The sequence below is a fragment of the Telluria sp. RT2P19 genome (genome assembly GCF_059685725.1).
Map to the genome: position 1 here is coordinate 1 of NZ_JCASIL010000022.1, position 57,671 is coordinate 57,671.

Consider the following 57,671-nt stretch of genomic DNA (forward strand, 5'->3'; position numbering starts at 1 on the left):
ACGTCTCGATCACCGTCAAGCTGATCGCTCCGATCGCGATGGAAGAAGGTCTGCGCTTCGCGATCCGCGAAGGTGGCCGTACCGTCGGCGCCGGCGTGGTTGCCAAGATCATCGCCTAAGTAAGTGGCGATCGAGGGAAACGGAAGTAGTTCTGTTTCCCTCAAACAGCATTGCCAGCGAGCGCGCGCTTGCTGTATAATGCTGGATTCAGCAGGAAAGTTTTCGTAGGGGTGTAGCTCAATTGGCAGAGCGTCGGTCTCCAAAACCGAAGGTCGCGGGTTCGATTCCCTCCGCCCCTGCCACCGAATTCTGGTGCCAGGCACCGAAAGTAAAGAAGAATGTCTAATCAATCCGTGCAAACTGTCAGCACCTCGAATGACAAGTTCAAGGTCGCGCTGGCGGTGGTTGCAACGATTGCAGGCGTCGTCGGGTTCTTCTACCTGACTGGCCAGAACAAACCAGCCTTGGTCGCCGCAGGCGCCCTCGTGGCTGGTTTAGTTTTTGCTGTCCTGCTTTTGTGGACTTCCACTACCGGCCGTGATTTCCTGAGCTTTGCCAAGGAGTCGGTGCGCGAGACCAAGAAGGTCGTCTGGCCTACCCGCCGCGAAGCCATGCAGATCACCGGCATCGTGTTCGCCTTCGTGGTCGTGATGGCGATTTTCCTGTGGGGCACGGATAAACTTCTCGAGCTCCTGTTGTACGACTTTGTCCTGGGTTGGAAATAACATGAGCGATAACGTGCAAGACAATGCAGCGCCGGAAGAAGTTCCGGCGGTTGGCGCTTCGGATTCGAACGCTGCTGCACCGCTGAGCGTCCCGGTCAGCAACAAGCGCTGGTACGTCGTCCATGTCTATTCGGGCATGGAAAAGAGCGTGATGCGCGCCCTGAACGAACGCGTCGAGCGCGCGGGCATGCAAGAACAGTTCGGCCAGATCCTGGTGCCGACCGAGGAAGTCGTCGAGATGCGCAACGGAACCAAAGCCGTTTCCGAGCGCCGCTTCTTCCCGGGCTACGTGCTGGTTGAGATGGAAATGACCGACGAAACCTGGCACCTGGTGAAAAACACCAGCAAGGTCACCGGCTTCATCGGCGGCAAATCGAACAAGCCGACCCCGATCCCAGCGCGCGAGATCGACAAGATCATGCAGCAGGTGCAAGAGGGTGTCGAGAAGCCTCGTCCGAAAGTGCTGTACGAAGTGGGCGAGCAGGTCCGGATCAAAGAGGGCCCGTTCACCGATTTCAACGGCAACGTCGAGGAAGTGAACTACGAAAAATCGAAGGTGCGTGTCTCAGTCACCATCTTCGGCCGCGCGACTCCGGTGGAACTGGAGTTCGGGCAGGTGGAAAAAGTCTAAACGCTACAATCGGAGCGTCGCAGCAGGTAGGCGGAATCCGGTAAGAGGAGCCCCGCCGAGACGAGTAGTCGTGGTGGGGCGCTACTACTCAAGTCAAAGATAGGAGCCTTTCATGGCAAAGAAAATCATTGGCTTTATCAAGCTGCAAGTTCCAGCTGGTAAGGCAAACCCATCCCCACCGATCGGTCCAGCACTGGGTCAGCGCGGTCTGAACATCATGGAATTCTGCAAGGCGTTCAACGCCCAGACCCAGGGTGTCGAGCCAGGCATGCCAATCCCGGTCGTGATCACCGCGTTCGCCGACAAGTCGTTCACCTTCGTGATGAAGACCCCGCCGGCAACCTACCTGATCAAGAAGGCCGCCGGCATCACCAAGGGTTCGGCCAAGCCGCACACCGACAAGGTTGCGTCGCTGACCCGCGCTCAAGCCGAAGAAATCGCAAAAACCAAGCAGCCGGACCTGACCGCCGCCGACATGGACGCAGCAGTGCGTATCATCGCTGGCTCGGCACGTTCGATGGGCATCACGGTGGAGGGTCTGTAATGGCTAAGCTGTCCAAGCGCGTCAAAGCAATCAAAGCAAAAGTTGACCGTAACAAGGTCTACGAGTTCGACAACGCTGTGTCGATCATCAAGGAATTCGCCACCGCCAAGTTCAACGAGTCGATCGACGTCGCCGTTCAACTGGGCGTGGACCCGAAGAAGTCGGACCAGGTGGTTCGCGGTTCGGTCGTGCTGCCAGCTGGCACCGGCAAGACCGTGCGCGTCGCCGTGTTCGCTTCGGGCGACAAGGCTGAAGCTGCCAAGGCAGCCGGCGCCGACGTGGTCGGCATGGAAGACCTGGCAGAGCGCGTGAAGGCCGGCGACATGCCGTTCGACATCGTCATCGCTTCGCCGGACACCATGCGTATCGTCGGTACCCTGGGTCAGATCCTGGGCCCACGCGGCCTGATGCCGAATCCGAAGGTCGGCACCGTGACCCCTGACGTCGCTACCGCCGTCAAGAACGCCAAAGCCGGTCAGGTCCAGTACCGTACCGACAAGGCAGGTATCGTCCACGCGACCATCGGCCGCAAGTCGTTCAGCGACGCAGATCTGAAGACCAACCTGGTCGCCCTGATCGACGCCCTGAACAAGGCCAAGCCGGCCACCTCGAAAGGCGTGTACCTGCGTAAGGTCGCCCTGTCGTCGACCATGGGCGCTGGCGTCCGTGTCGATCACGCTTCGATCTCGGCTGCTGCCTAACTGGATCCAAGCGACGTGGGCGCCTAGCGTTCACGTCGTCCCCGCCCTGGCCGGGCGCCTTGGCGGGGATCCAGGCTCTACCGTATTAAGTCCCTGTGTAATGCAGGGCGCATCTTTGGGCTGCCGGGGCTGAACACCGCTCCGGCAGGCAATCAAAGACCGTTGGGCCGAAGGCAGAGGTTGAGCTGACGGTTAATAGACCACCCAACGCAGATGGTGTACCCGAACAAGTTTTGTAGTCCAGCTGTGTGAATGTATCCGCCCAGTTTTAAGACTTCTTAACTTCGGACGCCGTGTGTTCGAACCGATAAGGACATCTCGTCCCTATCATTTAAGGAGATTGACCGTGGGTCTTAATCTGAATGACAAAAAGGTCGTCGTCGAAGAAGTTTCCGCAAAAGTAGCAACTGCGCAAACCATCGTCGTGGCTGAGTACCGTGGCATCCAGGTTAGTCACTTGACCAAGCTCCGTGCAACCGCACGTGCCCAGGGCGTGTACCTGCGTGTTCTGAAGAACACGCTGGCTCGTCGCTCTGTCGAAGGCACGCAGTTTGCCTCGCTGGCTGATTCCATGACCGGTCCGCTGATCTACTCGATCTCGGACGACGCCGTTGCTGCAGCAAAAGTCATCAATGACTTCGCTAAAACCAACGACAAGCTGGTCATCAAAGCCGGTAACTACGCAGGTAAGCAGCTCGACGTAGCTGGTGTTACCGCGTTGGCAAGCATCCCATCCCGTGAAGTCCTCATCTCGCAGCTGTTGGGCGTCATGCTGGCTCCGGTGTCGGGCTTTGCACGTGGTCTGGCTGCACTGGCAGCGAAAAAAGGCGAAGGTTCGGAAGCTGCTCCTGCAGCCGAAGAAACCGCTGCTGCTTGATTTAAGCACAGCCTTTTTTCTCAAGTACTAACTGAACTACATACACATCAAAACTGGAGTTTCAAATGGCAATTAGCAAAGACGATATCCTGAACGCAGTGAGCGAAATGTCCGTCATGGACCTGAACGAACTGGTCAAGGCATTCGAAGAGAAGTTCGGCGTGTCGGCCGCTGCAATGGCAGCACCGGCAGCTGGCGGCGCCGCTGGCGGCGCAGCTGCTGCTGAAGAGCAGACCGAATTCAACGTCGTTCTGACCGAAGTCGGCGCGAACAAGGTCGGCGTCATCAAGGCCGTCCGCGAAATCACCGGTCTGGGCCTGAAAGAAGCCAAAGACGTGGTCGATGGCGCACCGAAGACCGTGAAAGAAGCCCTGCCAAAAGCTGACGCTGAAGCCGCTAAGAAGAAGCTGGAAGACGCTGGCGCCAAGGCCGAGCTGAAGTAATACATATGCACCGGGCACTTGCTAAAAGTGCCCAGCGCGGGAGTCAAAGCTTGCAAAACCTGCCGGAAGGCGGGAATTGCGGCTTTGGCTCTTTTGTCGTCCCTGCGGCAAACGTCAGAATCTAGTGGCGACAGGGAACAGGTAATACCGTTTCAGCAGCATCGTATCACAGCAGTTTGCTTGTCCTTTTCATCTGGCGCGAAAGAGTAAGAGACTTCAGGCCTTGCGTGTGGTAGTGGCGTTCGCCACTGGCAATCCCTGAATTCTCCATCCTTTCTGTCACTCACGGAGTGTCCATGCACTACTCATTTACTGAGAAGAAGCGCATTCGCAAGTCGTTCGCGAAGCGCGCCAACGTTCACAACGTTCCCTACCTGCTGGCTACCCAGCTGGAATCCTACGAGAACTTCCTGCAGGCCGAATTCGCTCCGTCCTCGCGCAAGAACGAAGGCCTGCAATCGGCCTTCTCCTCGATTTTCCCTATCGTGTCGCACAATGGTTTTGCGCGCCTCGAATTCCTGTCGTATGTGCTGGGTGACCCTGCGTTTGACGTGAAAGAGTGCCAGCAACGTGGCCTGACCTTCGCGTCGCCGCTGCGCGCCAAGGTGCGTCTGGTGATCCTGGACAAGGAATCGCCGACCAAGCCGGTCGTCAAGGAAATGAAAGAGCAGGAAGTCTACATGGGCGAGCTGCCGCTGATGACCACGAACGGTTCGTTCGTGATCAACGGCACCGAGCGCGTCATCGTCTCCCAGCTGCACCGTTCGCCAGGCGTGTTCTTCGAACACGACCGCGGCAAGACCCACTCGTCGGGCAAGCTGCTGTTCTCGGCACGTATCATCCCTTACCGCGGCTCGTGGCTCGACTTCGAGTTCGATCCGAAGGACATCCTGTTCTTCCGCGTCGACCGTCGCCGCAAGATGCCGGTCACGATCCTGCTGAAGGCGATCGGCATGACGCCGGAGCAGATCCTGGCGAACTTCTTCGTCTTCGACAACTTCACCCTGCGCAACGATGGCGGCGAACTCGAGTTCGTCTCCGAACGCCTGCGCGGCGAAGTCGCGCGCTTCGACATCGTCGATCCGAAGTCGGGCAAGACCATCGTCACCAAGGACAAGCGCATCAACGCCAAGCACGTCCGTGACATCGAAGCGGCCGGCATCAAGTCGATCTCGGTCCCAGAAGACTACCTGCTGGGCCGCGTGCTGGCTCGCAACATCGTCGACCAGGACACGGGTGAAATCATCGCCGTGGCCAACGACGAGCTGACCGAAGAACTGCTGGGCAAGCTGCGCGACGCCAGCGTGACCGACATCCAGACGCTGTACACCAACGATCTGGACCAGGGCGCCTACATCTCGCAAACCCTGCGCACCGACGACACCGCCGACCAGACCGCCGCGCGCGTGGCGATCTATCGCATGATGCGTCCTGGCGAACCGCCAACCGAAGAGTCGGTCGAAGCCCTGTTCAACGGCCTGTTCTACATGCCTGAACGCTACGACCTGTCGGCTGTCGGCCGCATGAAGTTCAACCGCCGTATCGGCCGTGACGAACTGACCGGCGACATGACGCTGTCGAACGACGACATCCTGGCCGTGATCAAGATCCTGGTCGAGCTGCGCAATGGCCGCGGCGAAGTCGACGACATCGATCACCTGGGTAACCGGCGCGTGCGTTGCGTCGGCGAACTGGCTGAGAACCAGTTCCGTGCCGGCCTGGTGCGCGTCGAGCGCGCCGTCAAGGAACGCCTCGGCCAGGCCGAAGCGGACAACCTGATGCCGCACGACCTGATCAACAGCAAGCCGATCTCGGCCGCGATCCGCGAATTCTTCGGTTCGTCGCAGCTGTCGCAGTTCATGGACCAGACCAACCCGCTGTCGGAAGTGACCCACAAGCGTCGCGTCTCGGCACTGGGGCCGGGCGGCCTGACGCGCGAACGCGCCGGCTTCGAGGTGCGCGACGTGCACCCGACCCACTACGGCCGCGTGTGCCCGATCGAAACGCCTGAAGGCCCGAACATCGGCCTGATCAACTCGCTGGCCCTGTACGCCCGCCTGAACGAATACGGCTTCCTGGAAACCCCGTACCGCAAGGTCGACGATTCCAAGGTCACCGACAAGATCGAATACCTGTCGGCGATCGAAGAAGGCCGCTACATCATCGCCCAGGCGAACGCCGCGATCAACGACGAAGGCCGCCTGGTCGACGAACTGGTGTCGGCACGTGAAGCCGGCGAAACGATCCTCGTTTCGCCAGAGCGCATCCAGTACATGGACGTGGCGCCGGGCCAGATCGTGTCGGTCGCAGCATCGCTGATCCCGTTCCTGGAACACGATGACGCGAACCGTGCACTGATGGGCGCCAACATGCAGCGCCAGGCCGTGCCTTGCCTGCGTCCAGAGAAAGCCGTCGTCGGTACCGGCATCGAGCGCACCGTGGCGGTCGACTCGGGCACCACCGTGCAGGCGCTGCGTGGCGGTGTGGTCGACTACATCGATGCGGGCCGTGTCGTGATCCGCGTAAACGACGATGAAGCGCAGGCTGGCGAAGTCGGCGTCGACATCTACAACCTGATCAAGTACACCCGTTCGAACCAGAACACCAACATCAACCAGCGTCCGATCGTGCAGGTTGGCGACCGCGTTGCCCGTGGCGACGTGATTGCCGACGGCGCATCGACCGACCTGGGCGAACTGGCACTGGGCCAGAACATGCTGGTGGCGTTCATGCCATGGAACGGCCTGAACTTCGAGGATTCGATCCTGATCTCGGAAAACGTGGTCAAGGACGACCGCTATACCTCGATCCACATCGAAGAGCTGTCGGTGGTCGCGCGCGACACCAAGCTGGGCGCGGAAGAAATCACCCGCGACATCTCGAACCTGGCGGAAAACCAGCTGGCGCGCCTGGATGAATCGGGCATCGTCTACATCGGCGCCGAAGTGCAGGCCGGCGACGTGCTGGTCGGTAAGGTCACCCCGAAAGGCGAGACCCAGCTGACGCCTGAAGAAAAACTGCTGCGCGCGATCTTCGGCGAAAAAGCGTCGGACGTGAAAGACACCTCGCTGCGCGTGCCTTCGGGCATGGTCGGCACCGTGATCGACGTCCAGGTGTTCACCCGCGAAGGCATCCAGCGCGACAAGCGCGCCCAGCAGATCATCGACGATGAACTCAAGCGCTTCCGCCTGGACCTGAACGACCAGATGCGTATTGTCGAGGGCGACGCCTTCGAGCGTCTGGAGCGTATGCTGGTCGGCAAGATCGTCAACGGCGGTCCGAAGAAGCTGGCCAAGGGCGCGGCGATCACTTCGGAATACCTGGCCGACCTGGACAAGTTCCACTGGTTCGACATCCGCCCGGCTGAGGACGACACCGCGAACGCCCTGGAGGCGATCAAGGAATCGATCAACGAGAAGCGTCACCAGTTCGACCTGGCCTTTGAAGAAAAGCGCAAGAAGCTGACCCAGGGCGACGAGCTGCAGCCTGGCGTGCAAAAGATGGTCAAGGTCTACCTGGCCGTCAAGCGCCGCCTGCAGTCGGGCGACAAGATGGCGGGCCGCCACGGTAACAAGGGTGTGGTCTCGCGTATCGTGCCGGTGGAAGACATGCCGTTCATGGCGGACGGCCGTCCAGCCGACGTCGTGCTGAACCCGCTGGGCGTTCCGTCGCGTATGAACGTCGGTCAGATCCTGGAAACCCACCTCGGTTGGGCAGCCAAGGGCCTGGGCTGGCGCATCGGCGAAATGCTGCAGGCGCAAGCGAAGGCGGCAGACCTGCGCACCTTCCTGGGCAAGATCTACAACGAAACCGGCCGCAAGGAAGACCTGGACAGCTTCAGCGATGAAGAAATCCTGACCCTGTCGGCGAACCTCAAGAACGGCGTGCCGTTCGCGACCCCGGTGTTCGACGGCGCCCACGAGGAAGACATCCGCCGCATGCTGGACCTGGCGTTCCCTGACGACATCGCTGCCCACCTGGGCATGACGCCGTCGAAGAACCAGGTCACCATGTTCGACGGCCGCACCGGCGAAGCGTTCGAGCGCAAGGTTACCGTCGGCTTCATGCACATGCTGAAGCTGCACCACCTGGTCGACGACAAGATGCACGCCCGTTCGACCGGTCCATACTCGCTGGTGACGCAGCAGCCGCTGGGCGGTAAAGCCCAGTTCGGTGGCCAGCGCTTCGGTGAGATGGAGGTGTGGGCACTGGAAGCGTACGGCGCATCGTATGTGCTGCAAGAGATGCTGACCGTGAAGTCGGATGACGTGAACGGCCGTACCAAGGTGTACGAGAACCTGGTCAAGGGCGACCACGTGATCGACGCCGGCATGCCGGAATCGTTCAACGTGCTGGTCAAGGAAATCCGTTCGCTGGGTATCGACATCGATCTCGAGCGCAACTAAGCAGGGCCAGCATGGCCGCCAGCCTTCGGGCCCGGCCTGCTGCTCCTCTGACGTCGTTCCCGCGCAGGCGGGAGCCTAAGCCCGGTGGTTCGCCGGCAAACTTGGATTCCCGCCTGCGCGGGAATGACGCTTTTAGGGGTTGGCGGGGCGCGCAAGCACCGGCGAAAATCGGTGAGAAGCTGGCGGTAGTAGTATTCAGTACAGAATCAATCACCTTTGGAGTGATACATGAAAGCACTGCTCGATCTATTCAAGCAAGTTCAGCAAAACGAAAGTTTCGACGCCATCAAGATTGGCCTGGCGTCGCCTGAGAAAATCCGTTCGTGGTCGTTTGGCGAAGTCAAGAAGCCAGAGACCATCAACTACCGTACGTTCAAGCCCGAGCGCGACGGCCTGTTCTGCGCCAAGATCTTTGGCCCGATCAAGGACTACGAATGCCTGTGCGGCAAGTACAAGCGCCTGAAGCACCGCGGTGTGATCTGCGAGAAGTGCGGCGTTGAAGTGACCCTGGCCAAGGTGCGCCGCGAGCGCATGGGCCACATCGAACTGGCTTCGCCGGTCGCCCACATCTGGTTCCTGAAATCGCTGCCGTCGCGTCTGGGCATGGTTCTGGACATGACGCTGCGCGACATCGAGCGCGTGCTGTACTTCGAAGCATACGTGGTGACCGATCCTGGCATGACTCCGCTCAAGAAGAGCCAGATCATGTCGGAAGACGACTATGCCGCCAAGTACGAAGAGTACGGCGACGACTTCACCGCCTTCATGGGCGCCGAAGGTATCCGTGAACTGCTGCGCTCGATCGACATCCACCGCGATGCCGAAGCCCTGCGCGTGGAACTCAAGGAATCGAAATCCGAAGCCAAGATCAAGAAATACGCCAAGCGCCTGAAAGTGCTCGAGGCGTTCCAGCGTTCGGGCATCAAGCCTGAATGGATGATCATGGAAGTGCTCCCGGTCCTGCCGCCGGAGCTGCGTCCGCTCGTCCCTCTGGACGGTGGCCGTTTCGCCACGTCCGACCTGAACGACCTGTATCGCCGCGTCATCAACCGTAATAACCGCCTGAAGCGCCTGATGGAACTGCGCGCGCCAGAGATCATTACGCGTAACGAAAAGCGCATGCTGCAGGAAGCGGTCGACTCGCTGCTGGACAACGGCCGTCGCGGTAAAGCGATGACCGGCGCCAACAAGCGTCCGCTGAAGTCGCTGGCCGAGATGATCAAGGGTAAGGGCGGTCGTTTCCGTCAGAACTTGCTGGGCAAGCGCGTCGACTACTCGGGCCGTTCGGTCATCGTGGTCGGTCCGCAGCTGAAACTGCACCAGTGCGGCCTGCCGAAGCTGATGGCCCTCGAGCTCTTTAAACCCTTTATCTTCAACAAGCTGGAACTGATGGGTCTCGCGACCACCATCAAGGCCGCTAAAAAGCTGGTAGAGATCCAGGAACCTGTCGTTTGGGACATCCTGGAAGAAGTCATCAAAGAACATCCGATCATGCTGAACCGTGCGCCTACGCTGCACCGTCTCGGTATCCAGGCGTTCGAGCCAGTCCTGATCGAAGGCAAGGCCATCCAGCTGCACCCGCTGGTCTGCGCGGCGTTCAACGCCGACTTCGACGGTGACCAGATGGCAGTCCACGTCCCGCTGTCGATCGAAGCGCAGATGGAAGCACGTACGCTGATGCTGGCGTCGAACAACATCCTGTTCCCATCGAACGGCGAACCATCGATCGTGCCGTCCCAGGATATCGTGCTGGGTCTGTACTACGCGTCGCGCGAGGCGATCAACGCCAAGGGCGAGGGCATGATGTTCCCGGACGTGTCGGAAGTCATCCGCGCGTACGACAACAAGGAAGTCGAACTGGCGACCCGCATCACCGTGCGTATCGTGGAATACCCACGCAACGCCGAAGGCGGCTTCGACCAGACCCTGACCCGCTACGAGACCACCGTTGGTCGTGCGATCCTGTCCGAGATCCTGCCGAAAGGCCTGCCGTTCTCGGTGCTGAACCGCTCGCTCAAGAAGAAAGAGATCTCGAAGCTGATCAACACGTCGTTCCGCAAGTGCGGCCTGCGTGCGACCGTCGTCTTCGCCGACAAGCTGATGCAGTCGGGCTTCCGCCTGGCAACGCGCGCCGGTATCTCGATCGCTGTCGACGACATGCTGATCCCGGACGTCAAGAAGGGTATGATCGCGACCGCCGAAGCCGAAGTGAAACAGATCGAGCAGCAGTACGCCTCGGGTCTGGTCACCGCCGGCGAGCGTTACAACAAGGTCGTCGACATCTGGGGCAAGACCTCGGATGAAGTCGGCAAGGCGATGATGGACCAGCTCAAGATCGAGCCGGTCACCAAGCGCGACGGCACCGAAGGCACCCAGGAATCGTTCAACGCGATTTACATGATGGCCGACTCGGGCGCCCGTGGTTCGGCAGCCCAGATTCGCCAGCTGGCGGGTATGCGCGGCCTGATGGCGAAACCGGACGGTTCGATTATCGAAACGCCGATTACCGCGAACTTCCGCGAAGGTCTGAACGTTCTGCAGTACTTCATCTCGACCCACGGCGCTCGTAAAGGTCTGGCGGATACGGCACTGAAGACCGCGAACTCGGGTTACCTGACCCGTCGTCTGGTGGACGTGACGCAAGATCTGGTGGTGATCGAAGACGATTGCGGCACCAACAACGGCACCCACATGAAGGCGCTGGTCGAAGGTGGTGAAGTCATCGAAGCGCTGCGCGACCGTATCCTCGGCCGCGTGACGGGCACCGATGTCGTCAATCCTGAAACCCAGGAAACCCTGTACGAAGCCGGCACCCTGCTGGACGAAGACATGGTCGAAGAGATCGAACGCGTCGGCATCGACGAAGTGAAGGTCCGCACCCCGCTGAACTGCGACACGCGCTTCGGCCTGTGCGCCAAGTGCTACGGCCGCGACCTGGGCCGCGGCATGCTGGTCAACAGCGGCGAAGCAGTCGGTGTCGTTGCAGCGCAGTCGATCGGTGAGCCGGGTACCCAGCTGACCATGCGTACCTTCCACATCGGTGGTGCGGCATCGCGCGCGGCAGTGGCATCGTCGGTCGAAGCCAAGTCGAACGGTACGGTCCGCTTCACCGCGACCATGCGTTACGTCACCAACGGCAAGGGCGCGCAAATCGTCATTACTCGTTCGGGCGAAGTGCTGATCACCGACGACCACGGCCGTGAGCGCGAGCGTCACAAGGTGCCGTACGGCGCGACCCTGCTGGTCAAGGACGGCCAGACCGTCAAGGCCGGCCTCGCCCTGGCGACCTGGGATCCGCTGACCCGTCCGATCATCACCGAGTATGCCGGTACGATCAAGTTCGAGAACGTGGAAGAGGGCGTCACCGTCGCTCGCCAGGTCGACGAAGTGACCGGCCTGTCGACCCTGGTGGCAATCGATCCGAAGCGTCGTGGTTCGGGCAAGGTGCTGCGTCCACAGGTCAAGCTGCTGAACGAAGAAGGCCAGGAAGTCAAGATCGCCGGCACCGAACACGCCGTGACGATCGGTTTCCAGGTCGGCGCGCTGATCATGGTCAAGGACGGTCAGCAAGCGACCGTGGGTGAAGTGCTGGCACGTATCCCGACCGAATCGCAGAAGACCCGCGACATTACCGGTGGTCTGCCGCGCGTCGCCGAACTGTTCGAAGCACGTTCGCCGAAAGACGCGGGCATGCTGGCGGAAGTCACCGGTACTGTGGCGTTCGGTAAAGAGACCAAGGGCAAGCAGCGCCTGGAAATCACCGACATGGACGGCAACAAGCACGAGTTCCTGATTACCAAGGACAAGCAAGTGCTGGTGCACGACGGCCAGGTGGTGAACAAGGGCGAGATGATCGTGGACGGCCCGGCCGATCCGCAAGACATCCTGCGCCTGCTGGGTATCGAAGCGCTGGCGCGCTACATCGTGGACGAGGTGCAGGACGTGTACCGTCTGCAGGGCGTGAAGATCAACGACAAGCACATCGAGGTGATCGTTCGCCAGATGCTGCGTCGTGTTCAGATCACCGAAGCAGGCGACACCGACTACATCGTCGGCGAGCAGGTGGAACGTTCGGAACTGCTGGATGCAAACGACAAGGTCACCGCAGCCGGCAAGCTGCCGGCCACGTACGAAAACGTGCTGCTGGGTATTACCAAGGCATCGCTGTCGACCGACTCGTTCATCTCGGCCGCATCGTTCCAGGAAACCACCCGCGTGCTGACCGAAGCGGCGATCATGGGCAAGCGCGACGGTCTGCGCGGCCTGAAAGAGAACGTCATCGTCGGCCGCCTGATCCCTGGCGGTACCGGTCTGGCATTCCACCGCGCCCGCAAGGAGAAGGAAGTGTGGGAAGCGGAAGAGCGCCAGGCACTGCTGCAGCAAGAGAAGGCCAATATGGCTGCCGAGCTGCAGGCGATGGAAGACCAGCAGACTGCGCAGGCTTCGGCTGAGCAGCACAACGACGGCGAGTGATCGCTTCGGCAATCTTAGCCTGATGGCTTATGAAAACGGCACCTACGGGTGCCGTTTTTTTATCGAGATGACTCCAGACCTTGTCGCCACCGCCAAGCTCAACGGCGTTGACCCAGCGCGTTGGCTGGCATCCTGGTCGCCTTGCCGACCTGCCTGAACAGCGAAATCGATTCGCTATTGCCGTTTGGGGACAATACGCTGAGCTGAGCTGCAGTAGAAGGTGGGGCGGCTGGTCGCTTACGAAGAAGCCGAGCTCGCAATGGTTGCAGTGGCATAGGGTGATGCTGCTGCCGGGGAGATAGGCGCTGACGTCGATGTCTTTCTGAGCGTAGCTGTGGATCAGGTCTTTCCGGCCCACTGACTCGATCGCTTCGGTATCATCCGCATGGCATGCTGGGCAAATGCGCTCAGGCATGACGTCCTTTCAGAATTGCGGGAAGCAGGGCGTGGCGATGTGCAGTGAGCGTAGCAAGCCGTGAACGTTCAAATTCGCCGACCCTTAAACGTGCGCTCTTCTGGCTTGGGGACGCGCATATGAACTAGATCAGCAGATGCTCCCGCCAATGCTTTTGCCGCTGACAAGATCGAACCCGAAGCTGCAGGTGTAGGTGTTCTCCTTGCTACTTGTGCAGGTAAGGTTTTCGTTATCTCTGCTACGAAAGCGTGTTTCACTTCCTTCACTGCACACATCTTTTTTATCCGGCCCAATTGCCTCAAAAATCTGCTTGGCGGCGTTGCCTTCGATAGAGAGCGCTATCTTCTTATCCTTCGACGTGGGAGTCGTGGGGTCGCCAAGTCCCCCACCGTATATCCAATATGATGCGGTCGCCTGCTTATACGGCCCAAGGTCGTCAGCGGCTGAAGTGGCCGGGAGTACAAGTACAAACAACAGTGGATAGTACCGCTGAATATTCATTGCCCGCCTTTAGCCAGTTCAACATGAAAGTGGTCGTTGTGGCCCCGACCTGGTCGGATACCCACAATGGTAGTGTCATTGAAGAGTACTCGGTGAACGAATGGATGACGCTGAAATAGACCGATAAGCATGGCGGTAGCTGCTCGATCATACTGGCCGTCAAAGATGCTGCATGGCGTCTCGCGACCATCTTCTCTCAAGGCGCGCACGTCTACTTGAAGCCCGTCCCGATGCGACCGATGTGGCTTGAACTCAGTACCATCGGCAAGGCTTATGTTTCCAACTCCGAACTTACGAGCATCGAACTGGCTCCATTGATGTGCTACCGAAAGCAGCATCGTAATCATCCGCGAGTGTGCGTACTGCCCTCGGCCACGCCGTGGTGTTCCGTAGGTATAGTAGCCGCCGCCTTCGTATTTCTGTGGCAGGATGAAAAAACCTCGTTTGTCTTGAAACAGTATCTCACTCATCGACACGCTCCAGATAGGTGCTTTGGCGCCATGCCCACTGTAATAAAACGGCATGGCTGAGCGCTGATGAAAAGCAAGGACCGTGGGAACAGGTGGGCGCACGGAATCAATCCGGCCCGGCAAACGGCCCAAGTCAGCAGGACACCCCTACGCATGAGAATGATCTACACTAGGTTGGCTTTTTTCTATCCTGTAGATCTTCGAAGGAGCAAACATGAAAATGCGATGGATGAGTGCCGTCCTGCTGAGCGCCGTATGCGCTACCGCCAGTGCCGCCGATAACACCGTGACCCTCAAGCTGGCCACCGACAAAGGCGATGGCGCCACCGTGGGCACCGTGACGCTCAGCGAAACCAAGTACGGCGTGGTGTTCACGCCCGACCTCAAGGAATTGACGCCAGGCCTGCACGGCTTCCACATCCACGCCAACGGCAGCTGCGCACCGAACCAGAAAGATGGCAAGACCGTGCCGGCCGGCGCCGCGGGCGGCCACCTCGATCCTGCCAATACCGGCAAGCACGGTACCCCATGGGGCGATGGCCACCTGGGCGACCTGCCTGCGCTGACAGTCGACGCCAAGGGCGTCGCCACCAACCCGGTCCTGGCCCCGCGCCTGAAAATGTCGGACATCAAGGGCAAGGCCCTGATGGTCCACGTCGGCGGCGACAATCACTCCGATCACCCGGCGCCACTGGGTGGCGGAGGCGGCCGCATGGCTTGCGGCGTGATCCAGTAAGCCGCGACCTGTACTGCAAGCGGATGGCGGCGCATGGCGCGCCGTCCGCGATCAATCCGTGCGCAGCTGCCCGCGCAGCCATACCAGGGTCGATGCGGCATAGTTCATCACCGAGATATGCCCGTCGTCCGGCCGCTGCCACAGCTCGGCCCAGCGGCAGTGCTGCGCCAGCCATTCGCCGTGCGGTGCCGGCACCACGCGGTCGCGCATCCCATGCACGCACAGCACCGGACAGGTGATGTGCGTGCAATCGCATCCCCACGGCGTCACATAGGCGATATCGTCGTCGATCAAGCCGTCAGGCCCCTTGGTTACCGCCGGTCCCACCACGCTGTCGAACCATGACCACGGTCCCGCCAGCGCGTCCCAGTCTTCAGGTGTGAACATCTCCCGGTCGAATTCGAGCCCGAGTGCTTCATGATAGGCCCTGGCCGCGCGCCCCTGCGCTGCCGCATGCAGCCCCGCCGCCCCGTATGCGCCCATGCCCTTGAACCAGTCGAGTCCCTGCGCATCGGGGGGCGCCAGGCCCGCGATGCTGACCGCGCCCACCACCCGCTCGGGCAGCAGGGCGGCGCAAGCCAGCGCGTGCGGCCCGCCGCCCGAATGCCCCATCACTGCGAAGCGCCGGATGCCCAGCCGGTCGGCGATGCGCTCGACGTCGAGGGCCGCCGAGGCGACGTCCCGGCCGCTACGTTCCGACGAGCCGCCATAGGCCGGGCGGTCATAGCCGATCCAGCGTATGCCCAGCTGTGCCGCGAGGGCGAACAGCGGCTCGGGCGGGCGGCCGATGTTTGGCGTGCCGTGGTGCCAGAACACGGCCAGCTCCTGCTCGCCGGGCGGCGCCAGGTCGTAGAAGTGCAGCGTGCGCCCGTCGCCGAGCACCAGGTCTTCTTCTCGCATCGTTCGCCTCTTTCGTCCGTGGATGGGAAAATCGTTGGCCCAAATGCGTCGTTCCCGCGGAGGCGGAACCCAAGCGTGCCAGCGTTATCGTAACGCAAACAACCTGGGTTCCCGCCTGCGCGGGAACGATGTGGTACTGCTAACTGAACGTGAAGCTTAAGGGGTGCGCTTACTTCGCAGCGCGCGCCTTGCCGAACGGATCGCCTTCCTTCCACGCCGGCATCTTCGGCGCGTCAGCCACCGCGCGGCCCAGGTTCAGCGTGTACTGCGCCTGCTGCACCATGCCCGACAGGTCCCAGCTCGGATCGTATTCGTCCGACGCCTGGTGGTACTTGTCGCGGTAGGTCGCGGCCTTGGCGTTATTGGCCTCGACGTCCTTCACCCAGCTGCGGCCAGCGCCGACCGAGAAGGCCGGCACGCCGGCCTTGGCGAAGCTGAAGTGGTCGCTGCGGAAGTAGCCGCCGGACAGGTCTGGCTTGGCCGGTGCGACGGTCAAGCCCATCGCCTCGGCGGTGGCCGCGGCCATCGCGCCCAGTTCGGTGCGCTCGCTGCCCGGCACGCTGACATCCTTCACCAGGCCCACCCAGTTCAGGCTGTCCAGGTTCAGGTTGGCGGCGGTCTTGGCGATCGGCCACAGCGGCTTGGCGACGTAGGCGGCGCTGCCCAGCAGGCCCTGCTCTTCGGCAGCGACCCACAGGAACATCTGGCTGCGCTTGGCCGGATGCTTGACGGCTTCGGCCGCCATCGCCAGCAGCGCGCCGGTGCCCGAGGCATTGTCGACCGCGCCGTTGAAGATCGTGTCGCCCTCGGTGCCTTGCTTGCCCATATGATCCCAGTGCGCGCTGTAGATCACCACCTCGTCCTTCAGCTCCGGATCGGTGCCCGGCACCACGCCGGCCACGTTGAACTCTTCGAGTTTTCGCACTTCGGCGCGCGCGTTGCCCTTGAGGCGGGCCTTCAGGGTCACCGGCTTGAAGTTCTTGTCCTCGGCGGCGGCGCGCAGTTTATCGAGGTCCTGGCCGGCGGCGGCGAACACCTTGCGTGCGGCGTCGTCGGTCATCCAGCCCTGCAGGCCGGTGCCGACCTTGCCTTCGGTGAGCTGGAAGCGCTCGGCGTTGGCCCAGCTGTTCTGCACCACGCTCCAGCCGTACGAAGCCGATTTGTCGGTGTGGATCAGGATGGCGCCGGCCGCGCCCTGGCGCGCCGCTTCCTCGAACTTGTAGGTCCAGCGGCCGTAGTAGGTCAGGCCTTCGCCGTTGAAGCGGTTCGGTTCCGACGCGGTCGGCATCGGGTCGTTCACCATCATCACCAGCACCTTGCCCTTCAGGTTCATGCCCTTGAAGTCGTTCCAGCCGCCTTCTTCCGGCGCCACGGTGCCGTAGCCGACGAAGACCAGGTCGGCATCCAGCTTGTGGTCGGCCTTGCCGTCGCCCGGGCCCCAGACCCAGTCCGCGCCGAACTGCAGCGGCAGCGCCTTGCCGCCGGCCGAGATGGCGATGTCGCTCTTGGCCGGCAGCGAACGCACGCCGGCGATCTTGACCGCCTGGCGGAAACTGTTGCCGTTGACCGGCTTCAGGCCGGCCGCCTTGGCCTGGGTCTCCAGGTAGGCGACGGTCATCTCGCCGCCGCGCTGGCCGGTGCCGCGGCCTTCCATGGCGTCGGCTGACAGGTGGGCCAGGTGCGTGCGCAGCGGCGCTTCCTGGACGGTCGCGGCTTGCGCATGGTGGGCATGGTCCTGCGCGTGGGCCGGATAGGCCAATACCAGGCTGCCGGCGAGGGCGGTGAGGACGAGGGTAGAAACGATCTTGTGCATAAAATCCTGCGACGTAGGTAATCAACTCGTTAATCGGGAAGGGCACGTTCGTGGCGTGCGCGGGACATTCTATGTCAAGTCATCAATAAAATCGCAGGTAATCGGTCGACATCGTCATGCCCAGCGGTGCCCGTAAATACGGGCTGTCTGCGTCGCGCGGCGGCAAAAGATGCTGCGGCAGGCCGGGCATGCGTTCCTGTACCGCGATCGCGAAGATCTCATCCGGCCCGGCTTCGATCTCGAAACGCAGCACCCGGTCTTCCATCCCGTACAGCGAGAGCGACCACGGCGCTTCCTTCGATGTCAGCGGCACGCCGTCCAGGCGCGAGCGCAGCGCCTTGGCGCCGGACATGCGCAGCTCGATATGCGGCGCGCGGTTCTTCGAGCGCACCGTGAACTCGCCCAGCCGCACCTTGCCGACGCTGTTACGCAGCGCCAGGCATTCGGGAAATGCGATCGCGTCCTCGCGCGGCGCCTCGGCATACCACTGGCGCGGACTGTTCCAGCCGAAGACCTCGACGAAGATCGCCGGCTGGCGGCCGGGGAACAACTGCCGGCGCCAGTCCCCCAGCGGCTGGTCGGGCAGCAGCCAGTAGGCGCGCCAGGTGCTCGCGTCCTTGTAGTAGACCAGCTGTTCGATGCCGGTGGGGGCGAACGGCTGCGTGTCGCGCGCCGCCGCCTGTCCCGGCGCGGCGAAGCTGGCGGCGGCCAGCAGCGCCAGCAATGCGGCGACGGCCGGCGCGATGCGCAGCACCAGCAGCAGGCTGGCAAAGCACAGCATCGGCAGCGCCATCAGCATCGGCGGTAAATACATGTGGTGCGGCGCGAGCAGGAGCCAGGCGTCGCGCAGCGCCGGCGGGAACAATGCGGCGGCCGGCGCCAGCCCGGCCACCAGCACCAGCAGGCGCGGCGCGAAGGCCTGGCGCTCGCCCCAGTGCGAATGCAAGACCAGGAAAGCAACCAGCGCCGCCATCAGCGGCCAGGCCAGCACATAGGCGGCGCCGGGCAGGAACAAGACCACCGGTACCAGCAGCAGCGCCGGCCAGGCCAGCGCGCCGGGCACCAGCGCCGCGGCGCCCACGTTGCGCCGCAGCAGATACAGGCCGGCGACGAAGACGCAGCTCCCTGTCATCAGGACCATCAGCGGCAGGCGCTGCTCGCCCGCGAGTCCGGCGGCGGCCACTTCCTCGCGCCAGGTCCAGCTGCCGACACGTACCGCAAGCAGCAGGAAGCACACGCCGAAGGCGCCCTGCGCCGCCTCGAGCGCGCCGTCCGCGCCGAACAGGCGGCGCCAGGCCAAGGCCAGCATCAGGCAGGACAGGATCGCCGGCGCCCAGGCCAGCCACGCGGGGTGATGGACCGGCCCGACGAGGGGCAGCGAAAAATAGGCGGTTGCCGTCTGCGCGCCACGCACCAGCGGCATGTCGCCGTAGCTGCGCGCCAGGCGCAGCATCGCGTCGCCCAACAGCCGTGGATTGCGTTCACCGCCCGCGAACAGCAGCACCGGCGTATCCAGGCCGGCCAGCGCGCCGATATTCGGTGCGTCATTCAGCATGCCTGCCAGTGTCGTCTCGAGCGAGGAGCCGCGCAGCTCGGGTGCGGCGCGCAGCCACCCATCGAGGGCCGCGCCGCCCGCGCCGTGCGTCTCGGCCATGCGCAGTGCGCCATCGCCGGCGCCATCGAACTTGAGCGCCAGGCCGACGCCGCGCGCCAGCGGATGCTGCTCGACGAAACCCTTGGCGCCCAGCGCGCCGACGTGATGCCCGTCGGCGAACAGCAGCACGATGTCGTTGGCCGGCGGCGCCGCGGCCAGGATGCGCGCCGTCTCGAGCAGGGCGGCGCTCGTTACCGCCCCCTTTGCCGCATTCCACGCTGCGCCCCGCAGGTCGTTGCCGCTGTCGTAGTGGGTCGTGAGCAGCAGGGCAGGGCGCCGCGCCGCGTCCGGCGCGCGGCCGGGAATCCTGGCGACGACGTTATGGACGACGCCGATCGTATTGTGGATGCTGCCAAAATAATGGACCACCGATTTGCGCACGGTAGCACGCTGTACCGCGGGCGCCAGTCCCATCGCGCGCAGCTGCAAGACCAGGTAGGCACGCGCCTCTGCATTGCCTTCGGTCGCGATCGGGCGCGCTCTGGCCGCCAGCACCCGCGTGTGTTCCTGCAGGCGGGCGCTCCCGCCGTTCGCCGTCATCTGCGCGGCCGGCGCCGGCGGTCCCGGCCGGGTCAACGCCATCCAGCCAAGGACCGCCAGGACGGCCAGGCCGAGGCAGCCGGCAAGGGCGTGCATGAACCCTGTCGCACGTATCTGCGGTAGCGGTGCGCTTGCTGCATCCATCGTTTTCTCTCCGTTTTGTTGTCGTGGTCGATCGGAATCCCGTCCGCACAGGCATCTATGCACCCGTCATGGGGACGAAAAAAAGCCCGCCGGGAAATGATTGGCGGGCTCAAGAGCGGAAAGCGTTTTATTCGAGTGTCCAGACGTAGGCGAGCTGTGCCCACCCGGCTTCGGCCGTGCCGCCGTTGAGCGCCGGCTGGAATGTACACAGGCTCAGGGCGTTCACGGCAGCCCGGTCGAGCTCGCGTGAACCGCTGGAAGACTGGATGCGGGAGTCCTGGACCCGGCCATCGGCGCCGACCAGTAGTGCAAGCGTCACGGTGCCGGTCTCGCCATTGCGCGCGGCGCGCACTGGATAGTCGGGTTTGGCGCAGCCGTTGGCATCTGCCAGGACGGCGCCGCGCATCTGGCCGTTGTTCGACGATGGCTGGGCCGCCGGCTGCGGCGCAGCGTCGGACCGCGTGGGTTGAGCCGGTTCTGGCGTCGGCTCCTTGCTTGCCTCTATTACCTGTTCTGGCGGCGGAAGAGGCACTTCAACCTCCACGTCCGGCACGATCACCTTGGGCGCAGCCTGCACCTGCGGCGTCGGCGGTTCTGGCGGCGGCGCCGGCGGCGGGACTTCAGGCTGGATCCACACCAGCTTGTCCTCCAGCAGGGCGGGCAGCGAAATCGACTTGGCATTCATCGTACTGATGACGCCCATCGCCACCAGCACATGCAGGCCGGCCACCAGGGCGAACTTGCCGGCCTTGCCGCCAGCGCCGTGATTGATGTCAGAAAAATGCATGGCAACCTCCTTATTTTGTCCCGCCGCCGATTGGATGGCTGGGTTTCACTACCTTGGAAGAATGCATATCTACAGCTCGTTGGAATCAATATATGCTATGTACTAGCAATTTGCAAATCTATAATCGAGTAAATTTGTTTCTTATCGTATGCGCTCTAAAGTGCCTGGTAATGCCACTCACAGGGTGGATGGCTACGCCATCCATGCGTCCAAGAAAAAGAAGTGCCTCGAATCCGCATGCTAAAAATCAAGAAATCCGTCCCCCTTTCCATTCGCTTTCCCGCCCCTTGTATGAAATAATTCCCAACTGTGCCGTGGCTTTCCGCCATGGCCTTCGCAACGCCAGCCACTGGCAAAGCACACCGGCCTTACGCCAGGAGAATCAAATTGGCAGAACAGAACAAACCCATCCGCGTCATGCTCGCGGATGACCACCCGATCGTCATGACCGGTTTCGCCATGTCGCTCGAAGCGGCGGGCATGCAGGTGGTAGGGCAGGCCAAGACCCCGAGCGAGGCGACCGCGTTGTACGCGGCCGAGCACCCCGACGTGGCCGTGCTCGACATGCGCTTCGGCACCGAGCTCACCGGCATGGACGCGGCCCACGACATCCTGAAATCCGACCCGTCGGCCAAGATCGTTTTCCTGAGCCAGTTCGACCAGGACAGCCTGATCAAGGAAACCTACCGCCTCGGCGCCCACGCCTTCGTCACCAAGGATTGCGATCCGGCCGACCTGGCCACCGCCGTGCGCCACGCCCACGAGGGCAAGCTGTACTTCCTGCCGCATATCGCCTCGCGCCTGGCCAGCATGGCGGTGCGCGGCGAAGTCACGCCGCAGTCGCAGCTCGACGAGCGCGGACTCGAGATCTTCAAGTTCATGGCCGAGGGCATGACCAATGCCGAGATCGCGGAGCGCCTCGACCTGTCGACCAAGACCATCAGCAATATCAGCCAGTCGATCAAGGAAAAGCTGGGCGTGCACCGCCAGGCCAGCATCACCTTGCTGGCGGTCAAGCACGGCCTGATCGAGCCCTGACGCAATGGCCATCCTCCTGCGCCGGATGCGGCACCGCCGGCGCGCGCCCGCGCTGGCACCACTGCTGGCCCTTGCCTTCCTGCTGGCGCTGTCCGCCGGCAGCGTCCACGCCGTCCAGCAGGTCGAGCGCGAGCGCGAAGAGCCGCAGGGCTACCGCTTCCAGATCCTGACCGGCGACGACAGCGCCGTCACCCACCGCATCGCCGACGACTTGTACAAGCGCCTGGTGCCGACCTTCGCTGCGTTCCGCACCGAGCTGGCGCAGAAGCGGCGCATGCTGTACGTGGCGGTCGGCCCGACCGCGCTGCGCGATGCGTTGTCGCGCCGTTGCGATTGCGTGGTGATCTCGGCCTATACCTCGAGCCAGGTGTGGCGCAACCTGACCGCGCGCCTGCCCAAGCCGCGCCGGATGGCCATGACCGCCATCTATGCCGAGCCGGCGCCGAACGACCAGATGCGCCTGGCCGAGCTGCTGTATGGCCGCCCGGTGCGGGTCGGCGTGCTGCTCGGCCCCGATACCGCCTTCCTGCGCCCGGTGCTGCACGACGCCACCGAGATCCAGATGTACGCGCCGGGCGACGACCTGAATCACGTACTCAACAGCATGACGCGCGCCGAGACGCTGCTGGCGCTGCCCGACAGCGACATCTACAACGCCGAGAACGTGCGCAATATCCTGCTTTCGACCTACCGCCGCAAGCAGGGCGTGATCGGCTTCTCGGCCGACATGGTCAAGGTCGGCGCGCTGGCCACCACGTATTCCGAGATCGAGGAGATCAATGCCCAGGTGGCCGAGCTGGCCGCCGACTTCGTGCGCACCGGTGAACTCGATCCACCGCAGTTCCCGCGCTACTTCCGCACCATCATCAACGAAGGCGTGGCCAGCTCGCTCGACCTGCGCGTGACCGACGCCGCCCGCAACTTCGCGCGGCGCGCGCCGGCCCTGCAATGAACCTGCGTTTCTGGCGCGGCTGGGGCGTCGGACGGCGCATGGCCGTCATCACAATGCTGCCGGTGATCCTGCTGTTCACCTCCTTCGTCTGGTATTCCTGGTACGCGCACCGGGCCCAGGTGGCCGAGGAGCTGGCCGAGCGCGGACGCATCCTGGCGCGCGCGCTGGCCGAAACTTCCGAGTACAACGTCATCTCGGGCAACCTGTCCGACCTGCGCCTGACCATCAACGGCCTGGTGCAGTCTGACCGCAGCATTTACAAAGTCGACGTGATCGATGGCAGCGGACGCGCCGCGGTGCGCGTGGTGTCCGAATCGGCCAGCGACGCCCAGGCCCACTATTACGAGGCGCCGATCCGCAAGCAGGTGGTGTGGATCAACCTGTTCTCGGACAACGGCACGCCGCACGTGTCGGCGTCGAGCGATTCGCGCCCGCCCACGCTCACCACCGAAGTCGTCGGTTGGGTGAGGGTGACGATGTCGCCGGCGAACATGATGGCCAAGCAGACCGACCGCTTCCAGATCGAACTGTCGATGGCGGCGCTGGCCTTGGGGGCCAGCGGCATCCTGGCCTGGGTGCTGGCGCGCTCGCTGATCGTGCCGTTGCGCGAGGCGATCGGCACCGTGCGCCAGATCCGGGGCGGCAACTTCCGCGTCCACCCGCCGGTGACCACCGGCGGCGAGATCGGCGAGCTGCAATCGTCGATCGGCGAGATGTCGCTGGCCCTGAGCGAATCCAAGCGCGACCTCGAGAACAAGGTGGCCGAGCGCACGCGCGACCTGCTGGCCTCGCGCAACGAGGCGCTGCGCGCCGATGCCGACAAGCGCAAACTGATCCAGAAGGTCAACGAGATCATCGAGGACGAGCGCAAGAGCATCGCGGTCGAGATCCATGACGAACTGAATGCGTCCCTGATCGCGGCGCGCCTCGAGGCGCAGTCGATCGGGCTGCTGGCGGCCAAGGCGCCGCCCGGGCCCGAGGTCGACGAGATCCGCCGCAAATCCGAAGCCATCACCAAGCTGGCGCTCGACCTGTACGCCAACGGCCGGCGCCTGGTGCGCCGCCTGCGCCCCGAGGTGCTCGACATGCTCGGCCTGCACGGCGCGGTGGAAGAGATGGTGCGCCACTACGACACCACGTCCGGCTGCCGCTTCGACCTGCACAGCGAGGGCGATTTCGCGCGCCTGTCGAACGAGCTGGCGATCTCCGCCTATCGCATCGTGCAAGAAGCGCTGTCCAACGTCATGAAGCACGCCGCCGCGCGCTCGGCCCACGTCAGCCTGCTGCTCGACGAAGGCAAGGGCATGCTGCGCATCCGCGTGGTCGACGACGGCGCCGGCTTCGACACCGCCAGCGCCTCGGAGGGCATCGGCATCATCGGCATGCGCGAGCGCGCCTATGCGCTGCAGGGAACGATCGACGTGCGTTCCAGCCCGGGCGAAGGCACCGACGTCGCGATCGCGTTACCGCTCAACCTGCCGGCTCAGGCGCACACGCCTTCCGTGCCGGCGGCGATTTCCTGAGTGCCAAAAGCATCAACCATCACCAACAACAAGATCATGTCCACTGAATTGCTGACGCCCTACGAGAAGGGCAACCTGAACCAGACCACCACCTGGGCCGAGTGCATTGCCTGGTACGAAGCGCTCGCCGCGACCTATCCGAACATCTTGCGCTTCGGGAAAGTGGGCGTGTCGGACGCCGGCGTGCCGATCCACGCGGGCGTGATCAGTAGCGATGGCGTGTTCGACGTCGATGCGATCAAGGGCGCGGGCCGCCCGGTCTTCTTCAATAACAACGGTATCCACCCGGGTGAGCCGGAAGGCGTCGACGGCTGCATGGCGATCGTGCGCGACTTTTGCACCCAGCCCGGGAAACTGGCTGCACTGGGCAAGACCGTGTTCCTGTTCGTCCCGCTGTACAACGTGGACGGCAGTTTCAATCGCGCCGACACCTCGCGCGTGAACCAGGATGGCCCGGAGCAGTTTGGCTTTCGCGGCAACAGCCGTCATCTCGACCTGAACCGCGACTTCGTCAAGTGCGACACCTTGAGCGCGCGCGTGTTCAACCAGCTGTTCACGCGCTGGGATCCGGACGTGATGGTCGATACCCATACGTCCAACGGCGCCGACTACAGCTACACCATGACCCTGATCCACACCCAGGCCGACAAGCTGGGTGGCGGCCTGGGTGAATTCCTGCGCGCCGAGATGCTGCCGGCGATGTATGCCGGCATGGACGCGCGCGGCTGGCCGACCTGCCCGTACGTGAATCCGGTGCAGGACAGCCCGGACCACGGTATCGCTGAATTCCTCGAGACGGCGCGTTTCTCGACCGGCTACGCGGCGTTGCACCATACGATCGGCTTCATGCCCGAGACGCATATGCTCAAGCCGTTCAAGGACCGCTATGAGTCGATGGTGGCGCTGGTGGAGGTCGCGCTCGAGTTTGCCGTGAAAAATGCCGATCGGATCCAGGCGCTGCGCCGCGCGGCGCGCGAGGAAGGCCGCAAGCAGGCGCAGTGGCCGGTGCGCTGGAAGATGGACGAAGCCAATCCATCGAGCTTTCGTTTCAAGGGATATGAAGCCAAGTACAAGAAAAGCGCCATCGGCGACTACACCCGCCTGTACTATGACCGCAGCAGATCGTGGGAGCGCGATATAGCCTACTACAACAGCTTCCCGGTCGACGTGAGTGTGCCGGCGCCGCAGGCTTATGTGGTGCCGCAGCAGTGGCGAGAAGCGATCGAGCGCCTGGAGTGGAATGGCGTGCGCATGGAGCGTGTGGACGTGGACCGGATGCAGGAAGTGGCGTACTACCAGGTCGCTTCGGTGACCTCGCGTCCGGGCGCGTACGAGGGCCATCTGTTCCATGATGACGTGGTGCTGGAGCGCCGTATCGGCCAGGTCTTGCTGCGCGCCGGCGACTATCTCGTGCCGCTGGACCAGGACCGGGCGCGCTATGCGGTCGAGACGCTCGAACCGCTGGCGCACGACAGCTTCTTCCGCTGGGGCTTCTTCAACAGCGTGCTGGAGAAGAAAGAGCATTACTCGGACTATGTGTTCGAGGATGAGGCCGAGAAGCTGCTGCTGGATGAACCCGAACTGGCCGCGAAATTCGCCGAATGGAAGGCGGCCAATCCGGGGCTGCTGGCCAGCCAGGAAGCGGTGCTGGACTTTATCTATGCGAACTGCGCACGCTATCGCGAGCCGGAGTGGAACCGCTATCCGGTGTTCATGATCGCGCGCTGAGGCGCATTCACATCAAGCCGCAACACCTGAACGTCGTCCCCGAGCAGGCGGGGACGACCCTGGTTTAGGAGCAGGAAAGTTCGATCGCGCTTACTTCGACGCCGCGATCCAGCGATCGACCTTCGCCTCGAGCACCGCCAGTGGCAAGGTGCCTTCGTCCAGCACCACCTCATGGAACTTCGGCAGGCTGAACTTATCGCCCAACGCCGCCTGCGCACGCTGGCGCAGTTCCATGATCTTCAGCGAGCCGATCTTGTACGCCAGCGCCTGGCCCGGCATCACCATATAGCGCTCGATCTGTGCGCGCGCCTCCAGTTCCGCATAGCCCAGCGTATCGCGGAAATACTTGATCGCCTGGTCGCGGCTCCAGCCCTTGGTATGCATGCCGGTGTCGACCACCAGGCGCGCGGCGCGCAGCATCTCGTCGTTCAGGTGACCGAAGTAATCCTCGGGCTGCTCGAACAGGCCCATCTCCTTGCCCAGGGTCTCGGCGTACAGCGCCCAGCCTTCGGTAAAGGCGGTATTGCCGCCGAACTTGCGGAAGTTGGGCAGGCCCAGTTCCTGCAGCAGGGCGATGTGGAAGTGGTGGCCCGGCTGGCCTTCGTGCAGGTACAGCGTGACCATGCCGGTGCGGCCATACTTGGTCGGATCGTTCACCACCGACCAGAACACCCCCGGACGCGAGCCGTCCGCCGCCGGCGCCGAATAGTGATCCGAGGCGGTTTCGCGCGTCAGTTCCGGCTCCAGGCGCACTTCCAGCGGCGCCTTCGGCATCAGGGTGAACAGGGCCGGCAGCTTGGTGCGCACCTGGGCGTCCAGCTTCTGGAACACCTCGATCACCTGCTGGTCGGAGGTAAACGGCTTGTACTTCGGCTGCTCCGACACCCATTTCGGCAGGCCGGCGGCCGGGCCGGTGTAGCCCATCCTGGGGCCGATCTTGCCGTACTCGCCCTGGATGCGCGCCACTTCCTTCAGGCCGATGGCGTGGATCTGATCGGGCGTCATGTCGGTCGTGGTCATTGCTGCCACGCGCGCCTTGTACCACTCGGCGCCGTTCGGCAACGCGTTCCAGCCGGCCGTGGTGCGGGTCTGCGGCAGGTAATCCTTCTCGACGTAGTCCGCCAGGCGCTGCAGGGCCGGATTGAGCTTGTCGCCGATCGTCTTGCGATAGGCGTCGGTCAGGCTGCGCTTGTCCGCGGCGGAGAAGCCGGCGGGCAGGTTCTTGATCGGCGAATAGAAGATGCTGTCGTCCGCCTTGGCAGCCACCAGCTGCTTGAGTTGCGGCAGCAGCGACTGGATCGGTTCGCGTGGATGCACGACGCCCAGCTTCACGCCTTCGCGCATGTTCGCGATTGCCTGGTCGATGTACGGCACCATCTGGTCCAGGCGCTGCAGGTAGTTGCGGTAGTCCTTCGGCGTCGACAAGGGCTGCGCGCCTTCGCCCCCGGCGTAGTTCGCGATGAACGCCGGCATGTTGAACATCTGGTCCAGCGGCAGCAGGTGCTCGGGGAAGGCGCCCAGGCGCAGCGCGGTCTCGAGCTCGAACTTGACGATGTCGTAGCTGGCCTGCTCGTGCGCATTCAGGCGCTCGCGCGGGATCGTGGCCAGGCGCTTCAGGTAGCCGCGGTACAGCGCGAACTGAGCCTCGCGGTTCTTCGGCGCGATCGACAGGCCGAGCTGGTCGAAGAAGCGGCCATCGCCGCTCTCGGTCGCCCATACCGGCTCGAAGCGCGCATAGGCTTCATAGTAGTCGTCGACCAGTTTATTGATCGCCTTGCCGGCTTCGGTCGTGGCGACTTTCTGCTTGGCGGGCGTGGCATCGGCCGCGGGTGCGGCTTGAAGCGGGGCGCAGGCGAGCAGGGCGGCCGTTGCCAGCACGCCGAGCCTGAAGTTCTCTCTCATTTTCTTGTCCTTGTGATGGTCAGTAACTGGCCAGCGGCGTCAATGCGCCGTTCTTGAAGGTGTACACCGTCACCGCCGTCTTCTTGAGGTTGCCCTTGGCGTCGTAGCCGTAGGTGCCGACCACGCCCTGGTAGCTGATCGCATGCATCGCGGCGCCGACCTGCTTGGCGTCGACCGACTTGGCCTGCTGGACCGCCTGGGCGATGAATTTGGTCTGGTCGTAGAACGACGGCGCGTAGACGTCCGGATCGCGTCCGAAGCGCTTCTTGTAGCTGGCCAGGAAGGCCGGGCCGCCGGGCTGCTTGGCGACAATGGCGCCGGCCTGCGCGCAGCGTACGTTCTCGCCGACCGCGGCGCCGCCCAGCTTGGCCATCTCGGGGCTGCACAGGGTGTCGCCGCCGAGCAGCGGCACGTTCAGGCCCAGCTGCTTCATCTGGCGCGCCATCGGCGCGCCTTGGGGGGCGTAGCCGCCGAAGAAGATGGCGTCGACCTTCTTGGCGCGCAGCGACGTCAGGATGGCGGCGAAGTCGCTTGCCTTGTCGTTGGTGAACTCGTGGCCGGCGACCTTGATGCCGGCCTTCTGCGCCTGGCGCTTGAACTCCATCGCGATGCCCTGGCCAAATGCCGTGCGGTCGTCGATGACGCCGATGTTCCTGATCTTGAGCTCTTTGGCCGCATAACCGGCGACCGAGGCGCCGACCTGGGTATCGCTGGCCACGATGCGAAACACCGTCGGATAGCCGGCGGCGGTAATCTTGGGGTTGGTGCCGACGGTCGACATCAGGATGCCGTTGTCGTTGTAGACGCGCGAGGCCGGAATCGCCACGCCCGAGTTGTAGGGGCCGAGCACGAACTTGACCCCGGCGTCGGCGAATTTCTGGGCCACGGTCACGCCCTGTTTCGGGTCGCCCGCGTCGTCTTCGGACTGCAGCACGAAGCGCAGCACATTGGCGCCGACCTGGATCTTCTGTGCGTTGAGTTCCTCGATGGCGAGGCGCACGCCGTTTTCATTGTCCTTGCCGGCAAAGGCGTTGGAACCCGATAGCGGGCCGCTCACGCCGATCTTCACGACTTGTTCAGCTGCGGTGGCCTGCCCGGCGAACAACGCCGCCAGCGCCAGCGGCGCCATCTTTATTTTCGATCGCATTCCCTTGGTCTCCGTTGATGTCAACGGCCGCCATCATCGCACGATCGCACGCCGCGCGAAAGCACGCGGGCGGCGTAAAGACTCCGAATAACCTCAGGCCGGCACGCCGTGCGAGATCAGTTCGAGCGGCAGGGCGGTGGTCGACTTGATCTGTTCCATCGAGAAGGCGGACGACACGCCAGTCAGGCGCGCGGTCTTGATCAGCTTCTTGTAGAACCGGTCGTAGCCGGCGATATCGGTCGTGACGACCTTGAGCAGGTAGTCGACGTCGCCGCTCATGCGGTGGAATTCCAGCACTTCGGGTAGCGCGATCACGGCGGCGGCGAAGCGCGACAGCCATTTTTCGTCGTGCTCGGTGGTCTTGACGCTCACGAATACCGTCACCGGCAAGCCGACCTTCTGGCGGTTGACGATGCTGACGCGGCTTTCGATATAGCCATCTTCTTCGAGGCGTTTCACGCGTTTCCAGCAAGGCGTGCTGGACAGGCCGACCTTTTCGCTCAGCCCCGAAATGGAGAGGGTGGCGTCCGCCTGCAAGGCGGCAAGAATCGCACAATCAAACTTATCGAGTGAGTTCATATTCCGCAAAGCGTCATCATGAGAATAATTATTCTATTAACTGCCCACAAATCGAGAAATTTGGGACGTTTCGATCGGCATAACTCCGTACCATATTACTGGACAAGAACGTGTTGTGCGACACCTTTTTTTATGTTTTTGGCAGCTAATCCATGACCACCGAAATCTACCTCGACACCAATGCGACTTCGCCCGTGCTGCCTGCCGCGGCCGCCGCCGCCATGGCCGCGATGCAGGACTGTTTCGGCAATCCGAGCAGCAGCCATGCGACCGGCCTGCGCGCCCGGGCGTTGCGCGAGCGCGTGCGTGCCTGCGCACGGCGAGTCGTGGGCGCGCCAAGCGGACGGCTGATGTTCAACAGCGGCGCCACCGAAGGCATCCAGACCGCGGTGTTGTCGGCGCTGTGCGCGGTGCGCGAGCGGCGCGCGCGTGGCGATGCAAGCGGTAACGCGCTTGCAAACATCGCCTTGGTCGGTGCCACTGAACACAAGGCGGTGTCCGAAAGCCTGGCGCACTGGAACCGCCTGCTCGGCACCGGCCTCGAACTGCGCGTGCTGCCGGTCGACGGTGATGGCCGCCACCGACTCGAGGTGCTGCGCGCGCTGGCGCCGCGCCTCGCTTTCGTGTGCACCATGGCCGCCAACAACGAGACCGGCGTCGTGTCCGACCTGGACGGCATCGCGGCCGTGCTGGTTGATACGGCCAGCCCGGCGCTGTGGATGGTCGATTGCGTGCAGGCGCTCGGCAAGCTGCCGCTGGCGCTGGGCGCGAGCCGCATCGATTACGCGCCATTCTCCGGCCACAAGCTGTATGCACCGAAAGGCATCGGCATGCTGTACGTGCGCGAAAGCGCCCCGTTCACGCCGCTGATCTGCGGCGGCGGGCAAGAAGAAGACCAGCGGTCCGGCACCGAGAACATGCCCGGGATCGCGGCGCTGGGCGCAGTGCTCGAGGCGCTCGAGCGTGGCGACACCTTTCTTGGCGCGGCGGCGCTGCAGGCTTGTCGCATGCGTTTGGTGGACGCCTTGACCGACGCTTTTCCCGACATCGTGTTCAACGCGCCATTGGCGCATGCCTTGCCCACCACGCTCAATTTCTCGGTCCCCGGCGTCACCAGCGCCGAACTGCTGGAATTGTTCGACGCGGCCGGCGTGCGTGTCAGCGCCGGTTCGGCCTGCGCCGCATCGAAGGCCGCACCGAGCTATGTGCTCGATGCGATGGGCATGCCGGCCTGGCGCAGCGCGTCGGCGGTGCGCCTGTCGTTCGGCCCGTTGCTGGACGACGCCACGCTCGACCTGGCGTGCGAGCGCATCGCGCGCTGCGGCGCTGCGCTGGCATTGCCCACTTCACCGGCGGCGCCGGGAGAGGCGGGGCAGGCGGATCCCGCGCTGGACGCCGGCATGGAACTCGATGCGGCGATGGCCCGCGGCTGGCTCGCGGCTCACCCCGACGCCGTCGTGGTCGATGTGCGCTGCGTGCGTGAACACAGCGTGGCCGGTGCGGTGGCGCTGCATGGCCGCGCAGCGCTCAACGTGCCGCTGGCGCGCGTGGCCGAACATGCCAGCGCCTGGCTGGGCGCCGATGCCCGTCCATTGCTGTTCGTGTGCCGCAGCGGCGCACGCAGCGCCCGCGCCGCGCGCACCCTGCGCGCGCTCGGCCATCCGCGCGCCTGCTCGCTGGCCGGCGGATTCGCGCTCGCCGTCTGAGCCTTGCTTGACCGCCTGCCGGCCCGGCAGGCGGTGTGTGTACGCCAGCGCACGGTAACTTCCCGGCCCTTTCCCTAGCATGGAGTCAGCCGTGCGCACCCAGCGTTTTCCGTCTGGTTTCTTGCCCTGAACCGCCCCGGGCGCCCCGTCGTCCGGCGGTCCATCGCGCACGCCTCTGTCCCGAGGTCCCCGTTGAAAGTTAAGAACGACAAGATGCCCGCCGGGCAGCACGCGCCGCTTGGCGCCGGCGCCAAGGCCCTGGTGGCGCTGCTCGCCGCGCAGGCGGAGGGTATCGCGCGTTCCTGCGATGCGCTCGACCGCGCCATGCGCGCCGGCGCCGTCCTGCCGCCGGCCGGCGCACGCCTGCTCGATGGCTACCACCTGCTCGACGCCCAGTTGCGGCTGGCGCGCGCGCAGTTGCGGCCTGTCGTCGCCGACCTGCGCGCGACGGCCCCGGACGGCGCCGCGCGCATCTGGCAGCTGGTGAGCGAGGAGGTCGCGCGCGGCGACGGACAGGTCGATACCGAAGAGCTGGCGCATTATCTGTCCACCAGCCAGGAAGGGCCGCTGCTGCGCATCGCCGAACTGGATGCGCTGCCCGCGCTGCTACGCCTCGCGTTGCTCGATCGGCTGGCCACCCTGGCAACGCGCGCGGCGGCGGCCTGCGCCAGCCGCGCGCGGGCCGCCGCCTGGGCCGCACGTTTCCTCGATACCGCCGAAACCCGCCCCGGCGACCTGGTGCTGCTGTTCGCCGACATGGCGCGCGCTGCGGACACCGACGACGGCGCGTTCGTCGTCGAACTGGCGCGCCGCCTGCAGGGCCGGCGTGCGCCGCTGGCGCAAGTGCTGGACTGGATCGATGCGCGCCTGGCGGACCGGCAGGGCAACATCGCCCAGCTGGCGCAGGGCGAGCGCAGCGAAGAAGCGCAAGACGCCATCTCGGCCGGCAATGGCCTGGCCAGCCTGCGCGCGCTGGGCGGTGTCGACTGGCGCGCTTTCGCCGAGCGCCTGGGTGCGGTCGACGCGTTGCTGCGGGACGACCCGGACGGTAGTTATACGCGCATGGACGGTGCCACGCGCGACCGCTACCGGCACACGGTCGCCCGCCTGGCGCGCACGAATCGGGTGAGCGAGGTCGAGGTGGCGCAGGAAGCCATCGCATTGGCCAGCATCCACCGCGCGCCGGGCGAGGGTGGGCTCGATACGCGGATTCGCCATGTTGGCCACTACCTGGCCGGGCCTGGCCTGGCGACGCTCGAGGCCAGGCTGCGGGGAGGGCGTGGCGCGACAACGCGCGTGCGCGCCACCTTGCAGCGCGTCTCGACCGGCATGCAGATCGCCGCGACCGCGGTCCTGGCCCTGCTATTCACGGGCGCGGGCCTGGTCCATGCCTGGCAGGGCGGGGCTGGGCCGCTGCTGCTGGTATTGATGGGCATCCTGGCGCTGCCGGTCGCCGCCGGGCTGGCGCGTGCGCTGGCTGACATGGCGGGGCGCTGGCTCGCCCGGCCGCAGGCCACGCCGCGCATCGAAGTCGCCGCCGGCATCCCCGAGGATGCGCACACGATGGTGGCGGTGTCGGCCCAGGCGCGCGATGCCGCGCACCTGGTCACGCTGTGCGAAGACCTCGAGGTGCGCTATCTGGGCAATCGCGATCCGCGCCTGCGCTTTTGCCTGCTGCTCGACCTGCCCGACGCGCCTGCAGAAACGACGCCGCTCGATGCCGCGCTGCTGGATGGGGCGCGTGCTGCGATCGAGGCGCTGAACCGCCGGCATGGCGACGAACGGCACGGTCCCTTCATGCTGCTGGCGCGCCCGCGCGCCTGGAGCGAAGACCAGCAGGCCTGGATCGGCCGCGAACGGCGGCGCGGCCAGCTGGCCGACCTGAACGCCTGGCTGTGCGGCGCGCGCGAACGCTTCCTGTTCGCGGCCGGCCATACCGGGGCCGGCGCCGAGATGCGCTACGTGATCGCACTCGATGCCGATACCAGGCTGGCGCGCGACGCCGCGCGCAGCCTGGTGGCGGCGATGGCGCACCCGCTCCAGCGTCCGCTGCAGGACGAAGCGGGCCGGGTGCTGGAAGGGCATGCCATGCTGCTGCTTGACCTCGACACCGCCTTGTCGGCCGGGGGCGCATTGCGTTACGAACGCCTGTGGCCGGACGCGAGTCATGGCTGGGCCGCCATCTACGACGTCGATGCCTGGCGCCGTGCGATGGGCCTCGAGCTGCGCGACGAAGGCCGGGCCGAACCCGGTGCCGTCGAGGAAGACCGCCTGCGCGCCGCCAGCGTGGCCGACCTGCGCCTGGAGGCCGCGCACCCCGGCAGCTACGGCGAACACGTGCTGCGCCGCCATCGCGCCTTGCGCGCCGCCTGGCAAGAGGCGCGCCGGCTGGGGCCCGGCGCCGATGGCTTGCGCGGGGCGCGGGTCCGCTGGCGCCTGTTCGACCATCTGGCCGGGAGCCTGGCCGCGCCGGGCGCGATCGCCCTCCTGGTGCTGTGCTGGAGCCTGCTGGCCGCGCCCGTGTTCTGGACCACGGCGATCCTGGCGCCGGTCTGGCTGCCGGCGCTGCTGGACATGCTGGCGGCGTTGGCAAGCCGTGCCCCCGATGCGCCGCTGCGTCAGCATCTCGATGGCTGGCTGCGCAGCGCGCGCGTGACCCTGGTACGCGCCGCCCTGGCGCTGGCTTTCCTGCCGCATACGGCCTGGGTCGACGCCGATGCGGTCGTGCGCGGCCTGTGGCGGCGCGACGTGAGCCGGCGCAAGCTGCTCGAGTCGCGTCCCGCGGGGCTGGCGCGCGCCAGCAGCGCGATGGACAACAACTGGCGCACGATGTGGTTCGCGCCGCTGCTGGCGGTCGGCGTTGCCGTGCTGCTGACCTTCGCCAACCCTTACGCCCTGTTCGCGACGGCGCCACTGCTGCTGGTGTGGTTCCTGTCGCCGGTGCTGGCCTGGTGGACCAGCCAGCCGGCGCGGCGCGGCATGCGCCTGGCGAAAGGACATACCCTGTTCCTGCGCACCCTGGCGCGGCGTAGCTGGGCCTTCTTCGAACAGCATGGCGTGGGCAGGCACGGGCTGGCGCCGGAAGCCGTGTTCGAGCACGCCGAAGCCACCGTCGACGACCGCCTGTCGCCGGCCGCCATGGGCCTGGGCCTGCTGGCGACCCTGAGCGCGCGCGATTTCGGCTATCTGTCGCTGGGCGGCTTGCTTGAACGCACGGAACGATCGCTGGCGTCGATGGCGCTGCTGGAACGCTGGAACGGCCACTTCCTGCACTGGTACGACGGCGTCAGGCTCGGCCCGGTCGAACCGGCGTATGTCGACACCGCCGCCAGCGGCGGCCTGGTGCTGGCGCTGCGCACTTTCGCCGCCGGCCTCGATGAATTGCCGGACCGGCCCATCCTCGACGCCGCCGCGCTGGATGGCATCCGCGCCACGCTGCTGGTGGTGCGCGAACATGTCCCGCCCGGCCTGGCGCCGGCGCTGGACGCGGTCGACGCGGCGCTGGCGCCCGGAAGCTGTCGCGCCACCGACACCCTGCCGGGCCTGGCCGACTGCCTGCGCGCTGTGTCCGCGAAAGCGGCCGAGCTGGATGCCGGCCTGGCTCCCGACGCCGACCCCGCGCTGCGCGCCTGGACCGCGCGCCTGGCGCGCCAGTGCGAGGCGCAGCTGCAAGACCTGTATGCGCTGACGCCGTGGACCCGCGCGGCGCAGGAATACGTGTTCGACGCCAGCCTGACCCACATCCCGACCTTGCGTGAGCTGGCGGCGCTGGCGCCGCCGTCCGGCAACGAGGGCCTGGCCCAGCTGGTCGAGGCGGGCAGTGCCTGCGCGCGCGAACGCCTGGACCGGATCGTGGCCCTGGCGGTGCGGGCGCGGGCAGCGGCGCGCGCAGAGTTTGGCGCGCTGGTCGACCCCGCCAGCGGCCACCTGGCCGCGGGTTGCTACGTGCGCGACAAGCGACTGGATAGTGACAGCTGCGACCTGCTGGCCTCCGAGGCGCGCATGGCCAGCTTCGCCGCCGTCGCCCAGAACCAGCTGCCGCAGGGGCACTGGTGGTTGCTCGGCCGCCCGCTGAGGATGACCGGCGCCGGCGCGCTGCTGCTGTCGCGCGCCGGCGCCTTGGCCGACGTGCTGGCGCCACAACTCATCATGCCATCCTGGCGCGACACGCTGCTTGACGATGCCGGCCAGGCGCTGGTGCGCCTGCAGGCCGCCCACGCCAAGAATAATGGTCTGGTGTGGGGTTACACGGAATCGGGTTGCAATGCGGTCGATGCGGCGGCGCGCTATCGCGTCCAGCATTTCGGCCTGAATGCCGCGGCCCTGAGGCGGCGCCCGGACGATGACCTGGTCGCCGCGCCCCACGGCGCCGCGCTGGCGCTGGCCGTGGCGCCGGCGCTGGCGGCCAGCAATCTGCGCCGCATGGCCGAGCAGGGCCTGTTGGGCGAGACCGGTTTCTATGAAGCGCTCGAGTATGCGCCGGCGCGCCTGCCGCAGGGCGAGCGCCAGGTGGTGGTGCGGGCCCAGCTGGCACGGCACCAGGCGTCAACGCTGCTGGCGCTGGCGTGCCATTTGCAGGGCGAACCGATGCAGCGCCGCTTCCAGCGCGACCCTGAACTGCGCGCCGCATTCGGCCTGCTGCAGGAAGCGTCGCCTGGCTCCGGCGCCGAGCCGCCCCTGCGCTTCGATGCGGGCGTGGCCGCCGGCGGCATTGCAGCGACCCGTCCCTATTCGCGCGTGCTCAAGCCGGATGCGTCGCCGCTGCCCGAAGTCCAGCTGCTGTCGAATGGCCGCTACCACCTGGCGCTGGACAGCGCCGGGGCCGCCGTCAGCAACTGGGAAGGCCTGCGGCTGACGCGCGCCGGTCACGGCGAGACGGGATTGGCCTGCCATGTGCGCGACAGCGCCACCGGCGCCACCTGGGCCAACGTCGTGCTGGCCGGCGCGGCCCCGCCCGACGAGGTCGAGGCGGTGCTGGCCGAAGGGCGGGCCAGTCTGCGCCGCGTGGACCACGGCATCGAGATGCGCACCGATGCGGTGGTGGCGCCTGGCGACGACGTCGAGCTGCGCCGCATCCGCATCGTCAACCGCGCACCTGAACCGCGCACGCTGGAGCTGACCAGTTGCATGGCGCTGGCCGGGCCACCACTGGAAGAGGGGGGGCGCAGCAGCATCCGGATCGAGTTCGATGGCGCCACCGACAGCCTGCTGTGCTTGACCGCGCCGGACGCACCCGTGCTCGTGCACCGCATGACCGTGCGCGAGGCGGCGGGCCAGCCCAGCGTGGAAACGAGCCGTGCGCGCTTCATCGGCCGTGGCCATGCGCTTCACCTGCCGCAGGCCGTGGTCCAGGGCGGCGCGCTGCCCGGCGTGGATCCGGAACCCGACGAAGCGCTGCTGGCGCTGCGGCGCACGGTGACCCTGGCGCCCGAGCAGGAAGTCACGGTCGACCTGGTGCTGGGCGCCGCCTCCAGCCGGGCGCTGGCGCGCGAGCTGGCGGCGCGCTACGGCGCCGGACATGAGGTCGACCACGCGATCGAGGCCGCCTGGACCCTGGCCCAGGCCGAGCTGCGCCGCGTCGAGCTGGGAGAGGCCGATGCGCAGGCGATCAATCGCCTGGCCGGCTGCCTGCTGCAGCCGATGCTGGCGCTGCGCGCCGATCCGGCCATCATCGCCCGCAACCTGCGCGGGCGGGGCGACCTGCAGGCCTACGGCGTCCTGGGTGAATTCCCGCTGCTGCTGCTCCAGCTGGGAGCAGGGCCGGATACGGGCCTGGCGCGCCAGTTGCTGCAGGCGCACGGCTACTGGCGCAGCCGCGGCCTGGCGGTCGACCTGCTGGTCTTGTGCGACAGCCGCGCGGTACGCGAGGCGCTGATGCATCTGGCCGTGCCGCTGGTCGATCCATCCAGCTTCGACCAGCCCGGCGGCCTGCACCTGTACCTGAAGGAAGACGTGCCACGCGAAGACCGCATCCTGCTGCGCGCCGCCGCGAGCGTGCTGCTCTTCAGCGAGCGTGGCGACCTGGCCGACCAGTTGCGCCGCGCCGAGCGCGCCAGCAGCGCATCGGCGTCGCCATTCGTGCCCGCCACGCAGGCGCCGGCGTGGGTCGCCGCGCCGCAGGAGCCGGTTGGGCCAGAACTCATGTTCGACAACGGCATTGGCGGCTTCACGCCGGATGGCCGCGAGTATGTGGTGCGCAGCAGCCCAGAAATCGTCGCGCCTGGCGCGCCGTGGGTCAACCTGCTGGCCAACCAGGAGTTCGGCAGCATCGTCTCGGAACGCGGCCATGCCGTCAGCTGGTGCGGCGATCGCGGCACGCGCCTGACCGCCGGCAGCGAGGACGCCGTCGCGCCGCAGGGCGGCGAAGCCTTCTACCTGCGCGACGAGGACGACGGCGCCATTTGGTCGCCGACACCGTGGCCGGCGCCGTCGCCCGGGCCGTACACGACCCGCCACGGCATCGGCTACAGCGTGTTCGAACACCACGCCCACGGCATCCATTCCGAACTGCGCTGCTTCGTCGCCCAGGATGCGCCGCTCAAGTACAGCGTCCTGTGCCTGCGCAACGACAGCGACGCGCCGCGCCGCCTGAGTGCGACCGGCTACCTGGAGTGGCTCCTGGACGACCCGCAGGCGCCGCCCGGCCTGCAGGTGGTGACAGGACGCGATCTGGCCAGTGGCGCGCTGCTTGCCCGCAATGCTTTCGGCATGGCTTTCCACGACAAGGTCGCGTTCTTCCACGTCGACGCCGAGCAGGTCGCCGTGACCTGCGACCGCCAGGAATTCATCGGCTCCCTCGGGTCGATCGCGCGGCCGGCGGCCCTCGTCCGCAGCGGCCTGTCCGACATCGCCGGGGCGGGATTCGACCCGTGCGCCGCGCTGCAGGTCGCCGTCACCCTGGCGCCGGGCGCCACTTGCGAACTGGTCTTCATGCTGGGCGTGGCCGGCCCCGGCGCGCTGGACGCCAGCGCCGTCGTGCAGCAGCATGGCGGTGCGCAGGCGGCCAATGCCGCGTGGCAGCGCCTGCGCGACTGGTGGGACGTCACCCTCGGCGTCGTCACCGTCCACACGCCCGACCCCGCGCTCGACCTGCGCATCAATTGCTGGCTGCCGTATCAGGCCATCAGCGTGATGATGGGTGAACGCGATACCGCCACGCGCCTGCAGTCGGCCCTGGCCTGCGTGCATGCGCGGCCCGAACTGCTGCGTGACGCTCTGCTGCGCGCGGCGCAGGAATACACGATGTCCTCCTGGGTCGAGGACTTCCTGTGGCTGCCTTACGCGCTGGCGCGTTATCTCACCGTCACCGGAGACCATGCGCTGCTGTCGGCGCGCCTGTCGGACCGCGACGACCTGTACCAGCACTGCGTGCACGGCCTGCGCGGCTGCCTGCGCTTCGGGCCGCGCGGCCTGCCGCCGGCGGCGGCGCGCCTGCACGACGAGGGCGTACCGAGCCGCGTCGAGAGCGTCCGCCTGGGCTATTTCATGGCCACCGTGCTGCAGCGCTTCGCCGACGTGGCCGACCGGCGCGGCGACTTCGGTTTCGCCACCACCTGCCGCGGCGCCGCGCTGGCGCTGCGCGCGCAGTGCGAGGAACACGGCTGGGACGGCGACTGGTATCGCTGGACCTGGCTGGACAGCAGCACCGCCCTCGGTTCGATCGCCAACGCCGCCTGCCGCGCCGAGCTGTCGACCCAATGCTGGGCGCTCGAAGCCGGGGCGGAACAGGGGGCGCATGCACTGCACGCAGCCGTACGGCGCCTGGGATCCGATCACGCGCTGCTGCGCTGCGACCCACCGGTCGATGGCGAGTGGAGCGAGCGCGTGGTATCGAGCCCCGGCCAGGATCATCGCGCCACGGCCTGGGCCGCGGCCGGATTGGCGCGGCTGGGCGAACGGGATCGCGCCTGGCAACTGGCGCAGATGCTCGATCCCGCGGCGCGCGGCGACGGTCCACCGTACCTGATGAGCGGCGGCCTGCGCACGATCGCGCCGCACGCGGGCCGCGCCATCGGCGGCCACTTCACCGCCTCGGCCGCATGGACCTGGCTGTTGCTGGTCGAGGCATTGCTGGGCCTGGAGCGGCATGACGTCCGCCTGCACCTGCGGCCGCACATGGCGCCGGGATGGGAAGGCTTCAGCCTGCGCTATCGCCATCGCGGCGCGCTCTATCTGATCACGGTACGCGCCACGGACGGCCCCGAAGTCCTGCTGTTTGACGACCAGCCGTGCCCCGACTGGCGCATCGTGCTGCAGGACGACCGGCGTGACCACAAGGTAGAATTGCGCCTTGCGGGTACGCCGGAGCCGTTCCAGGCGGCGCCCGACGCAAAGGATCGAGAATCATGAACATCGTCATTCGCGCCTTCGGCTGCGGCATCTGCCTGCTGGCCGCGGGTCTCACGGCCAGACCGGCGCAGGCGCTCGACTGGAGCGACACCGCCGTCAGCTGGCGCTACGGCAGCCGCTTCGCCGAACCATTCAATGCCGGGCACATCGACAAGCACGTGCTGGCGCTGACCCACGCCAGCGGCTACAAGTACGGCAGCAACTACCTCAACCTCGACTGGCTCAAATCGGACCGCAACGATCCGCGCTCGCTCGGCGGCGGCTCCGGCGCCGAGGAAGCCTACCTGCTGTATCGCCACACGCTCGACATCGGCGCGCTGAGCGGGCGCGAGCTCCGCTTCGGGAGGGTGAAGGGAGTCGGTCTCACCGCCGGCTTCGACGTGAACACCAAGCGCGACGTCGGCTACAACTCACGCAAGCGCATGCTGGTGGTCGGGCCGACCCTGATGTGGGACGTGCCGGGATTCCTCAGCGCCAGCATTTTCCTGATCCGCGAAAGCAATGCGCCGAGCGGCGCCTTCGCCCCGATCTCCGAGGTGCGCGGACGGTACAAGTACGACAACCACCCCATGCTCAACCTGAGCTGGGGCATTCCGCTGGATGAACGCTGGGCCTTCGAGGGCTATGCCAACTTCATCGCCGAGAAGGGGCTGGATGAAACCGGCAACCCGACCGGGGCCGAGACCAACATCGACATGCAGCTGATGTACGACGTCGGCTACCATGTCGGCCAGAAGAAGAACCGCTTCCGCGTCGGATTCGAATACCAGTTCTGGAACAACAAGTTCGGGAATACCCGCGCGACCACCGGCGGGCGCGGGCAGCGCGCCAGCACACCGATGATCCGCGCCGAATACCACTTCTAGGCTGCTTGCCCGGCCGGGGACTCGGTCGTCGTCGCTGCGCGCGCGCCACGGCGCCGCTCCCTGGATCAATACCTGGTCTGGGTGTAGGGTCGGGCGTCCTGTTCCTTGCCCCAGTCCTTGTTGGGCGTCGACTGCATGGTAAACACCAGTTCGCCGCCAGCCATGATGTCTTCGTGGCGGATGAAGGTGCGGGGCAGGGGCTTGCCGTTCAGGGTCACGCGGCCGACGTAGCCGTTGGCGCTCGAAAGCTTGTCGGCGCGCACCGTGAAGCGCTTCCCGTTCGGCAGGTTCAGGACCGCCTTGTCCAGGAAGGGCCGGCCCAGCACATACTCGTTGCTGCCCGGCGCCACCGGATAGAAGCCGAGCGCGGTGAAGGCGAACCAGGCCGACATCTGTCCCAGGTCGTCGTTGCCCGACAGGCCGTCCGGCCTGTCGCTGTACTGGGTCGCCATGATGTTGGCCAGGCGTTCCTGGGTGCGCCAAGGCGCGCCGGCGAAGTTGTACAGGTAGGCCACGTGGTGCGATGGCTCGTTGCCGTGGGCGTAGTGGCCGATGAGGCCCGAGATGTCTTCCATGTGGGCGTACACGGTCTCGTCTACCTTGGCGTCGAACACCTGGTCGATCTTGCTCACCAGGCCCGCATCGCCGCCCAGGAAGGCGATCAGGCCGGCGTTATCGTGCGGCATATACCAGGAATACTGCCAGGCGCTGCCCTCGGTGTAGTCGCTGCCGAAGTTCGACAGCTCCGGGTTGAACGGCGTGCGGAATTCGCCGGAGGACTTGCGGGCGCGGATGAAGCCGGTCTCCTGGTCGAACACATTGCGGTAGTTCTGGGCGCGCTTGTAGTAACGGCGTGCGATGTCCTTCCTGCCCATCTTCTCGGCCATGCGCGCGATGGTCCAGTCGTCGTAGGCATATTCGACCGTCTTGGATGCCGCTTCTTTTTCGAGGTCGATCGGCACGTAGCCCAGCTTCATATAGTGTTCCAGGCCGCCGTAGGGACCGTATTCGGCGCTGGCGGTCATCGCGGCCAGCGCCTTGTCGGCGTCGAAGCCACGGATGCCTTTCATGTAGGCGTCGGCGATCACCGGCACCGCGTGGTAGCCGATCATGGTCCAGGTTTCCAGGCCGTGGAATTGCCATACCGGCAGGATGCCGTAGGGGCTGTGCTGCTGCGAGGCGATCAGCGAATTGACGAAGTCGGCGTTGCGCTGCTCGGGCGCGACAATGGTCAAGAGCGGGTGCAGCGCGCGGTAGGTATCCCACAGCGAGAAGGTCGAGTGGAAGCGGAAGTTCTTCGCCTTGTGCACCTGGTTGTCCGGGCCGCGGTAGCTGCCGTCCAGGTCCATGAACAACGACGGCGCCAGCATGCTGTGGTACAGGGCGGTGTAGAACTTGGTGCGCATCGGGCCCTCGGCCTCGACCTTCACGGCGCCCAGCGCATCGTTCCAGGCCTTGCCGGCGCGCTCGCGCTCGGCGTCGAAGTCCCAGCCCGGCATCTCGGCCAGGTTGGCGATGGCGTTGTCTTCGCTCACCGCCGACAGCGCGACCTTGACCAGCAGGGCGCCATCGTCCGGCACGCCGAAGTTGAAGTCGGCCATCAACTGCTTGCCTTCGACCATCGCCTTGTCGCCCGGCGTCTTGCCCGGTTGGGCGAAGCCGCGGTAGGGAATCGCTTCTTCGCGGTTCAACAGCTGGCGGGTGTCGATCGGGCGCGAGAACTGGATCGCGAAGTGCACCTGGCGGCCGGGCGCCCAGCCGCGCGTCTCGCGCATGCCGGTGATCGTGGTGCTGTTGCGTACGCGCAGGCGCGCCCACAGGTTCTTCTCGTCGTAGTGGTAGATGCTGGTGCGCAGGTCGAGCAACACCTTGGCCGGCTCGCCGGCCTTGAATTGATAGCGGTGCAGGCCCACGCGCTCGCTGGCGGTGAGCTCGACGTCCACCTCGTGGTCCTTCAGGCGCACGGCGTAGTAGCCCGGTTCGGCCTTTTCCTGGTCGTGAGAGAAGCGCGAACGGTAGCCCGAGAACGGGCGTTCCGGGTAGCCCGGCTCCAGCTTGGTCTCGCCACTGTAGGGCATCAGGAGCACGTCGCCGAGGTCCGAGTGGCCGCTGCCCGAGAAGTGGGTGTGCGAGAAGCCGAGGATCGAACTGTCGGCATGGTTGTAGCCGGCAGCCCAGGGATAGCTCTGGCGGAAATGGCGGTGCTGGGTGTCGGGGCTGAGCTGCACCATGCCGAACGGACGGCTGGCGCCGGGAAAGGTGTGGCCGTCGCCACCGGTGCCGATGAAGACATTCACCGCCTCCGCCGGGCTGCCCGGCGCAGCCGCGTGGAGCGGCGCCGCACTAAACAAAAAAGCCGCGCTGGCGGCGATCGAAAGTTGTCCGAAATGGCGTCTGGCCGTCATGATGTCTCCACACGTGGTGGCAGCGATGCGCGCTGCCTGTCCTAGTTGCATTATGCCCATCCGCAACTTATATGTGGAGTCTGGTTTCGGAGCAATCTCTACCGTGTCTTGAGCGATTTGTTTAGCGAGTTTACTAAACATTCCAGGCGCGGCGCTTGGCGACCGCTTCGATTTCGACCAGCGTATCGGGCGACGCCAGCGAGGCCACGCCGATCCCGGTCAGGGCCGGGCGCGGCAAGCCGAGGTATCGCACCAGGATGGGCGCCACGGTTTCCAGGTGCTCGCCGATCTCGCCGCGCACATAGACGCGCAGTTGCAGGATGTGCTCGACCGAGGAGCCAGCCGCTTCCAGCACGGCGATCAGGTTGCGCGCCGCGCCCTCGGTCTGTTCGGCCAGGGTGGTGTGCCTGACCCTGTATTCGCGATCCCAGTCGACCTGGCCGGACACGAACACCAGGCCCGACTCGTGGTCGATCGTTGCATGGGACAAACCATGCGGGGCGCCGTCGTACAGGGCAGGTGGGTTGATGCGTTCGATGCTCATGCGAAGTCCTTGGCCGGCGAGAGGGATGTTGATGGTGACTGCGCCAGCTTAGGCGAACGGGGGTTGCGCGGCAATCAAGCCCGGCTTGTAGCCGATACAAGGCGCGCCTTGACCCGCTCCAGCAGCCAGGAAAGAAAAGGATCGTTGCGCGCATTCGGATGGTAGGCGGCGACCACGCGATAGCCGGGCGGGTACTTGGGCAGCGCGATCTCGAACACTCCGTCCTGCGGCAGCAGGCGCGCCGGCATGAAGGCGACCAGGTCCGATCCCTTCAGGTATTCGAGCGCCATGAAGAAGGACGGCGCCGAGGCCACCACCCGGCGCCGCAATCCCTGGCGCGCGAACCAGCCGTCGGCCGACCCGGTGAAACTGGCCACGCCCGGATTGGTGACGATGAAGTCATGCTCCACCAGCGCCGCCAGCGGCATGACGCCGCCCTCGGACAGGGACCGGTTGCCGGTGACGCAGCGGTACTGTTCGGTGAACAGCGGCTGCATCAGCAGACCTGGCGCCACATACCCATCCACCGTGAGAATCAGGTCGATCTCGCCCTGGTGCAGCTTGCGGGTCAGGGCGCTGACCTCGATGTCGACCACCGCCACCTTGACCTTCGGCGCGGCGACCCGCAGGTAGCGCACCAGGTCGGCGACGACGATCTTCTGGGTGTAGTCGGTGCCCGAGATGACCAGCGTGCGCTCGGCCTGTTCGGGCCGGACCTCGACCGGCAGCGGAATCGCGTTCAGCTGGACCAGCACCTGGTCGATGTGAGGCGCGATCAGTTTCGCATACGGCGTCGGTGCCATGCCCTGGCCGGTGCGCACGAACAGCGGGTCGCCCAGGATGGTGCGGATCTTCTTCAACTGCAGGCTGACGGCCTGCTGCGACACGTCCAGGTGCTCGGCCGCGGCCGAGATGGTGGCGAAGCGGTTCAGGGCGTCCAGCGTGCGCAGGTGGGTGATTTCGAGCTTGTCGATCATCGTGTGCCGGCCGTCTTACAGGCGCTGGCCGGCGGCGCAGGCATCGATCAGGCGCGCCAGGCGCGCGCTGCGGGTTTCCTGTCTCTTCGCGCTGGTGATCCAGTGCAGGACGGTCGCACGGTAGCCGGGTGGGCAGGCGCAGAAGTAGGCCCAGGCCGCCGGCTGCGCCTGGAACACGCCCGCATCCGCGGCGTCAAGTTCGGCCGGCATTGCGCGCTCGTGCGCATAGACGCGCGAACGTTCCTCCGAGCGATGCGCGAACGCCGCTTCTCCGGCCGGCAGCAGCAAGCCCTGCGCACGCAGGACCTCGATCTTGGCGATATTCACCGCACTCCAGATCGACCCCGGTTTGCGCGGCGTGAAGCGAATGCTGTAGCTGTATTCATCAATGCGCCGACGCACGCCGTCGATCCAGCCGTGGCGCAGCGCCTGATCGACCGATTCCGGCCAGCTCATGGAGGGCCGGCCGCTGCCGACCTTGTGGAAACCAACCAGCAGTTCGGTGGCGCTGGCGGCATGTGCGGCGAGCCAGGCGCCGAAGGACTCGGCGTTCTCGAAATAGACGGGGGCTGGGGTGCGCAACGGCATGGGAACTTCCTGATCATGAGAGAGCCCATCAACCTTAACCGGCGGCCGTGCGCCTCGCAAGTTGTCTCTTTGAAATCGATCAAAGAGCGAGAGTGGAGTGGCCATTTTTGCAAGATATTGCGCAATATGTTCACAGCATAAAATTGCAAAAATTGCATCATGAAAACTTCGCTATCGCCTCCACTTCTGTCCCTGTCCCTGTGCTGCAGCCTGGCGCAAGCCGCCCCCGCAGAACACCAGGAATTCGAAGCCACCCTGCTCGCGCCGTTCCGGGCCGGCACGGCGCCGGGGAGGACCTTCACCTTGCACTTCGCCTATCCGGGGCTGGCGTGCGAGGATACGGTCGACTGGCGGGTGGAGCTGGTCCGGCCCGGCGGACGCGTCGCCCTGCGCTGGCGCGGTGTGGCGCCGTTCACGGGCGAGGCCATGACGGTGGCGGTGCCATGGTCCGGCCGCCTTGGTTTGGCGCCGGCGCCAGATGGCATCTACCGCATCCGGCTGCATGCGACCGTGCGCGGCCACGCGCATGAAGAGATCGAGCAGGATTGGGAGATCGCGGTCGGCGCGCCGCGCGAGCCGGCGATGCCGGCGTTCGCTCCCCTGCCGCGGCCCTTCGCGCCGGCCGCCGCTCCGGCGCCCGGCGCGCTGCCCTACACGGTCTATCTCGGCAACCTGCACAGCCAGACCAATCACAGCGACGGCGGCGCAGACCTGACCGAATGCAAGGGCGCCCAGCCGCCTTTGACGGCGCCGCACGGTCCGGACGCCGCCTTCGCCTATGCCAGGCAGCGCGGCCTCGACATCCTGGTCGCCTCGGAGCACAACCACATGTACGACGGCTCGGAAGGCCGCGCGCCGAACGCCGACCCGGCCGTCGCCAAGGGTTTGTACCGCGCCGGCCTGGAGGCCGCCGCCAGCTTCTCGAAGAAGCATCCGGACTTCCTGGCGGTGTACGGCCTGGAATGGGGCGTCATCAACAATGGCGGCCATATCAACATCTTCAATAGCGATGAGCTGCTGGGATGGGAGACCAATGCCAGGGGCGCTCTGATGGCCGACACGCGGACCCCGCGCGGCGACTACGCCGCCCTGTACACGCTGATGCGCGAACGCGGCTGGGTGGGGCAGTTCAACCATCCGGCGCACTCGGGCCAGTTCCAGGTGGACGGCGTGCCGCTCGCCTATACCGGGGACGGGGGGGAGGCAATGGCGCTGTGCGAGGTGATGAACAGCACCGCGTTCTCGACCAACGCCAGCGAGACCGAGACCCGGCGCAGCAATTTCGAAGGCGCCTGCAACCGGCTGCTCGAAGCCGGCTACCGGCTGGCGTTCAGTACCAACCAGGACAACCACTGCGCCAACTGGGGGGCATCGTTCACCAACCGCACCGGCGTGCTGCTCCCATCCGGCACGGCCCTGGACCGCGCCACGTTGGTCGAAGCGCTCAAGGCGCGCCGCGTGTTCGCGACGATGGACAAGGATTCGCAGCTGGTCCTGACCGCGAATGGCCGCCTGATGGGCGAGCGCTTCGATAATCGCGGGCCGCTGACACTGGTAGTGAATTTTTCGAGCGCACAAGGCAGGAAAGCCGCCTTGGTGGCGATCATGGAAGGCGTCCCGGGCCGCAAGGGCACGGTGACGCAGATGTCGGACCAGGCCGAGATTACTTTCACCCCGACGCCGGGCGCGCACTTCTATTATGCGAAGGTGACCCAGGACGACGGCAATGTAGTGTGGTCGGCGCCGGTGTGGATCATGCAGGACTAGAACCCCAGCACTTCGCCCATCCCCAGCAGCGTGGCGATGCCGAGCACCGCGAAGATCAGCGCCGCGATGCCGTGCACCAGTTTCAACGGCACGCGGTTCGCGATCCGTTCACCGAAATACACGGCCGGCACGTTTGCCAGCATCATGCCGAAGGTGGTGCCGGCGACGATAGCCGCCATCGACTCATAGCGCGCGGCCAGCGCCACGGTGGCGACCTGCGTCTTGTCGCCCATCTCGGCGACAAAAAAGGCGATCAGGGTGGTCAGGAACACGCCGTACTTCGCCAGTTGCGCATCCTCGGCGTCGATTTCGTCGGGCGTCAATACCCATGCCGCCATCGCGAGGAAGGACAGGCCCAGCACCCAGCGCATCACGCCAGGGCCCAGCAGCTCGCTGACCAACGCGCCGACGGCGGCCGCGAAGGCATGGTTGGCCACCGTGGCGACGAAGATGCCGAGCACGATCGGCAGCGGACGGCGAAAGCGCGCGGCAAGCAGGAAAGCCAGCAACTGGGTCTTGTCGCCAATCTCGGCGAGGCCCACGATGCCGGTCGAGACGAGGAAGGCGTCCATCAATCGGGGGAATTCACAGCAGGAAGAAGGCCGCGATCATAGCAGAGGCAGGCCATTTGCTGCCGCGCCGCGCGTGTATTTATCGTGCATGTACAGGGCGCCTGGGCGCTTTCGCTGCCCAGGCGTGCATGCTATCCTGCACCCGCCCCCGGCCTGCCGGGCACACCTTCCCCTGCGAGAGACCATGAACCAAAGCACCCTGCTGCGCGCAACTACCGCAGCCCTCCTGAGCGCCTGGAGCGCCTACGCCTTCGCCCTCGATCCCCTCAGCTACGCCAAGTACGACCAGGTCAAGACCACCGCCCTGCACCTGGACCTGAAGGCCGACTTCGCGAAGAAAAGCCTGGACGGCTACGCCGAGCTGACCCTCGACTGGCTGGACAAGAAGGCGACCACGCTCGACCTGGACACGCGCGAACTGACGATCTCGAAGATCGAGGCGCAGGACGCGAAAGGTGCCTGGCGCAAGGCCGGCTATTCGCTCGGCAGGTTCGACCAGGAGAAGGGCCAGCCGCTGCACGTCGAGCTGCCCGCCCAGCAGAAGAAGATCCGGATCCACTACCGCACCGCGCCGACCGCTACCGCGCTGCAGTGGCTGCAGCCGGTGCAGACCATGTCGGGCAAGCACCCTTTCATGTTCAGCCAGTCGCAGGCGATCAATGCCCGCTCCTGGGTGCCGATCCAGGATACCCCTGCCGTGCGCTTCACCTACAGCGCGCGCATCGAAGCGCCGGAGGGCCTGCGCGTGGTGATGAGCGCCGATAACGACATGAAGGCCACCGGCAAGGGTGGCTGGAAGTTCAATATGCCGCAGCCGATTCCTTCCTACCTGCTGGCGATCGGCATCGGCGAACTCGAAGCGCGTACCCTGGGCGGCCGCACCGGCGTCTACGCGGAACCGCAGCGCATCGAGGCCGCCGAATACGAGCTGCTCGATACCGAGAAGATGGTCGAAGCGGCCGAGAAGCTGTACGGCCCGTATCGCTGGGGACGTTACGACATGCTGGTCCTGCCGCCGTCGTTCCCGATCGGCGGCATGGAAAACCCGCGCCTGACCTTCCTGACCCCGACCATGATCGCGGGCGACCGCAGCCTGGTCGACCTGATCGCCCACGAACTGGCGCATAGCTGGTCGGGCAACCTGGTGACCAACGCCTCGTGGAAGCACTGGTGGCTCAACGAAGGCTTCACCACCTACGTCACCACCCGCATCCTCGAAGAGATCTACGGCAAGGAAGTCGCCCTGATGAACCTGCAGCTGGAGCAGGAAGAAGCGCTCGAGATGCTGAAGGACCTGCCTCTGCCCAAGCAGGCGCTGGTCTCGCGCCAGGCGGATACCTCGGCCGAGTACTACCCGGACACCTCGCTGGCCTATCCGAAGGGCGCCTGGTTCCTGCACACCCTCGAGCAGCGCGCCGGCCGCGCCGCCTTCGACACCTTCCTGCGCGGCTGGTTCGACGGCCACGCCTTCCAGAGCGTGACCAACGACCAGTTCCTGGATTACCTGCGCAAGAACCTGCTGGCCAAGAATCCGAAGATCATGAGCGAGGCCGAGCTGGACGAGTGGATCTACGGTCCCGGTATCCCGCAAAGCGGCCAGCGCGCCGTGTCGCAGCGCCTGGCCCAGCTGAACGCCTCGATCGACGGCTGGATCAAGGGCAGCGTGTCGACCGCGGGGCTGAAGGCCAAGGACTGGAACGCCGCCGAGTGGATGAAGTTCTTGAACGATATCGACAACAAGGCCGATGCGAAAAAACTCGAAGAGCTCGACCGCGCCTACGACCTGGCCAACACCAAAAACAATGAAGTCGCGTTCCGTTTTTATCGCGCCTCGGTGCACGCCGGCTACCGCGCGGTGCGTCCGCAGCTGGAAGCCTTCCTGATGAGCGTCGGCCGCCAGAAGTTCGTGGTGCCGCTGTACGCCGCGCTGCGTGAGAAGGCGGATGACCGCGCCTGGGCCGAAGGCATCTACAAGAAGGCGCGCGAGCGTTACCACCCTGAGACGCAGTCGAGCGTCGATAAAGCGATGGGCAAGCAATGATGAGGCGCGACGTGACCATGCGCCGCATCGCCGGCGCCGTGCTGCTCGTCCTGTGCGGCGTGGGGGGCGCGGTGGCGCAATCCACGGTGGCGCCAACGGCTGCCGCCGCCGCACCTGCATATAACCTCGAAGCCGACGTCAACCGCGTCCTGAAGACCTTCGACGTTCCCGGCATCGCGATCGCGGTGGTCAAGGATGGCAAGGTCGTGGTCACGCAAGGCTTTGGCGTGCGCAAGCTGGGCGACCCGACCCCGGTCGACGGCAAGACCATCTTCGAGATCGCGTCCAATTCGAAAGCCTTCACGGCGGCGGGGCTGGCGATGCTGGTCGACCAGGGCAAGCTCGATTGGGACGACCCGGTCATCAAGCACTTGCCGGACTTCCGCATGTATGACGCCTACGTGACGGCCGAGATGACGGTGCGCGACCTGCTGACCCACCGCAGCGGGCTGGGACTGGGTGCCGGTGACCTGATGTGGTGGCCGACCACCACCTTCACGACCGACGAGATCATCCACAACCTGCGCTACATCAAGCCGGCGACGAGCTTTCGCGACAGCTACGCCTACGACAACCTGCTGTACATCGTGGCGGGCAAGATCATCGCCCAGAAATCGGGCAAGGACTGGGGCACGACGATGCGCGAGTGGATTCTTGATCCGGTCGGCATGCGCGCCACCACCACCAGCCTCGACCAGCATAAGCCCGGCATGAACGTGTCGGCGCCGCACAGCAAGATCAATGGCAAGGCGGCCGTGGTCAAGCCGATGCCGGTGGCGAATGCGATTGGCGCGGTGGGCATCAATACCAATGCCGAGGACATCGCGCGCTGGATGAATGTGCTGCTCGACAGCGGTCGCGTTGGCATTGATGCTGGCGGCAAGGACGTGCGCCTGTGGTCCGAAAAACAGGCGCGCGAGATGTGGACCGCGCAGACGCCGATGAAAATCAACGAACCGCGTCCGCCGCTGGCGGCGACGAAACCCAACTTCTTTGCCTATGGACTGGGGTTCCAGCTGCGCGACTACCAGGGTAAGCTGGTGGCGATGCACGGCGGCGCGCTGCAGGGCTTTTATTCCCGTGTAATGCTGGTGCCGGAGGCGAAACTGGGGATCGCGATCTTCACCAATGCCGAAAGCGGGCCATCGCTCAATGCGCTGCAATACCGCCTGCTGGACCAGTACCTGGGCGTGGCGCCGACCGACTGGATCGGCCGCATTGACGCTGTCGCCGAAGAAGCGAGCCAGAAGGAAGCGGCGCGCGTGAAGTCCGAGACCGCCACCCGGGCCAGGGCCTCGAAGCCGTCGCTGGCGCTGTGGGACTACGAAGGCCAGTATGAGGACGCCTGGTATGGCAAGGTGACGATCAAGCGTTCCGGCAGCAAGCTGGTGATGTCGTTCTCGCGCACGCCCGACCTGGTCGGCGAAATGGAGCACTTCCAGCACGATACCTTCGTCGTGCGCTGGAAGGAGCGTAACTTCAACGCCGATGCGTATGCGACGTTCTCGCTCGACCACGACGGTTCGATCGAGCGCCTGCGCATGAAGCCGATTTCGACCGAGACGGATTTCAGCTATGACTTCCAGGATCTGTTGTTCACGCCCGTGAAAAAGGCGAAGTAAACGAAAACGCCCGCGGATTCCGCGGGCGCTTTTTCATCGTGAGGCCGGGAGTGCTTATTTACGCTCCCACACCTTCATCATGTCCTCCGACCCCTGCGTCCTGATCCCGTTATCCGACAGGATAGCCTCGGTCGCCGCCAGCGTCGCCTGGCGCGGCAGGATCATGGTCTCGCCGTAGCGCTGGTCGAAGCGCAGCACCAGCTGCTCGTCCTTCAGGTCGCGCAGCAGTTCCACCATGTGGCGCAGGCTGCGCACGGGCTGGCCGTTCACCGACTCGATCACGGAACCGAAGCGGTTGTTATAGCCGCTCACCAGCTTGTGCGGGAAAAACGGCGCGCTGATCACCACCAGCTCCTCGCGTTCCGGCGTCGGCGAATCGCCGCGCAGCGTGACCAGCGGACTGGCATTGAAGGCATAGGCGTTCATCCCCACCGCGCTGCCGGCGACAAAGCTCATGAATTCGCTGGTGGCGCGCGAGAAGGCCATCGGGCCGTAGATGAAGTACGACGGATAGCCGCCGTCCAGGTCCGAGATCAGGAGCGGACGCGGGCCGGTGGCCGGCACCTCGACCTTCATTGGCTTGCCGGCGCGAATGATCGTCATCGGCACCTTGCCGTTCTTCGCCACCTGCTGGATGCGGTACTGGAAGCGCACGCGCAGGCTCGAACCCAGCTTGACCATGCCCTGGTTGTCGACCGCATGCTCGCCGATATGGGTGATCACGTCCCATTCCTTCAGTGGCCAGCTGGCGTCGACGCGATACGGCCGGTGCACCACCGCGCCTTCGACCGATTTATCCAGCTTGAGGTACTGGCGCAGCGCCGGATTCTCGAGCGTCTGCACGCTGTCGTGCAGCAGCGGCTTGCCGTCATAGCGGCCGTCGGCCACGTCGCGCAGGAACAGTTCGATTTCTTCGTTGGGGATCACGTAGCCGATGTTCTGGGCATTGAGCGCGCCGGCGAAGGCCAGGCCGATCATCCGGTCGCCGGCCACCACCGGCCCGCCGCTGTTGCCGGGGTTGATCGGGGCATCGATCTGGATCCGCAGCCCGGAGCTGAAGGCACCGTAGTTGACGAACTCCACGCGCGAAACGATGCCGGTGGTGGTCGACAGCGAATTGCCGCCGACCGGATAGCCATAGGCGAACACCTGCTGGCGCACGTCGGGCAGCACCGGCGCGCGCGCCACCGGCGGACGCTGGTCGAAGAAGGAGGGGTCTTCGAGCTCCAGCACGGCGAGATCGATGCCGCGCGCCAGCGCGATGACCTTGGCCGCGACCTTGTCGCCCGACTGGCTGGCCTGCACCTCGACCTGGCTGGCGTAACCCACCACGTGGGCGTTGGTCAGGATACGCTTGCCCTCGATGATGACGCCGGAACCGGTGACCGCGCTGGGCGCCGCCTTGGTCCAGGGCTTGTAGGGTTCGGGACGGCGGATGGTCGCGAAGATCTTGACGACCGAGTTCTCGACCGCGGGCAGCACCGGCGCGGGTACGGTGCTCTTGGCCGCGCTGGGTGGTGCAACGACGGGTGCAACCGCGGGTGCCGGGGCTGGAACAGGCATGGCCTGGACCTCGGGCGGCACCGTGTCCTGGGCATGCGCGGCGCCGCAGACGCCAAGGAGGAGGGCGGCCAGTCGCAAAGTCGGCAGAGTCTTCATGGTTTCCTTCGGTTGGGCGATTCAGGATGCAACCGGAAGAATATACACGCCCGCCGCAAAAGGAAATACATGGATCGTCACGCAGGCTGGGATTGGCTTCCTGCGTGACGGGGCGACCGGGCTTACTGTTTGACGAATTTGAGCGTCATGCGATCGCTCTCGCCGATGGCCAGGTACTTCTCGCGGTCCTTGTCCTTGTTGCTCAACACCGGCGGCAGGGTCCATACGCCTTTCTCATGGTCGGCGGTGTCCTTTGGATTGGCGTTCACCTCCGACTTGGCGGCCAGCTTGAAGCCGGCGCGTTCGGCCATGCGGATCACGTATGCCTCATGCATGTAGCCGCTCGAGGCCTTGGCATCCTGCTGCATCTTCGCCGGCAGGCGGTGCTCGACCACGCCCAGCACGCCGCCCGGTTTCAAGACCTTGTGCGCCTCTTTCAGGACGGTGAGCACGGCGTCGTCGCCATTACCGAGCCAGTTGTGCAGGTTGCGGAAGGTGACCACCATGTCGACGCTGTTCGGGGCGCCCAGCTCGAAGCTGGTCGGTGGCGCGAACAGGACCGGCGTCACCTTGCCGTACACGGTGCCATTGGCCGCCATCCGTTCGCGGAAGGCCTTGCCGCCGCGGCTCTCGGCGTCCGGTACGGCGCCATACAGCTTGCCCTGGTCGCGCAGGTAGGGCGCCAGGATCTCGGTGTACCAGCCGCCGCCCGGCGACAGCTCGATCACCGTCATGTTCGGCTTGATGCCGAAAAAGGTGAGGGTTTCGTAGGGGTGGCGGTAGTTGTCGCGGGCCTTGTTGGCGGCCGCGCGGTGCTCGCCGGCGATGGCGGATTTCAGGGCGTCGTCCGCGTGGGCGGCACCGGCAATGCCGGTTGCCAGCATCGCGGCCAGGATCAGTCGTTTCATCGTGCGAAGTCTCCGTGGTGGGTCGGACGGCAGGCCAGGATGCCGCCGTCGCCGCGCAGATGATCGAACAGGCAAGGCGGACAGTCAAGCATTCCTCGCACAGGCGGCTGCGCGGATCGCCTGCTTGTATTGACTGTCCGCGCGGCGTCCGCGCCGGACACCCGGACACTGCGCGGACACACTCCGGACACTGCTAAACAGACGCACAGATCAGTGCATTGAGGTGGCACAAAGATTGCCTATTCAAAACGTTAAGTTGCTGCTATGGTTGAGAGGTTTGCCGCGTACCACCCAGGCAAATCCACGACAAAAGCGATGTACTTACAAGAGCGGCGCCGAGCTGTCTGCGGAACCGCTGCCCGGAAGTTGGTCATTCAGGAGAACACATGGAACGCCGTACCTTTCTCAATCTCAGCAGCCTGGCCGCCGCCTCGATGCTGCTGCCTTTCGGTCGCGCGATCGCTGCCGAGGAACTGGTCAGCACGATGCCCGTCGCCGCCAAGAAGGCGCTCGCCGACGTCGCGCTGAACGCCGCCACCAAGGCCGGCGCCAGCTATGCCGACGTGCGCATCGGCCGCTACCTCAATCAGTTCATCACCACCCGCGACCTGAACGTCGAGAACGTGGCCAACACGGAATCGGCCGGTGTCGGCGTGCGTGTGATCGTGAACGGCGCCTACGGCTTCGCCGCAACCTCGGACATGTCGAACGACGGCATCGCCAATGCCGCGCGCCAGGCGGTGGCGATCGCCAAGGCCAATGCCAAGCTGCAGACCGAACCGGTGCAGCTTGCACCAGTCAAGGGCGTCGGTGACGTATCGTGGCGCACGCCGTTCACCAAGGACTGGCGCGCGGTGCCGATCGCCGAGAAGACCGACATGCTGATCGCCGCCAACAAGGCGGGCATGGAAGGCGGCGCCAACTTCATGCGTTCGATGCTGTTCCAGGTCAACCAGCAAAAATACTTCGCATCGACCGACGGTTCGTACATCGACCAGGACGTGCATCGCCTGTGGGCGCCATTGTCGGCCACCGCGGTCGACAAGGCCACCGGCAAGTTCCGCTCGCGCGACGGCCTGAGCTCCCCGGTCGGCAAGGGTTATGAATACTTCGACGCCCGCCCCGAGCACAAGATCAAGGCCGCCGGCGGCGTCGCCACGCTGTACACCGAGACCTACGACATCGTGGAAGACGCGCGCGCCGCGGGCCGCGACGCCAAGCGCAAGCTGACCGCCAAGTCGGTCCAGCCGGGCAAGTACGACCTGATGCTGTCGCCGGAACACCTGTGGCTGACCATCCACGAGAACGTCGGCCACCCGACCGAACTCGATCGCGTGCTGGGCTACGAGGCCAACTACGCCGGCACCAGCTTCGCCACCCTCGACAAGCTGCAGTCGAAGAGCTTCAAGTATGGCGCACCGATCGTCAATATCTACGCCGACAAGACCACCCCGGGTTCGCTGGGCGCGATCGGCTACGATGACGAAGGCGTCAAGTCGAAGCGCTGGGACATCATCAAGGACGGCATCCTGGTCAACTTCCAGGCCACGCGCGACCAGGCCCACATCATCGGCGAGAAGGAATCGCACGGCTGCTCGTACGCGGACGGCTGGAACACGGTGCAATTCCAGCGCATGCCGAACGTGTCGCTGGCGCCGGGCAAGGCCAAGCTGACCCCGGACGAGATGGTCAAGGGCATCAAGAAAGGCATCTACATCATCGGCGACGGCTCGTTCTCGATCGACCAGCAGCGCTACAACTCGCAGTTCGGCGGCCAGCTGTTCTTCGAGATCAAGGACGGCAAGATCGGCCAGATGCTCGAAGACGTGGCCTACCAGTCGAACACCCAGGAATTCTGGGGCGGCTGCAGCGCGATCTGCGACGAGCGCGACTGGCGCATGGGCGGCTCCTTCTTCGACGGCAAGGGACAGCCGCCGCAGATCAGCATCGTCTCGCACGGTTCCTCGACCGCGCGCTTCAACGGCATCAACGTGATCAACACCGCTCGCAAGATCGGCTAAGGCAGGAACGCATATGAGCATCTTGACCCAGGAACAAACCAAGAAGATCAGCGACCGCGTAATGTCGCTGACCAAGGCCGACGAGTGCATCGTCAATGTCGAAGGCAGCACCATCGGCAATATCCGCTTCGCGCGCAACGCGGTCTCGACCGCCGGCCTGGCCGACGACACCCGCGTGCAGGTGCAGGTCGCCTTCGGCAAGAAGCAGGGCACGGCCACCATCAACGAGTTCGACGACAAGTCGATCGAACGCGCCGTGCGCCGCGCCGAAGACCTGGCGAAGCTGGCGCCGGACAATCCGGAATTCATCCCGGCGATCGCCAAGACCGAGTACAAGCCGTCGGACACCTTCGTGCAGAAGACCGCCGAGATCGATCCCGAATACCGCGCGCAGGCCGCCGCCTACGCGATAGAAGGCTGCCGCAAGCGCGGCCTTGTCTCGGCCGGCTTCTTCACCGACCGCACCAGCTTCGAGACCATCGCCAACTCGAATGGCCTGTTCGGCCACCAGGTCGCGACCTCGCTCGACTTCACCCTGACCGTGCGCACCGAAGACGGCCGCGGTTCGGGCTGGGTCAAGCGCTCGGCGCGCGACGTCACCAAGTTCGACCCGCGCGAAGCGGCCGAGATCGCGATCGAGAAGGCACTGCGCTCGGTCGATGCGAAAGCGCTGGAGCCGGGCCGCTACACCGTGATCATGGAGCCGGCCGCGACGTCCGACCTGCTCTCGTTCATGCTGGGCGGCTTCGACGCGCGCCGCGCCGACGAGGGCCGCAGCTTCCTGTCGAAGGCGGGCGGCAAGAACCGCCTGGGCGACAAGCTGTTCGACAGCCAGGTCAATATCTGGTCCGACCCGTGGGACAAGGACGTCGCCGTGCTGCCGTGGGACGAGAACATGCTGCCGCGCGAACGCGTGGAGCTGGTCAAGGACGGCAAGATCAACGCCCTCGACTACTCGCGCTACTGGGCGCAGCAGAAGAAGCAGCGCGCGGTGGGCGCGGCCGGCAATATCATCATGGCGGGCACCAACAAGACGACCGAGGAGCTGATCGCCAATACCAAGAAGGGCGTGCTGGTGACCCGCACCTGGTACATCCGCATGGTGGACCCGCAATCGGTGCTGCTGACCGGCCTGACCCGCGATGGCACCTTCTACGTCGAGAACGGCAAGATCAAGCATCCGATCAAGAACTTCCGCTTCAACGAGAGCCCGGTCTCGATGCTGAACAATATCGAGGAAATCGGCAAGCCGGTGGTGATCGGCGCCGACGAGGCGCGCTACTCGATGCTGATCCCGTCGATGAAGATCCGCGACTTCAACTTCACGTCGCTGTCGGACGCTGTTTAACGTAGGGTGGGCGGCTTGTCCGCCCACGCGGATGCCCGAGGGCACCGCACCTGGAGAATTCATGGAACGTCGTAAATTCCTGCAGATCGGCGCCGGCACCGCTGGCGCCATGCTTATTCCGGTATTCGGCAACGCGATCGCGGCCGAAGACCTGCTCAACCCGATGGCCCGAAGCGCCAAGAAGGCCCTGGCCGACACCGCGATGGGCGCGGCGACCAAGGCCGGCGCCTCGTATTGCGACGTGCGCATCGGCCGCTACCTGAACCAGTTCATCATCACGCGCGATCTGAACGTCGAGAGCATCAACAACACCGAGTCGAGCGGCGTCGGTATTCGCGTGATCGCCGACGGCGCCTACGGCTTTGCCTCGACCAACGCGATGACGACCGACGGCGTCGCCGCCGCTGCGCGCCAGGCCGTGGCCATCGCCAAGGCCAACGCCAGACTGCAGCTTGAACCGGTGCGCCTGGCGCCGGTGAAGGGCGTCGGCGAAGTGGCGTGGGCCACGCCGATCGTGAAGGATTGGCGCACGCTGCCGGTCAAGGAAAAGGCCGACATGCTGATCGCCGCCAACAAGGCCGGGCTGGATGCGGGCGCGAACTTCATGACCGCCTCGCTGTTCCAGATCAACCAGCAAAAATACTTCGCCTCGACCGACGGCTCGTACAT

The 57,671-nt window shown here is 65.3% G+C and carries 39 protein-coding genes and 1 tRNA gene (1 of these 40 running past the window's edge); 24 read left to right on the forward strand and 16 right to left on the reverse strand.

From position 1 onward, the window contains the following. From AC56KW_RS21970 to rpoC, 10 genes are all read left to right on the forward strand, one after another. Nucleotides 1-119: EF-Tu C-terminal domain-related protein (locus tag AC56KW_RS21970; protein ID WP_497172691.1), on the forward strand; the 119-nt coding region annotated here is incomplete at its 5' end. A 107-nt stretch (nucleotides 120-226) separates the two neighbouring features. After that, nucleotides 227-302, forward strand: a tRNA-Trp gene (locus AC56KW_RS21975). Between the two features lie 36 nt (nucleotides 303-338). Continuing rightward, nucleotides 339-725, forward strand: a complete 387-nt coding sequence (secE, locus tag AC56KW_RS21980; RefSeq protein WP_290419684.1) for a preprotein translocase subunit SecE — start codon at nucleotides 339-341, stop codon at nucleotides 723-725. Nucleotide 726: 1 nt separating this feature from the next. Continuing rightward, nucleotides 727-1,356 (forward strand): transcription termination/antitermination protein NusG, encoded by a 630-nt coding sequence (gene nusG, locus AC56KW_RS21985; protein WP_497172782.1) that lies wholly within the window; start codon nucleotides 727-729, stop codon nucleotides 1,354-1,356. 112 nt (nucleotides 1,357-1,468) lie between these two features. Further along, nucleotides 1,469-1,900, forward strand: a complete 432-nt coding sequence (gene rplK, locus AC56KW_RS21990; protein ID WP_137172442.1) for a 50S ribosomal protein L11 — start codon at nucleotides 1,469-1,471, stop codon at nucleotides 1,898-1,900. Continuing rightward, entirely contained in the window at nucleotides 1,900-2,601 is a 702-nt protein-coding gene (gene rplA / locus AC56KW_RS21995) for a 50S ribosomal protein L1 (protein WP_005663632.1), read from the forward strand. The genes rplK and rplA overlap by 1 nt, the downstream gene beginning before the upstream one ends. 346 nt (nucleotides 2,602-2,947) lie before the next feature. After that, nucleotides 2,948-3,478 (forward strand): 50S ribosomal protein L10, encoded by a 531-nt coding sequence (gene rplJ, locus AC56KW_RS22000; protein WP_109345476.1) that lies wholly within the window; start codon nucleotides 2,948-2,950, stop codon nucleotides 3,476-3,478. Nucleotides 3,479-3,543: 65 nt separating this feature from the next. After that, nucleotides 3,544-3,921, forward strand: coding sequence for a 50S ribosomal protein L7/L12 (gene rplL / locus AC56KW_RS22005; RefSeq protein WP_497172783.1), 378 nt, complete (start codon nucleotides 3,544-3,546; stop codon nucleotides 3,919-3,921). Between the two features lie 296 nt (nucleotides 3,922-4,217). After that, on the forward strand, nucleotides 4,218-8,327 hold the full coding sequence (gene rpoB, locus AC56KW_RS22010) for a DNA-directed RNA polymerase subunit beta (protein WP_497172784.1): 4,110 nt from the start codon (nucleotides 4,218-4,220) through the stop codon (nucleotides 8,325-8,327). A gap of 228 nt (nucleotides 8,328-8,555) precedes the next feature. Next, nucleotides 8,556-12,800 carry a DNA-directed RNA polymerase subunit beta' gene (gene rpoC, locus AC56KW_RS22015; RefSeq protein ID WP_497172785.1) on the forward strand — a complete coding sequence of 1,415 codons (4,245 nt, stop codon included), beginning with the start codon at nucleotides 8,556-8,558 and terminating at the stop codon, nucleotides 12,798-12,800. Between the two features lie 544 nt (nucleotides 12,801-13,344). Here the strand turns inward: rpoC and AC56KW_RS22020 are convergent. Then, nucleotides 13,345-13,716 (reverse strand): hypothetical protein, encoded by a 372-nt coding sequence (locus tag AC56KW_RS22020; protein ID WP_497172786.1) that lies wholly within the window; start codon nucleotides 13,714-13,716, stop codon nucleotides 13,345-13,347. Then, nucleotides 13,713-14,186, reverse strand: coding sequence for a penicillin-insensitive murein endopeptidase (locus AC56KW_RS22025; protein ID WP_497172787.1), 474 nt, complete (start codon nucleotides 14,184-14,186; stop codon nucleotides 13,713-13,715). Before AC56KW_RS22025 ends, AC56KW_RS22020 begins: the two co-directional genes overlap by 4 nt. Before the next feature lie 214 nt (nucleotides 14,187-14,400). On the opposite strand from AC56KW_RS22025, the gene sodC reads away from it, so the two are divergent. Next, a complete protein-coding gene (gene sodC / locus AC56KW_RS22030) occupies nucleotides 14,401-14,922 on the forward strand; it encodes a superoxide dismutase [Cu-Zn] SodC (RefSeq protein ID WP_497172788.1) in 522 nt (173 codons plus the stop codon). A gap of 51 nt (nucleotides 14,923-14,973) precedes the next feature. Here sodC and AC56KW_RS22035 read toward each other — a convergent pair whose 3' ends face one another. From AC56KW_RS22035 to AC56KW_RS22050, 4 genes are all read right to left on the reverse strand, one after another. Continuing rightward, a complete protein-coding gene (locus tag AC56KW_RS22035) occupies nucleotides 14,974-15,822 on the reverse strand; it encodes an alpha/beta fold hydrolase (RefSeq protein ID WP_497172789.1) in 849 nt (282 codons plus the stop codon). Between the two features lie 169 nt (nucleotides 15,823-15,991). After that, on the reverse strand, nucleotides 15,992-17,635 hold the full coding sequence (locus AC56KW_RS22040; protein ID WP_497172790.1) for a M28 family peptidase: 1,644 nt from the start codon (nucleotides 17,633-17,635) through the stop codon (nucleotides 15,992-15,994). Nucleotides 17,636-17,717: 82 nt separating this feature from the next. Further along, nucleotides 17,718-19,925, reverse strand: coding sequence for a M28 family peptidase (locus AC56KW_RS22045; protein ID WP_497172791.1), 2,208 nt, complete (start codon nucleotides 19,923-19,925; stop codon nucleotides 17,718-17,720). Between the two features lie 175 nt (nucleotides 19,926-20,100). Beyond that, on the reverse strand, nucleotides 20,101-20,760 hold the full coding sequence (locus tag AC56KW_RS22050) for an energy transducer TonB (RefSeq protein WP_497172792.1): 660 nt from the start codon (nucleotides 20,758-20,760) through the stop codon (nucleotides 20,101-20,103). Nucleotides 20,761-21,147: 387 nt separating this feature from the next. On the opposite strand from AC56KW_RS22050, the gene AC56KW_RS22055 reads away from it, so the two are divergent. Genes AC56KW_RS22055 through AC56KW_RS22070 form a run of 4 tightly spaced genes read left to right on the forward strand, consistent with a single transcriptional unit; the run spans nucleotide 21,148 to nucleotide 26,001 of the window. Continuing rightward, entirely contained in the window at nucleotides 21,148-21,798 is a 651-nt protein-coding gene (locus tag AC56KW_RS22055) for a response regulator (RefSeq protein WP_497172793.1), read from the forward strand. A 4-nt stretch (nucleotides 21,799-21,802) separates the two neighbouring features. Further along, nucleotides 21,803-22,750: a hypothetical protein gene (locus AC56KW_RS22060; RefSeq protein ID WP_497172794.1), complete on the forward strand. Its 948-nt coding sequence runs from the start codon at nucleotides 21,803-21,805 to the stop codon at nucleotides 22,748-22,750. Then, nucleotides 22,747-24,273, forward strand: coding sequence for an ATP-binding protein (locus tag AC56KW_RS22065; RefSeq protein ID WP_497172795.1), 1,527 nt, complete (start codon nucleotides 22,747-22,749; stop codon nucleotides 24,271-24,273). Before AC56KW_RS22060 ends, AC56KW_RS22065 begins: the two co-directional genes overlap by 4 nt. Nucleotides 24,274-24,309: 36 nt before the next feature. Then, nucleotides 24,310-26,001 (forward strand): M14 family zinc carboxypeptidase, encoded by a 1,692-nt coding sequence (locus tag AC56KW_RS22070; RefSeq protein WP_497172796.1) that lies wholly within the window; start codon nucleotides 24,310-24,312, stop codon nucleotides 25,999-26,001. A 90-nt stretch (nucleotides 26,002-26,091) separates the two neighbouring features. Here AC56KW_RS22070 and AC56KW_RS22075 read toward each other — a convergent pair whose 3' ends face one another. The 3 genes from AC56KW_RS22075 to AC56KW_RS22085 form a co-directional block, all read right to left on the reverse strand. After that, nucleotides 26,092-27,903, reverse strand: a complete 1,812-nt coding sequence (locus AC56KW_RS22075; protein WP_497172797.1) for a DUF885 domain-containing protein — start codon at nucleotides 27,901-27,903, stop codon at nucleotides 26,092-26,094. Nucleotides 27,904-27,922: 19 nt separating this feature from the next. After that, a complete protein-coding gene (locus AC56KW_RS22080; protein ID WP_497172798.1) occupies nucleotides 27,923-29,050 on the reverse strand; it encodes a branched-chain amino acid ABC transporter substrate-binding protein in 1,128 nt (375 codons plus the stop codon). A 93-nt stretch (nucleotides 29,051-29,143) separates the two neighbouring features. Then, nucleotides 29,144-29,629 (reverse strand): Lrp/AsnC family transcriptional regulator, encoded by a 486-nt coding sequence (locus AC56KW_RS22085; RefSeq protein ID WP_497172799.1) that lies wholly within the window; start codon nucleotides 29,627-29,629, stop codon nucleotides 29,144-29,146. A 152-nt stretch (nucleotides 29,630-29,781) separates the two neighbouring features. Between AC56KW_RS22085 and AC56KW_RS22090 the strand changes: the two genes are divergently transcribed. From AC56KW_RS22090 to AC56KW_RS22100, 3 genes are all read left to right on the forward strand, one after another. Further along, on the forward strand, nucleotides 29,782-31,335 hold the full coding sequence (locus AC56KW_RS22090; protein WP_497172800.1) for an aminotransferase class V-fold PLP-dependent enzyme: 1,554 nt from the start codon (nucleotides 29,782-29,784) through the stop codon (nucleotides 31,333-31,335). 192 nt (nucleotides 31,336-31,527) lie between these two features. After that, on the forward strand, nucleotides 31,528-39,684 hold the full coding sequence (locus tag AC56KW_RS22095) for a GH36-type glycosyl hydrolase domain-containing protein (RefSeq protein WP_497172801.1): 8,157 nt from the start codon (nucleotides 31,528-31,530) through the stop codon (nucleotides 39,682-39,684). Next, nucleotides 39,681-40,550: an outer envelope protein gene (locus AC56KW_RS22100; protein ID WP_497172802.1), complete on the forward strand. Its 870-nt coding sequence runs from the start codon at nucleotides 39,681-39,683 to the stop codon at nucleotides 40,548-40,550. The genes AC56KW_RS22095 and AC56KW_RS22100 overlap by 4 nt, the downstream gene beginning before the upstream one ends. Nucleotides 40,551-40,615: 65 nt before the next feature. On the opposite strand, the gene AC56KW_RS22105 is transcribed toward AC56KW_RS22100, so the two are convergent. The 4 genes from AC56KW_RS22105 to AC56KW_RS22120 all read right to left on the reverse strand — a co-directional run bounded on the left by AC56KW_RS22105 (nucleotide 40,616) and on the right by AC56KW_RS22120 (nucleotide 45,064). Further along, nucleotides 40,616-42,955 carry a GH92 family glycosyl hydrolase gene (locus AC56KW_RS22105; RefSeq protein ID WP_497172803.1) on the reverse strand — a complete coding sequence of 780 codons (2,340 nt, stop codon included), beginning with the start codon at nucleotides 42,953-42,955 and terminating at the stop codon, nucleotides 40,616-40,618. A gap of 133 nt (nucleotides 42,956-43,088) precedes the next feature. Further along, nucleotides 43,089-43,499 carry a RidA family protein gene (locus tag AC56KW_RS22110; protein WP_497172804.1) on the reverse strand — a complete coding sequence of 137 codons (411 nt, stop codon included), beginning with the start codon at nucleotides 43,497-43,499 and terminating at the stop codon, nucleotides 43,089-43,091. 74 nt (nucleotides 43,500-43,573) lie between these two features. Then, nucleotides 43,574-44,476, reverse strand: a complete 903-nt coding sequence (locus tag AC56KW_RS22115; protein ID WP_497172805.1) for a LysR family transcriptional regulator — start codon at nucleotides 44,474-44,476, stop codon at nucleotides 43,574-43,576. Between the two features lie 15 nt (nucleotides 44,477-44,491). Further along, nucleotides 44,492-45,064, reverse strand: a complete 573-nt coding sequence (locus AC56KW_RS22120; protein WP_497172806.1) for a YdeI/OmpD-associated family protein — start codon at nucleotides 45,062-45,064, stop codon at nucleotides 44,492-44,494. 159 nt (nucleotides 45,065-45,223) lie between these two features. On the opposite strand from AC56KW_RS22120, the gene AC56KW_RS22125 reads away from it, so the two are divergent. Then, entirely contained in the window at nucleotides 45,224-46,831 is a 1,608-nt protein-coding gene (locus AC56KW_RS22125; protein WP_497172807.1) for a CehA/McbA family metallohydrolase, read from the forward strand. Here the strand turns inward: AC56KW_RS22125 and AC56KW_RS22130 are convergent. Next, entirely contained in the window at nucleotides 46,828-47,403 is a 576-nt protein-coding gene (locus tag AC56KW_RS22130) for a TMEM165/GDT1 family protein (RefSeq protein WP_497172808.1), read from the reverse strand. The two genes, AC56KW_RS22125 and AC56KW_RS22130, sit on opposite strands and share 4 nt — an antisense overlap. A 184-nt stretch (nucleotides 47,404-47,587) precedes the next feature. Between AC56KW_RS22130 and AC56KW_RS22135 the strand changes: the two genes are divergently transcribed. Continuing rightward, nucleotides 47,588-49,444 (forward strand): M1 family metallopeptidase, encoded by a 1,857-nt coding sequence (locus tag AC56KW_RS22135; RefSeq protein ID WP_497172809.1) that lies wholly within the window; start codon nucleotides 47,588-47,590, stop codon nucleotides 49,442-49,444. Next, nucleotides 49,441-51,066 (forward strand): serine hydrolase, encoded by a 1,626-nt coding sequence (locus AC56KW_RS22140; protein ID WP_497172810.1) that lies wholly within the window; start codon nucleotides 49,441-49,443, stop codon nucleotides 51,064-51,066. The genes AC56KW_RS22135 and AC56KW_RS22140 overlap by 4 nt, the downstream gene beginning before the upstream one ends. Nucleotides 51,067-51,120: 54 nt before the next feature. On the opposite strand, the gene AC56KW_RS22145 is transcribed toward AC56KW_RS22140, so the two are convergent. Beyond that, the gene (locus tag AC56KW_RS22145; RefSeq protein ID WP_497172811.1) at nucleotides 51,121-52,725 is read right to left on the reverse strand and encodes a S1C family serine protease; all 1,605 of its coding nucleotides are present in this window, start codon (nucleotides 52,723-52,725) and stop codon (nucleotides 51,121-51,123) included. Between the two features lie 122 nt (nucleotides 52,726-52,847). Next, nucleotides 52,848-53,633, reverse strand: a complete 786-nt coding sequence (locus AC56KW_RS22150) for a class I SAM-dependent methyltransferase (RefSeq protein WP_497172812.1) — start codon at nucleotides 53,631-53,633, stop codon at nucleotides 52,848-52,850. A 386-nt stretch (nucleotides 53,634-54,019) separates the two neighbouring features. Between AC56KW_RS22150 and AC56KW_RS22155 the strand changes: the two genes are divergently transcribed. The 3 genes from AC56KW_RS22155 to AC56KW_RS22165 all read left to right on the forward strand — a co-directional run. Next, a complete protein-coding gene (locus AC56KW_RS22155) occupies nucleotides 54,020-55,654 on the forward strand; it encodes a TldD/PmbA family protein (protein WP_497172813.1) in 1,635 nt (544 codons plus the stop codon). 13 nt (nucleotides 55,655-55,667) lie between these two features. Next, complete coding sequence (locus tag AC56KW_RS22160) at nucleotides 55,668-57,002, forward strand: TldD/PmbA family protein (protein WP_497172814.1); 1,335 nt, start codon at nucleotides 55,668-55,670, stop codon at nucleotides 57,000-57,002. Between the two features lie 61 nt (nucleotides 57,003-57,063). Next, on the forward strand, nucleotides 57,064-57,671 hold the 5' end (the start) of the coding sequence (locus AC56KW_RS22165; RefSeq protein ID WP_497172815.1) for a TldD/PmbA family protein. It continues 1,030 nt past the right edge of the window; only the first 608 of its 1,638 coding nucleotides appear in the window; its start codon is at nucleotides 57,064-57,066; the stop codon falls past the right edge of the window.

Bases quoted from the DNA above. Each gene is read 5' to 3' on its own strand.
- rplK (WP_137172442.1), top strand. From the start codon at position 1,469: ATGGCAAAGAAAATCATTGGCTTTATCAAGCTGCAAGTTCCAGCTGGT.
- rplA (WP_005663632.1), top strand. From the start codon at position 1,900: ATGGCTAAGCTGTCCAAGCGCGTCAAAGCAATCAAAGCAAAAGTTGAC.
- AC56KW_RS22060 (WP_497172794.1), top strand. From the start codon at position 21,803: ATGGCCATCCTCCTGCGCCGGATGCGGCACCGCCGGCGCGCGCCCGCG.
- AC56KW_RS22125 (WP_497172807.1), top strand. From the start codon at position 45,224: ATGAAAACTTCGCTATCGCCTCCACTTCTGTCCCTGTCCCTGTGCTGC.
- AC56KW_RS22145 (WP_497172811.1), bottom strand. From the start codon at position 52,725: ATGAAGACTCTGCCGACTTTGCGACTGGCCGCCCTCCTCCTTGGCGTC.
- AC56KW_RS22160 (WP_497172814.1), top strand. From the start codon at position 55,668: ATGAGCATCTTGACCCAGGAACAAACCAAGAAGATCAGCGACCGCGTA.
- AC56KW_RS22120 (WP_497172806.1), bottom strand. From the start codon at position 45,064: ATGCCGTTGCGCACCCCAGCCCCCGTCTATTTCGAGAACGCCGAGTCC.
- AC56KW_RS22090 (WP_497172800.1), top strand. From the start codon at position 29,782: ATGACCACCGAAATCTACCTCGACACCAATGCGACTTCGCCCGTGCTG.
- AC56KW_RS22105 (WP_497172803.1), bottom strand. From the start codon at position 42,955: ATGACGGCCAGACGCCATTTCGGACAACTTTCGATCGCCGCCAGCGCG.
- AC56KW_RS22155 (WP_497172813.1), top strand. From the start codon at position 54,020: ATGGAACGCCGTACCTTTCTCAATCTCAGCAGCCTGGCCGCCGCCTCG.
- AC56KW_RS22080 (WP_497172798.1), bottom strand. From the start codon at position 29,050: ATGCGATCGAAAATAAAGATGGCGCCGCTGGCGCTGGCGGCGTTGTTC.
- rpoB (WP_497172784.1), top strand. From the start codon at position 4,218: ATGCACTACTCATTTACTGAGAAGAAGCGCATTCGCAAGTCGTTCGCG.
- AC56KW_RS22070 (WP_497172796.1), top strand. From the start codon at position 24,310: ATGTCCACTGAATTGCTGACGCCCTACGAGAAGGGCAACCTGAACCAG.
- AC56KW_RS22140 (WP_497172810.1), top strand. From the start codon at position 49,441: ATGATGAGGCGCGACGTGACCATGCGCCGCATCGCCGGCGCCGTGCTG.
- rpoC (WP_497172785.1), top strand. From the start codon at position 8,556: ATGAAAGCACTGCTCGATCTATTCAAGCAAGTTCAGCAAAACGAAAGT.
- AC56KW_RS22045 (WP_497172791.1), bottom strand. From the start codon at position 19,925: ATGCACGCCCTTGCCGGCTGCCTCGGCCTGGCCGTCCTGGCGGTCCTT.
- AC56KW_RS22075 (WP_497172797.1), bottom strand. From the start codon at position 27,903: ATGAGAGAGAACTTCAGGCTCGGCGTGCTGGCAACGGCCGCCCTGCTC.
- AC56KW_RS22115 (WP_497172805.1), bottom strand. From the start codon at position 44,476: ATGATCGACAAGCTCGAAATCACCCACCTGCGCACGCTGGACGCCCTG.
- secE (WP_290419684.1), top strand. From the start codon at position 339: ATGTCTAATCAATCCGTGCAAACTGTCAGCACCTCGAATGACAAGTTC.
- AC56KW_RS22135 (WP_497172809.1), top strand. From the start codon at position 47,588: ATGAACCAAAGCACCCTGCTGCGCGCAACTACCGCAGCCCTCCTGAGC.
- AC56KW_RS22020 (WP_497172786.1), bottom strand. From the start codon at position 13,716: ATGAATATTCAGCGGTACTATCCACTGTTGTTTGTACTTGTACTCCCG.
- AC56KW_RS22025 (WP_497172787.1), bottom strand. From the start codon at position 14,186: ATGAGTGAGATACTGTTTCAAGACAAACGAGGTTTTTTCATCCTGCCA.
- AC56KW_RS22050 (WP_497172792.1), bottom strand. From the start codon at position 20,760: ATGCATTTTTCTGACATCAATCACGGCGCTGGCGGCAAGGCCGGCAAG.
- nusG (WP_497172782.1), top strand. From the start codon at position 727: ATGAGCGATAACGTGCAAGACAATGCAGCGCCGGAAGAAGTTCCGGCG.
- AC56KW_RS22085 (WP_497172799.1), bottom strand. From the start codon at position 29,629: ATGAACTCACTCGATAAGTTTGATTGTGCGATTCTTGCCGCCTTGCAG.
- AC56KW_RS22110 (WP_497172804.1), bottom strand. From the start codon at position 43,499: ATGAGCATCGAACGCATCAACCCACCTGCCCTGTACGACGGCGCCCCG.
- AC56KW_RS22100 (WP_497172802.1), top strand. From the start codon at position 39,681: ATGAACATCGTCATTCGCGCCTTCGGCTGCGGCATCTGCCTGCTGGCC.
- AC56KW_RS22150 (WP_497172812.1), bottom strand. From the start codon at position 53,633: ATGAAACGACTGATCCTGGCCGCGATGCTGGCAACCGGCATTGCCGGT.
- AC56KW_RS22040 (WP_497172790.1), bottom strand. From the start codon at position 17,635: ATGCACAAGATCGTTTCTACCCTCGTCCTCACCGCCCTCGCCGGCAGC.
- AC56KW_RS22065 (WP_497172795.1), top strand. From the start codon at position 22,747: ATGAACCTGCGTTTCTGGCGCGGCTGGGGCGTCGGACGGCGCATGGCC.
- sodC (WP_497172788.1), top strand. From the start codon at position 14,401: ATGAAAATGCGATGGATGAGTGCCGTCCTGCTGAGCGCCGTATGCGCT.
- AC56KW_RS22130 (WP_497172808.1), bottom strand. From the start codon at position 47,403: ATGGACGCCTTCCTCGTCTCGACCGGCATCGTGGGCCTCGCCGAGATT.
- AC56KW_RS22035 (WP_497172789.1), bottom strand. From the start codon at position 15,822: ATGCGAGAAGAAGACCTGGTGCTCGGCGACGGGCGCACGCTGCACTTC.
- rplL (WP_497172783.1), top strand. From the start codon at position 3,544: ATGGCAATTAGCAAAGACGATATCCTGAACGCAGTGAGCGAAATGTCC.